Below are 48,048 nucleotides of genomic sequence, written 5' to 3' on the forward strand. Positions count from 1 at the left end.
GTGTTTTGCGGCAGATTGGAGGGTATGACCTACAGGGCCAGCCTGATGATCCGGACATGATCCCGGAACCCAGGGGCCCGCGGGCCAAGCCCCGCGCGGCCCTTTTGTGTGCCTTGCGGGAAGAAAATGGGGGCTCCCGCCCGGCGAAGGCCGCTCCGGCCTTGACTTTTATACGTCAAGTGAATAAAATGAAGAGAACACATGCAAATCTACAAAAAAGGATTGAGATACATGGCACAGGACAAGAAGCAGGTGGAGCAGATCACCGATATGGAGGTGGACTTTACCCAGTGGTACACCGACGTGTGCAAGAAGGCGGAGCTCATCGACTACTCCTCCATCAAGGGCATGTTCATCTACCGCCCCTATGGCTACGCCATCTGGGAGAACATCCAGCGGGAGCTGGACAAAAGATTCAAGGAGACCGGACATGAGAATGTGGCCATGCCCATGCTCATCCCCGAGTCCCTGCTCCAGAAGGAGAAGGACCACGTGGAGGGCTTCGCTCCCGAGTGCGCCTGGGTCACCTACGGCGGCAACGAGAAGCTGGAGGAGCGCTACTGCATCCGTCCCACCTCCGAGACCCTGTTCTGTGAGCATTTCCGGAACATCATCCACTCCCACCGGGACCTGCCCAAGCTGTACAACCAGTGGTGCTCCGTTCTGCGCTGGGAAAAGACCAGCCGTCCCTTCCTGCGCCACCGGGAGTTCCTGTGGCAGGAGGGCCACACCATGCACGCCACCGAGGCCGAGGCCCGGGAGGAGACCCAGCGCATGCTGAACATCTACGCCGACTTCATGGAGAACGTGCTGGCCATGCCCGTGGTCAAGGGCCGCAAGACCGACAAGGAGAAGTTCAACGGCGCTGAGGAGACCTACACCGTGGAGTGCATGATGCACGACAAGAAGGCCCTCCAGGCCGGCACCAGTCACTATTTCGGCGACGGCTTCGCCAAGGCCTTCGACATCACCTTCACCGGCAAGGACAACCAGCTCCACAACCCCCACCAGACCTCCTGGGGCGTATCTACCCGCATGATCGGCGGCATCATCATGACCCACGGCGACAACAGCGGCCTGGTGCTGCCTCCCCGCATTGCCCCCATCCAGGTCATTGTTATCCCCGTGGCCCAGCACAAGCCGGGCGTCATCGAGGCCAACCAGGCCGTCATGGACCGGCTGAAGAAGGCCGGCTTCCGGGTGAAGATGGACGACAGCGAGCAGTCCCCCGGCTGGAAGTTCGCCGAGTACGAGATGAAGGGCGTGCCCCTGCGCCTGGAGCTGGGCCCCAAGGATATGGAGAAGAACCAGTGCGTCCTGGTCCGCCGGGACAGCGGCGAAAAGACCTTTGTCTCCCTGGACGGCATCGAGGAGACGGTGGCCAGCATGCTGGATTCCATCCACGACGGCCTGTATGCCAGGGCCAAGAAGAACCTGGAGGAGCACACCTACCCCGCCTTCTCTCTGGAGGAGGCCAGGGCCATCCAGCAGGAGAAGGGCGGCTTCATCAAGACCATGTGGTGCGGCGACCTGGAGTGCGAGCTGAAGATGAAGGAGGAGGCCGGCATGTCCTCCCGGTGCATCCCCTTCGAGCAGGAGCACCTGGGCGACGTGTGCCCCATCTGCGGAAAGCCCGCCAAGCACATGATCTACTGGGGCGTGGCGTACTGAGCCAATACAATGCAGCAGCGGCGTGCCGCGGGAAATCCCGCGGCACGCTTTTTTTATGCAAAGCACTAAATTCCGAAAAACCGGCTTGCATTTTGGGATGTACGGGAGTATAATGCAGACAATCTTTGAAATGTGAGGTCAAACTGATGGACCGAACCTCCCTCACAACTGCATCCTTCTCCTTTACCTTTGGCTGGGCTCGATTTATGAGCGCCGGCTTTTTTGGCATGGGTAAATAAGAGGGATGAAATGAATGGGGGACCGGAGAAGGTCCACGATCTGCCGCAGGTATTGGGCGCTCATTGATTTCATCAATGGGCGCCCTTTTTATGTTCATGCAGAAAGGACAGGTATATTATGGTAGTTGTTATGAAACCCGGAACGCAGGTGCAGGATATCAACGCGCTGGTGGCCAAGTTCCAGACCATGGGCCTGAAGGTGGGCGTCACCAACGGCGTGGGCTGCACCATCCTGGGCCTGGTGGGAGACACCACTGCCGTGGATATGGACAAGATCTCCATCAACCCCCACGTGGAGCGGGTCATGCGGGTGCAGGAGCCCTATAAGAAGGCCAACCGCAAATTCCACCCGGAGGACAGCGTGGTGGACGTGCAGGGCGTGAAGATCGGCGGCGGGAACTTCGGCGTCATCGCGGGCCCCTGCTCGGTGGAGAGCGAGGAGCAGGTCACCGGCATCGCCCGCAGCGTGAAGGCCTCCGGCGCGTGCATGCTGCGGGGCGGCGCCTTCAAGCCCCGTACCTCCCCCTATTCCTTCCAGGGCATGGGTGTGGAGGGCCTGGACCTGCTGCTGGAGGCCAAGGCCGACACCGGACTGCCCATCGTCTCTGAGATCATGGCCCCCCGGATGGTGGAGGTCTTTGAGGAAAAGGTGGACCTGGTGCAGATCGGCGCCCGGAACATGCAGAACTTCGACCTGCTCAAAGAGGTGGGCAGGATGAGCAAGCCCATCCTCCTCAAGCGGGGCCTCTCCAATACTTACGAGGAGTGGATCATGTCCGCCGAGTACATTATGGCCGGCGGCAACGAGAACGTGATCCTCTGCGAGCGGGGCGTGCGCACCTTTGAGACCTACACCCGCAACACCCTGGACCTGTCCGCCATCCCGGCCATCCGGAAGATGAGCCATCTGCCCATCGTCGTGGACCCCTCCCACGCGGCGGGCATGTACTGGATGGTGGAGCCCCTGGCCCTGGCCGCCACCGCCATCGGCGCCGACGGCCTGCTCATCGAGGTCCATAACGATCCCCCCCACGCCAAATGCGACGGACAGCAGTCCCTGACGCCTGAGAAGTTCGACGAGCTGATGAAGAAGGTGAACAGCCTGCGGGCTTGGCGGGAGGAAAACTGATACCCGCATTGCAACACGAAAAGAGGAGGAGCCATGAAAACACTGACCGTCGCCCTTCCCGGGCGGGAATACAACATTTTGATCGGGCAGGGCCTGCTGGATCAGGCGGGAGAGCGGTGCCGGGCCGTCCTCCCCCGGGCGGAGCGCCTGTTCATCGTCACCGACAGCAACGTGGCCCCGCTCTACCTGGAGCGGGTGGAGAAGAGCCTGGCGGCGGCGGGCTTCCGGACGGCCTCCTGCACCATCCCTGCGGGGGAGAGCTCCAAGTCCCCCGGGCAGCTGGCGGAGCTGTGGGAGGAGATGATGGCCTTCGGCCTGACCCGCACCGACGCCGTGGTGGCCCTGGGCGGCGGCGTGGTGGGGGACCTGGCCGGCTTTGCCGCCGCCACCGTGCTGCGGGGAGTGGCTTTTATTCAGATCCCCACCACCCTCCTGGCCCAGGTGGACTCCTCAGTGGGCGGCAAGGTGGCCGTGGACCTGCGGGCGGGCAAGAATCTGGCCGGGGCCTTCTGGCAGCCCAAACTGGTGCTGATGGACCCGGAGGTGCTGAACACCCTGCCCGACGCCACCTTTGCCGACGGCATGGCTGAGGTCATCAAATACGGCTGCATCTGGGACCGGGACTTTTTCGATCTTCTCCGGGCCAATCCCTCCCGCCGGGCGGTGATGGCGGAGATCGGGCACGTGCTCTACACCTGCTGCGACATCAAGCGCCAGGTGGTGGAGGAGGACGAGCGGGACACCGGTGCGCGGATGATCCTGAACTTCGGCCACACTCTGGGCCACGCCTATGAGCTGGCGGGGCACTACGAGACCTGGACCCACGGCCAGTCGGTGGCCGCCGGCATGTGCCGGGCGGCGGAACTGGGCGCGGCCATGGGGATCACTCCCGGATGCGTGTCCGGCGAGATCACCGCGCTGGTGCGCGCCTTCGGCCTGCCCGACGCCATCCCCTGCACGGCGGAGGAGTACGCCGCCGCCGTGGGACTGGACAAGAAGGGAAGCGGCGGGGATATCTCGGTGATCCTGCTGAAAGAGATGGGGAAGGCGGTACCCCATAAGATGGCCAAGGCCGCGCTGCTGGAGGAACTGAAATGAACGTGACCATCACACCCGGAAAGCTGTCGGGGGCCATTACCCCGCCGCCCTCCAAGTCCCAGGCCCACCGACTCATCATCGCGGCGGCCCTGTCCGACGGGTTCTGCCGGCTGTCCAACGTGGCCCTGTCCCAGGACATTCAGGCCACCCTGCGGTGCATGCGCACCCTGGACGCCGACGCCTCGGCCGACGGCACCATCATCCGGGGGGCCGACCTGGTGGACGGCCACGACGACCCGGCCCCCGAGCGCATGGACTGCGGCGAGTCGGGGTCCACTCTGCGCTTTCTCATCCCGGTGGCCCTGGCACTGAAGGGAAAGGGCATGTTCACCGGTCACGGGCGGCTGATGGAGCGGCCCCAGGAGCCCTATTTTGAACTGTTCCGGGAGAAGGGAATCTCGTATCAGCGCAAGGACAATATTCTCACTGTGGAGGGGCGGCTGGAGCCCGGCGTGTTCTCCATCCGGGGGGACGTGTCCTCCCAGTTCATCACCGGGCTGCTCTACGCCCTGCCCCTGCTCAGCGGGGACTCAGAGATCGTCCTTACCACGGATCTGGAGAGCCGGGGCTATGTGGATATGACCCTGGACGCCCTGGAGCAGTTCGGCGTAAGAGTGGGGTACGATGGGGCGCGGACCTTCCGCGTGCCGGGGAACCAGTACTACCGGCATCAGGACAAGACCATCGAGGGCGACTGGTCCAATGCCGCCTTCTGGTACGCGGCCAACCGGCTGGGCAGCCGTCTGGACGTGCAGGGACTCAATCCCGACTCGGTCCAGGGGGACCGGTGTATCGCATCCTTTTATGAACAGCTCGGGGGCGGCGGCACGCTGGATCTGGACGTGAGAGAGTGCCCCGATCTGGTGCCCCCGCTGGCCGTGATGGCCGCCCTGCGGGCGGGGGAGACCACCCGCATCGTCAACGCCGGGCGGCTGCGCATCAAGGAGAGCGACCGTCTCGCCTCGGTGACCCAGGTACTGAACGCCCTGGGGGCCGATGTGGAGGAGCACCCGGACCATCTGGTCATCCGGGGAAAGGAGAAACTGGCGGGAGGCGCCGAGGTGGACAGCCACAACGACCACCGCATCGCCATGATGGCGGCGGTGGCCGCCACCCGCTGCGCGGCCCCGGTGACCGTCAGCGGCGGGGAGTGCGTGGCCAAGTCCTACCCCAACTTCTGGGAGGACTATGAGGCCCTGGGCGGGCAGATCGCCCGGGAGGAGGAAACGGTATGAGATACACCATTTTCGGCGAGTCCCACGGCCCGGCCATCGGCGTGACGCTGGAGGGGGTGCCCTCCGGCGTGGAGCTGGACTGGGACTTCATCCGTTCTGAGATGGCCCGCCGGGCCCCGGGACAGAACGCCATGTCCACCGCCCGGCGGGAGGCCGACGAGCCTCAGGTCCTCTCCGGTGTCTTTGAGAACAGGACCACCGGCACCCCCCTGTGTGCCGTCATTCAGAACACCGACACCCGGAGCAGGGACTACAGCAAGCTCAGGGACCTGCCCCGGCCCGGCCACGCCGACTACAGCGGCGCGGTGCGGTACGGCGGATATAACGACTACCGGGGAGGCGGCCACTTCTCCGGCCGTCTCACCGCACCCATGGTCTTTGCCGGGGCGGTGGCCAAGCTCATCCTGCGGCAGCGGGGAGTGGAGGTGACCGGCCATATCTCCAACCTGGCGGGCATCGCTGACCCCACTCCGGAGCAGGTGGAGGAGGCCATCCTCGCCGCCAAGGCGGAGGGGGACTCGGTGGGCGGGTGCATCGCCTGCTCCGTCACCGGCCTGGCTCCCGGCCTGGGGGCCCCGGACTTCGGCTGCAACGTGGAGGGGATCTTCTCCCAGTATCTGTTCGCCGTGCCCGCCGTGAAGGGAGTGGCCTTCGGCGCCGGCTTTGGCTTTGCCGCCCTGCGGGGCAGCCAGGCCAACGACCCCTTCTATATGGACGGGGATACCGTCCGCACCCGCACCAACCACACCGGCGGCGTCAACGGCGGCATCACCAACGGCATGCCGGTGGAGTTCGAGGTGGTCCTCCGGCCCACCCCGTCTATCTCCCGGCCCCAGCAGACGGTGAGCCTGTCCCGGAGGGAGGACGCGGAGCTGGTCATCGAGGGCAGGCACGACCCCTGCGTGGTGGTCCGGGCCCTGCCGGTGATCGAGGCCGCCGCCGCCCTGGCCGCCTGCGAGGTCATGGGTATCTGATAAAGGAGAGAGAACGATGAGCCAACTGGAACGGTACCGCCGGCAGATCGACGAGATCGACGCCGGGCTGGTGGAGCTCTTTTTAAAGCGCATGGAGGTCACCGGGAAGGTGGGGGAGTGGAAGCGGGAGAACGGCGTGCCCGTGCTGGACGCCGCCCGGGAGCGGCGGGTCATTGCCGCCAAGACCGCCCTCACTGACGACCCGGTGCGCCGGGCCGATCTGGCCGAGCTCTATGAGACCATCATGGCCATCTCCCGCCGCCAGCAGCGCACGCTGGTGAAGGAGGGGGCGGAGGACCCGGGCTACGCCGCCTATGTGGAGGCCCTCTCCCATGCCCGGGAGCCGGTGGCGCAGCCCCGGGTGGTCTACCAGGGAGAGCCGGGGGCCTACAGCGAGGAGGCCGCCGTGGGCTTTTTCGGCCCTGACGTGAACAGCAAGGGCCTGCCCTGGTTTTCCGATGTATTCGCGGCCATCGAGCGGGGAGAGGCCGACTACGCCATGCTCCCCATTGAGAACAGCTCCACCGGCTCCATCCGGCAGGTCTACGACCTGATGGCCCAGTACCGCTACTACGTGGTGGGGGAGTATGACGTGAAGGTGGAGCACTGCCTGATGGCCCTCCCCGGCGTAGCCATGGAGGATATTAAGACGGTCTACTCCCACGAGCAGGGCCTGATGCAGAGCGAAAAATTCCTGGACGCCCACCGGGACTGGAGGCGGGTCCCCACTCTGGACACCGCCGGTTCCGCCAAGCAGGTGGCCGAGACCGGGGACCGCACTGCCGCCGCCATCTGCTCCCGCCGGGCGGCGGAGATCTACGGGCTGAACATCCTGGTGGAGGGCACCAACCACAACTCCCTCAACCACACCCGGTTTGTGGTGGTTTCCCCGGTGATGGAGATGCGGCCGGGGCGCAACAAGATCAGTGCTCTCTTCCATCTGCCCCACCAGAGCGGCTCCCTCCACGAGATATTGACCATCTTTTCGGTGCAGGGGCTCAACCTGCTCAAGCTGGAATCCCGCCCTATCCCGGGCCGGAGCTGGGAGTACCTCTTCTTTCTGGAGTTCTCCGGCGACCTGACCGCCCCCGGCATGGACGGGGTGCTCCACGAGCTGAGCCAGCTGGCCAGCGAGATGCGGGTACTGGGCAATTTCCAGGCCTACGAGGGGTAAAGCATGGAGAAGAACATTGTCCTCATCGGCATGATGGGCTGCGGCAAGAGTACAGTGGGCACTCTGCTGGCCCGGGCGCTGGACCGGGAGCTGGTGGATACCGACCATCTCATCGAGGAGCGGGAGGGCCGCTCCATCCCCGACATCTTCGCCAGCGAGGGGGAGGGGTACTTCCGTGACCGGGAGCTGGAGATATCCCAAGAACTGGCGGCGCGGTCCGGGCTGGTCATCGCCTGCGGCGGGGGCCTGCCGCTGCGGAGCGGGTGTATGACTGCTCTGAAAGACAGCGGAACAGTCTTTTTCATCAACCGGGACCCGGGGGTCATCTACGACACCGTCTCCATGAAGCACCGCCCTCTGGGACAGGGAGGACGGGAGGACTTTCTGGAGCGCTTTGCCCGGCGGGAGCCGGTCTACCGGCAGTGGGCTGACTATGTGATCCAGGGGCACAGCGAGGCCGCGGAGGCCGCCCAGCGTATCTTGGAGGTGCTGAAATGAAGTTTCTCATCATCAACGGGCCCAACCTGAATCTGTTGGGCAAGCGGGAGCCGGGCATCTACGGGGAGAATACCTACGAGAGCCTGTGCGCCCGGCTGAAGGAATTCGCGGCGGAGCACGGCTCCACCGCCGAATGCTTCCAGTCCAACCACGAGGGGGCCATCGTGGACGCCATCCAGGCCGCCGACGGGGCATACGACGCCATCGTCATGAATCCCGGGGCCTACACCCACTACAGCGTGGCCATCCTGGACGCCCTGAAGGCGGTGAGCGTCCCCTGCGTGGAGGTCCACATCTCCAACATCCACCAGCGGGAGGAGTTCCGGCACAAGAGCGTCACCGCCCCGGCCTGCGTGGGACAGATCTGCGGTCTGGGCCTCTACGGCTATGAGGCTGCCATGGGCTATTTTCTGGCGCGGGAGAAGCGCGGTTGAGCCCGGCCTTTGAGACGAGAAGCCTGGACCGGGGGGACTGCCGGATGGTCTATGACCGGAGGGTGGTACCCGGGGCACCGGCGGTGGTGCTGCTCCACGGATATGGGGTGGACCGGAGCATGTGGGGGCCCACCCTGCCTGCACTGGAGGGGTACACGGTATTCAACGTGGACCTCCGGGGCCATGGGGACTCCCGGCCCTGCGCCCGGTTCTCCATTCCCCTGGCGGCGGAGGACGTGCGTGCCCTGCTGGCGGCGGAGGGCGTGGACCGGCCGGTGCTGGTGGGCCTCTCCATGGGCGGCTATGTGGCGCAGGAGTACGCCTGGCGTTACGGCGGCGCGGCGGGATACTGGCTGATCGGTACCACCCCCGTCCTGCTGGACTGCTACGCCGGGTGGGAGCGGTGGACGCTGGAACATTCCACGCCCATGTTCCGCCCCTTTCCCTGGGGCTTCCTGAAGGGATGGATGAGCCGGGCCAGCAGTTCCACGGCGGAGGGCCGCCGGGCGGTGCGGGCCATGTTTGACCGGCTCAGCCGGGGGGAGTTCCTCCGGGGCTGGGACGGCGTGGCCCACTGCCTGCATCCGGAGGTTGGTTTCCGGTTCGACGCGCCTGTGCTGGTGACCCGGGGAGAATATGACCGGTTGGGCAGCATCCGGCGATACATGGGCCAGTGGGAGCGGGCCTATCCGGGCGCTAGGGCGCTGACCATCCCCGGCGCGTCCCACGTGGCCAATCTGGACGCGCCGGAGGAATTCAACCGGCTGCTGCGGGGCTTTGTGGAGCAATGTATGGAGGCGAGAACATGCGGGTAGAATTGAAAAACACCACAAAAAAGCTGTGCGTCATCGGGGACCCGGTGCTCCACTCCAAGTCCCCCCTGATCCAGAACACCATGATCGCCGCCCTGGGGCTGGACTATGTGTACCTGTGCCAGAGCGTGCCCCGGGGGCGGGCGGGGGAGTGGCTCTCCTGCGCGGCCTTCGCCGGATACGCCGGATTCAACGCCACCATGCCCCACAAGCAGGAGCTGGCGCCCCTGATGGATGAGTTGGATGAGGACGCCCGGATGTACGGCGCGGTGAATACCGTCTGTATCCGGGACGGGAAATATTACGGATATAATACCGACGGCCGGGGGTTTCTGGCCTCCCTCCGCCACGCGGAGGTGGAGACAGAGGGAAAGACCGTGCTCCTTCTGGGGGCCGGCGGGGCCGCCAGGGCGGTGGCCCCCAAGCTCTGCCAGGCGGGAAAGGCCGCGAAAGTGGTGGTGGCCAACCGGACCGTGGAGAAGGCGGCCGCCCTGTGCGCCGCCGCGCCGGAGCGGATGATCCCGGCGGGCTTTGATACGGATACTCTCCGCCGCCTGACGGGCAGGGCCGACCTGGTGGTCAACTGCACCAACCTGGGCATGACGGGCACTGGCGGGCAGTTTGAGGATCTGTCGTTCCTGGAGGAGCTGCCCAGCGGAGCCGCGGTGTGCGATCTCATATACAGTCCGGCCGAGACTGGGCTGCTGCAAAAGGCCCGGACGCTGGGCCATACCGCTCTCAACGGCCTGGGAATGCTGATCTGGCAGGCCATTTTCGCCCTGGAGCACTTTACCGGGGAGCACATCGACGGCGAGGCCATGCTGCCCCTGGTGGAGGCAGCGCTGGAGCGGGGCTGAGCGGAGGCGCTCCCCGCCCTCACGGGTCCTGTTCGGGGGATATGACAGGACGCACAAAGAAGCGGATCAAAAAGCCCCCGGGATTGGCGGAAAGGCGAGCGAAAAAGCGAAAAAAATGCTTGACTTTGCAGCTAGATTATAATATCATAATGGAGCGCCTGCAAAAGGGCGCATACTGCGATGATGCGGGAGATTGCGGTCTGACCGGTAACTTCCGCGGAGTATGTCCGAGCAAATCGGGCGGCTGAGAAGGTTCCGTACACGGCGTATATCGCTGTGCAGGGACGAAACCGGCTGCTTTTGCGCCGGTTTTCTTCGTGTCACAGAGTGATACGCACGGAAACGTGTACAGAAGATTCTCACCGTACGAAGCGTGCACGGAATACAAAACGTCACTTCGTATGTTTAAGGAGGAAAACACCATGGCAGCTCAGAAAGAAATGATCCGTATCCGCCTGAAGGCCTACGACCATCAGCTCATCGACCAGAGCGCTGAGAAGATCGTGGAGACCGCCAAGCGCACCGGCGCTACCGTGTCCGGCCCCATCCCCCTGCCCACCAAGAAGGAAGTCGTGACCATCCTTCGCGCGGTGCATAAAGACAAGGACAGCCGGGAGCAGTTTGAGCGCCGCACCCACAAGCGCCTCATCGACATCCTGAAGCCCTCCCCCAAGACTGTGGAGGCCCTGATGAGCCTGGAGCTCCCCGCCGGCGTCGAGATCGAGATCAAGCTCTAAGCGCTGGATTCCCGAGCAGGCCGCCCGGCCGCAAGGGAAACGGGGCGTGATAAGCCCCGGCAATGAAATCCGTTGAACCCGCTGTCCGTCGCATGTTGAGACGGACGGGTCAAGTTGGCCGAGCAATGAGAGCCAATGCTCACCTCGTCCAACCAATAACCTTAACAAGGAGGAAAAAACATGGAAAAGGCCATTATCGGCAAGAAGGTCGGCATGTCGCAGATCTTTGATACCGACGGCAAGGTCATCCCGGTCACCGTCATCGCGGCGGGCCCCTGCACCGTGGTGCAGAAGAAGACCGAGGAGAAGGACGGCTACAGCGCCGTGCAGCTCGGCTACGAGGACGTGGCTGAGAAGAAGCTCACCAAGCCCGAGCTGGGCCACCTGAAGAAGGCTGGCGTGGCTCCCAAAAAGGTGCTCAAGGAGTTCAAGCTGAGCAAGGCTGCCGACATGAAGGTCGGCGACGAGGTGAAGGCCGATGTGTTTGCCGAGGGCGACCGCGTGGACGTCACCGGCATCAGCAAGGGCAAGGGCTACGCCGGCGTTGTCAAGCGCTGGAATGCCGGCCGCACTCCCATGAGCCACGGCGGCGGCCCTGTCCACCGCCATGCCGGTTCCATGGGCCCTGCTACCGATCCTTCCCGTATCTTCAAGGGCAAGATCGGCGCCGGCCACATGGGCAGCGAGCAGATCACCGTCCTGAACCTGGACGTGGTCAAGGTCGATTCCGAGCTGGGCCTCATCGCCGTCCGCGGCGCGATCCCCGGCCCCAAGGGCGGCGTTGTGTATCTGCGCAACAGCGTGATCAACGTCAAGGAGAAGGGTGCTGCCGCCAACGCCAGCATCAACCCGCAGAAGGCTTCCGCCCGCGTCAATCCCCAGAAGGCTTCCGCCCGTAACAAGTAAGAAAGGAGAGATACCAAATGCCTAAGGCAACTGTTGTTAACATGACCGGCACGAAGGTCGGCGAAGTGGAGCTCTCCGATGTCATCTTTGGTATTGAGCCCAACGAAGTCGTTGTCCACGAAGTCGTCAAGAACCACCTGGCCAACTGCCGTCAGGGCACCCAGAGCGCTCTGACCCGCGCCGAGGTTTCCGGCGGCGGCATCAAGCCCTGGCGCCAGAAGGGCACCGGCCGCGCCCGCCAGGGTTCCACCCGCGCTCCCCAGTGGACGCACGGCGGCATCGTCTTCGCGCCCAAGCCCCGCAGCTACAACTACTCCCTGAACAAGAAGGTCAAGCGCCTGGCTCTGAAGTCCGTCCTCTCCGCCAAGGCCGCCGAGGGCAACGTCCTCGTGGTCGATGAGCTGGGCATGGACTCCATCAAGACCAAGACCTTCCAGGGCTTCCTGAACGCCGTGGAGGCCGGCAAGGCCGTCGTGGTCACCGCCTGCCCCAACGTGGTCAAGTCCGCCCGGAACATCCCCGGCGTGGTCACCACCAGCGCCAAGATCCTGAGCGTTTACGACATCGTCAACGCCGACAAGTTCATCGTCGACAAGGCCGCCCTGGCCGTCATCGAGGAGGTGTTCGCGTAATGGCTACCACCGCTTATGATATCATCAAGCGTCCCATCATCACCGAGAAGTCCGCTTCTCTGTTCGAGATGAAGAAGTACACCTTCGAGGTGGCCAAGGACGCCAACAAGATCGAGATCGCCAAGGCTGTCGAAGAGATCTTCGGCGTGAAGGTCTCCAAGGTCAACACCATCAACATGGATGGTAAGGAGAAGCGCACCGGCCGTTATCCCGCCGGCCGCCGTCCCTCCTTCAAGAAGGCTATCGTCACCCTCACCGAGGACTCCAAGAGCATTGAGTTCTTCGAGGGCATGGTGTAAGGAGGTAAAAAGGAATGGCTATCAAGACTTACAAGCCCACTACCCCCTCCCGCCGTCACATGACCGTGTCCGCCTTCGAGGGGATCGACAAGAAGGCCAAGCCTGAGCGCAGCCTGACCGAGGTTCTGAAGAAGAACGCCGGCCGCAACAGCTACGGCCGCATCACCGTCCGCCATCGCGGCGGCGGCAACAAGAAGAAGTACCGCATCATCGACTTCAAGCGCGACAAGCAGGGCTCCGCCACTGTTCTGCGCGTGGAGTATGATCCCAACCGCTCCGCCAACATCGCCCTCATCCAGTATGAGGACGGCGAGAAGCGCTATATCCTGGCTACCGTGGGCATGAAGGCCGGCCACATCATCATGACCGGTCCCGACGCCGACATCCTGCCCGGCAACTGCCTGCCCATCGCCAACATCCCCCTGGGCACCCTGATCCACAACATCGAGCTCTACCCCGGCAAGGGCGGCCAGCTGGTCCGCGCCGCCGGCGAGTTCGCTCAGCTGATGGCCAAGGAGAACGGCATGGCTCAGGTCCGCCTTCCCTCCGGCGAGGTCCGCTATATCCGTCTGGACTGCCTGGCCACCATCGGCCAGATCGACAACATCGAGCACGAGAACATCCAGATCGGTAAGGCCGGCCGCAAGCGCCACATGGGCTGGCGTCCCACCGTCCGCGGCTCCGTCATGAACCCCAACGACCACCCCCACGGCGGCGGCGAGGGCAAGAGCCCTGTGGGCCGTCCCGGCCCTGTGACTCCCTGGGGCAAGCCCGCCATGGGCTTCAAGACCCGCAAGGGCAAGAACCGCACGGAGAAGTTCATCGTCAAGCATCGCAACGCGAAGTAAGGAGGCAGTAAAAGATGAGCAGAAGTATCAAGAAAGGCCCCTTTTGCGCCCCTGAGCTGCTGAAGCGGGTCGATGAAATGAACCAGACCGGCGAGAAGAAGGTCCTCAAGACCTGGAGCCGCGCCTCCACTATCTTCCCCGCCTTCGTGGGCCACACCTTCGCCGTCCATGACGGCAAGAAGCATGTGCCCGTCTACGTGACCGAGGACATGGTGGGTCACAAGCTGGGCGAGTTCGCCCCCACCCGCACCTTCCGCGGCCACGCTGGCAGCAAGACCGGTAAGTAAGGAGGAGAGAAGAATGGAAGCGAAAGCTGTACTGAAGTATGCCCGCATCTCTCCCCGCAAGGTGCAGATCGTCTGCGATCTGATCCGCGGCAAGAGTGTGGCTGAGGCCACCGCCATCCTGATGGCCACCCCCAAGGCCGCCTCCGAGCTGATGCTCAAGGTGCTCAAGAGCGCCGCGGCCAACGCCGAGAACAACCACCAGATGGATCCTGAGAAGCTGTATGTGTCCACTACCTACGCCGCCCCCGGCCCCATCATCAAGCGGATGATGCCCCGCGCCCAGGGCCGTGCGTACCGGATCAACAAGCGCACTTCTCACATCACCATCGCGGTGAGCGAGCGCTAAGGGAGGAGGAACAATATGGGACAGAAAGTCAATCCCCACGGCCTGCGCGTGGGTGTCATTAAGGATTGGGACTCCCGCTGGTACGCCCGCAACGAGAAGGTCGGCGACCTGCTGGTCGAGGACAAGAAGATCCGCGATTACCTGAAGAAGACCCTGTATTCCGCCGGTATCCCCAAGATCGAGATCGAGCGCGACAATGCCAAGGTCCGCATCTACCTGCACTGCGCCCGTCCCGGCGTGGTCATCGGTAAGGGCGGCGCCGACATCGAGCGCCTGCGTCTCACCCTGGAGAAGATGATCGGCAAGAGCGTGGCCCTGAACATCGTCGAGGTCAAGAGCCCCGACATGAACGCTCAGCTGGTGGCCGAGAACATCGCCCAGCAGCTGGAGAAGCGCATCGGCTTCCGCCGCGCTATGAAGAACGCCATGGGCCGCGCCATGCGTATGGGCGCCCGCGGCATCAAGACCTGCTGCTCCGGCCGCCTGGGCGGCGCCGAGATCGCCCGCGTGGAGCACTATCATGACGGCACCATCCCCCTGCAGACCCTCCGCGCCGACATTGACTACGGCTTTGCCGAGGCTGCCACCACCTACGGCCGCATCGGCGTGAAGGTGTGGATCTACAAGGGCGAGGTGCTCACCCAGAGTCTGCGGACCACCCCCCGCACCCTGGACACCAAGAACTTCAAGGAGCGTTCTGACCGTCCCCGCCGCGAGCGCCGCGATGGCGAGCGCAAGGGCGGCTTCGGCGGCAATCGCCAGGGCGGCTTCAACCGCAACGGCGGCCGTCCCCAGGGCCAGGGCTTCAACCGTGGCCCTCGTCCCGCCGCTCCCGCTACCCCTAAGGAAGGAGGCTCCAACTAATGCTGCTGCCTAAGAGAGTGAAATACCGCCGCGTCCATCGCGGCCGCATGACCGGCAAGGCCCTGAAGGGCAATACCGTCACTTACGGCGAGTGGGGCCTTCAGGCCACCGAGCCCTGCTGGATCACCAGCAACCAGATCGAGGCCGCCCGTATCGCCATGACCCGTCACACCAAGCGCGGCGGTAAGGTCTGGATCAAGATCTTCCCCGACAAGCCCATTACCGAGAAGCCTGCCGAGACCCGTATGGGTTCCGGTAAGGGTTCCCCCGAGTACTGGGTGGCCGTGGTCAAGCCCGGCCGTGTGATGTTCGAGATCGCCGGCGTCTCCGAGGAGACCGCCCGCGAGGCCCTGCGTCTTGCTTCTCACAAGCTGCCTGTCAAGTGCAAGATTGTGAAGAAGGAGACCGCCGAGACCGAGAATGGTGGTGAATAATGATGAAGGCAAATGAAGTCCGCAAGATGAGCGCCGCCGAGCTGGAGACCAAGCTGGGCGACCTGAAGAAGGACCTGTTCCAGCTCCGTCTTCAGCATGCCACCAATCAGCTCGAGAATCCCGGCAAGATCGCTGAGGTCAAGAAGGATATTGCCCGAGTCAAGACCATCCTGCGCGAGCTGCAGCTCGCTGGCCGATAATGCAAGAAGGAGGAATAGAACATGGAAAACAGAACTTCTTCCCGTAAGACCAGAGTCGGCCTGGTGGTCTCCGATAAGATGGACAAGACCGTTGTGGTGGCCATCGCCGACCGTGTGGCCCACCCCCTGTACAAGAAGATCGTCAAGCGGACCTACAAGCTGAAGGCCCACGACGAGCAGAATGCCTGCGGCGTGGGCGACCGCGTCAAGGTCATGGAGACCCGCCCCCTGTCCAAGGACAAGCGTTGGCGCGTCGTTGAGATCATCGAAAAGGCGAAGTAAGGAGGTGCGGTCATGATTCAGCAGGAAACTTATCTGAAGGTCGCCGACAACACCGGCGCCAAGGAGATCAAGACCATCCGTGTGCTGGGCGGCTCCAGCCGCCGTTACGGCAACATCGGCGACGTGGTCGTGGCCTCCGTCCGTAAGGCTCAGCCCGGCGGAACCGTGAAGAAGGGCGAGGTGGTCAAGGCCGTCATCGTCCGCAGCGTGAAGGGCGTCCGCCGCGCCGACGGCAGCTATGTCCGTTTCGACGACAACGCTGCCGTCCTCATCAAGGACGACAAGAACCCCAAGGGTACCCGCATCTTTGGGCCCGTGGCCCGCGAGCTGCGCGACAAGGATTATATGAAGATCCTGTCCCTGGCTCCCGAAGTGCTGTAAGGGGGTAGGAGAAGACATGAACAAGATGAGCATCAAGAAGGACGACCTGGTCGTCGTCCTGTCCGGCAAGGACAAGGGCAAGCAGGGCAAGATCCTCACCGTCCTGCCCAAGGAGAGCAAGGTCATCGTGGAGAACGTCAACATCGTCTCCCGTCACACCAAGCCCCGCAAGCAGGGCGAAGAGGGCGGCATCATCAAGAAGGAAGCCCCCATCTACGCCTGCAAGGTGCAGCGCGTGTGCCCCAAGTGCAACAAGCCCACCCGCATCGGCCACAAGGTCGAGGGTGATAAGAAGGTCCGCATCTGTAAGAAGTGCGGCGCCGAGATCTAAGAGAGGAGGAGTCAACTATGGCTGATATGCCCAACCTGAAGAAGAAGTACCAGGAAGAAGTCGCTCCTGCTCTCATGCAGAAGTTCGGCTACAAGAGCACCATGCAGATCCCCAAACTGGACAAGATCGTGGTCAACTGCGGCTGCGGCGAGGCCCGTGACAACGCCAAGGTGCTGGAGGCCGTTGTGGGCGATCTGACCAAGATCACCGGCCAGAAGGCCATCATTACCAAGGCCAAGAAGTCCGTCGCCAACTTCAAGCTGCGCGAGGGCATGCCCATCGGCGCCAAGGTCACCCTGCGGGGCGACCGTATGTGGGAGTTCGTGGACCGCCTGTTCAACGTGGCCCTGCCCCGTGTCCGCGACTTCCGCGGCATCAACGGCAACGCCTTCGACGGCCGCGGCAACTACGCCCTGGGCATCAAGGAGCAGCTGATCTTCCCCGAGATCGAGTACGACAAGATCGACAAGATCCGCGGCATGGACATCGTGTTCTGCACCACCGCCCAGACCGACGAAGAGGCCAAGGAGCTGCTGACCCTGATCGGCGCTCCCTTCGCCCGCTAAGGAGGAGAACGAAATGGCTAAGAAATCTATGATCCTCAAGCAGCAGGCGGAGCCCAAGTTCTCCACCCGCCGCTACAACCGCTGCAAGATCTGCGGCCGCCCCCACGCCTACCTGCGTGACTACGGCGTGTGCCGTATCTGCTTCCGCGAGCTGGCTTACAAGGGCCAGATCCCCGGCGTGAAGAAGGCCTCCTGGTAATTTACCGGCCGAGCGCCTTCCGCTTCCCGGACTGAACGAGACAAACGGTATGCAACGCCCGCGCCAGACGTGCCAAACACGTCGGGCGCTTGCGTTGCGTATCGGTGCTTTTCGGCGGGGAGCTCCAACTGGGCCGCAGGTCCCATCCTTGCGGAGGAGTTCAAAAAGAAAAATTCTCCGTTTAAGAGATAAACCGGCACGATAGTGCAAGCGTGACTGTGAAAAATGGATAAGCGGACCCTTTTCCCGGGCAGACGGTAGGGCATTTCTCCAAAAGTTCGGGAATTCTTCACTTTTCCCTTTTCACAGCGGGCTTTTCACTATATAATAGTTCCTTGGCAGACGGTTAAAAGGTCGGAGCCCTGCGTAACTCCGATACCTTGCCGCCTTAACGGGCTCTCTCACGGCCCGTAACTCTAAAAGGAGGGTAAACTCATGCATATTACCGACCCCATTGCGGATATGCTGACCCGGATCCGCAACGCGAACAACGCAAAGCATGACACCGTGGACGTCCCCGCGTCCAACATGAAGAAGTCCATCGCTCAGATCCTGCTGGATGAAGGCTATATCAAGAACTTCCAGCTCATCGACGATGGCACTCAGGGCGTGATCCGCATCACCCTGAAGTACGGCGCCGGTAAGGAGAAGGTCATCTCCGGTCTGCGCCGCGTGTCCAAGCCTGGTCTGCGTGTGTACGCCGGCGCCGACGAGCTGCCCCGCGTCATCCGTGGCCTGGGTATCGCTATCGTGTCTACGTCCAAGGGCGTCATGACCGACAAGGCCGCTCGCGCTGCCCATGTCGGCGGCGAGGTCCTTGCGTTCGTGTGGTAAGAGGAGGGAGATAGAATGAGCCGAATCGGAAGAAAGCCGATCTCCATCCCCGCCGGCGTGGACGTGAAGATCGAAGGGAACGTCGTGACCGTGAAGGGCCCCAAGGGCACACTCACCCGTGCGTTCCATCCCAACATGAACATCGCGCAGGAGGGTGCTGAGATCCTCGTCACCCGTCCCAACGATGCCAAGGAGAACCGCAGCCTGCATGGCCTGACCCGCACCCTGATCCACAATATGGTGGTGGGCGTGACGGACGGCTTCAAGAAGGAACTGGACGTCAACGGCGTCGGTTACCGCGTTGCCATGGAGGGCAAGAAGCTGGTCATGAACCTGGGTTACTCCCATCAGGTCTTTATGGAAGCCCCCGAGGGCATTACCATCGAGACTCCCAGCGCCAACAAGATCGTCGTCTCCGGCGCCAGCAAGGAGCAGGTCGGTCAGTTCGCCGCTGAGGTGAGAGAGAAAAGACCCCCCGAGCCTTACAAGGGCAAGGGTATCAAATACACTGACGAGGTCATCCGCCGCAAGGAAGGCAAGACCGGCGTCAAGAAGAAATAAGGAGGTGTGCCACTATGATCAATCGTCCCAATACCAAGGCGCAGCGGCTTAAGCGCCATAAGCGTGTCCGTGCGAAAATTTCCGGCACGCCCGAGCGTCCCCGTCTCAACGTGTTCCGCAGCGAGACCAACATCTATGCCCAGATCATCGACGATGTGAACGGCAAGACTCTGGTCTCCGCTTCTTCCCTGGAGAAGGCCTTCGAGTGCGACGGCACCAAGACCGACGCCGCCAAGAAGGTGGGCCAGGTCGTGGCCGAGCGCGCCAAGGCCGCCGGCATCAGCAAGGTCGTCTTTGACCGCGGCGGCTATGTGTACCATGGCCGCGTCGCCGCTCTGGCCGAGGGCGCCCGTGAGGGCGGCCTGCAGTTCTAAGGGAGGAGGAAAAGATAAATGGCTCGTTTTGAAAGAGAACCCAGCGAGTTCACCGAGAAGCTCGTTGCTCTGAACCGTGTTTCCAAGACCGTCAAGGGCGGCCGCGTGATGAAGTTCGCCGCTCTGATGGTGGTGGGCGACGAGAAGGGCCGCGTGGGCTTTGGCACCGGCAAGGCCGCCGAGGTCCCCGAGGCCATCCGGAAGGGCATTGAGGATGCCAAGAAGAACATGGTCACCATCACCCGCTCCGGCACCACCATCCCCCACGAGGTCATCGGCGAGTTCGGCGCCGGCCGCGTGCTCCTGAAGCCCGCTGCCCCCGGTACCGGCATCATCGCCGGCGGCCCTGTCCGCGCCGTCATGGAGGCCGCCGGTATCCGTGATATCCGCGCCAAGTGCCTGCGCTCCAACAATCCGCAGAACGTGGTTTCCGCTACCTTCGAGGGCCTGAAGACCTTGCGCAGCCCCGAGGAAGTGGCCCGTGTCCGCGGCAAGAGCGTGGAAGAGATCGTAGGTTAAGGAGGGCCGACCAAAATGGCTAACATCAACATCAAGCTGGTCAAGAGCCTGAACGGCCGCCTCGCCAAGCATAAGGCGACCGCCGAGGCCCTGGGGCTGCGTAAGATCGGCGACACCACCGTACAGCCCGACAATGCCGCCACCCGCGGCAAGATCGCTCACATCGGCTACCTGCTGCAGGTCACCGAGGAAAAGTAAGGAGGTGCGCGAAATGAAACTGCATGAACTTTCTCCCGCGCCCGGCTCTGTGAAGAAGGCTTTCCGCAAGGGCCGCGGCAAGGGTTCCGGTAACGGTACCACCGCCGGCCGCGGTCAGAAGGGCCAGTGGGCCCGCTCCGGCGGCGGCGTCCGCGTGGGCTTCGAAGGCGGCCAGATGCCTCTGTCCCGTCGTCTGCCCAAGCGCGGCTTCAACAACATCTTTGCTGAGCGGCTGGAGGCCATCAACGTCTCCGCTCTCAACAAGTTTGAGGACGGCGCCACTGTTAACGTCTGCGATCTGATGGAGAAGGGTATCCTCTCCAAGTGTGAGCATGGCGTGAAGATCCTGGGCAACGGCACCCTGAACAAGAAGCTGACCGTCCGTGCCTCCGCTTTCTCCGCCTCCGCAAAGGAGAAGATCGTTGCGGCGGGTGGAAAGTACGAGGTGATCTAAGTGATTGAGACTGTACGCAACGCCTGGAAGATTCCTGAGCTGCGTAAGAAGCTCCTCTTCACTGTCTTTGCGCTGTTGATCTTCCGGCTGGGTTCCGCGGTCCCTGTTCCCTTTGTGGACGGCGGGGCTTTTGCCGCTCAGATGAATGTGATGAGCGGCACCATCTTCGGTCTGCTGGGCGCTATGAACGGCACCGCCTTTGCTAACGCCACCATTTTCGCCCTGGGCGTACAGCCCTATATCAACAGCTCCATCATCGTGCAGCTGCTGACCGTCGCCATCCCTGCTTTGGAGCGCCTCCAGAAGGAAGGCGGCGAGGAGGGACGCAAGAAGATCGCGGCCATCACCCGCTATGTCACCGTGGCCATTGCCCTGCTGCAGGGCTTCGGCTACTACACCCTGGCCAAGAATTACGGTGTGCTGGACACCACCGGTGTTCCTTCTGTGTGGGCCGCCATCGTGATCATCCTGACCTTTACCGCCGGTTCCGCCTTTGTTATGTGGCTGGGTGAGCAGATCACCGAGTCCGGCATCGGCAACGGCATTTCCATCATCCTGTTCGCCGGCATTCTGTCCCGCGTGCCCAGCATGATCCTGAGCGCGTATCAGGGCGTGGTGACCAAGACCCTGGCCGTGTGGGCCATTCCTCTCATCGTCATCGGCATGCTGATCATGGTGGTCTTCATCGTGTTCATCAACAATGCCGAGCGCCGCATCCCTGTCCAGTACGCCAAGCGCGTGGTGGGCCGGAAAATGTACGGCGGCCAGTCCAGCCATCTGCCCCTGAAGGTGAACATGACCGGCGTGCTGCCCATCATCTTCGCCCAGGCCATTGCCAGCCTGCCCGCCACCATCGCGGCTTTCACCGGCGTGACCAAGGACAGCGAGGGCTTCGGCGGTGCGTTCCTGCGGTTCTTTGACACCACCGGCGTCTTCTATATCGTGGTGTATTTCCTGCTGATCCTTGGCTTCAGCTACTTCTACTCCACGATGCAGTTCAACCCCATCGAGGTTGCCAACAACCTGAAGAAGAACGGCGGCTTCGTTCCCGGCTTCCGTCCCGGCAAGCCTACCGCTGATTTCATCCAGAAGGTCCTGGGTAAGATCACCTTCTTCGGCGCCATCTACCTGTCCATCGTGGCCATCGTGCCCATTGTGACCGGCGCTCTGCTGGGCAGCAGCGCTCTGGCCATCGGCGGCACCTCTGTCATCATCGTGGTGGGCGTGGCCCTGGAGACCGTGAAGGCTATGGAGGCCCAGATGCTCATGCGGCACTACAAGGGTTTCCTTGAGTAATTCGAGGTGTGTAAGGCTATGAAGCTGATCCTGTTGGGCGCTCCCGGCGCCGGCAAAGGAACCCAGGCTGAGATCATCAGCAAGAAGTTGGGCATCCCCACCATCTCCACCGGCAACATCCTCCGCGCCGCCGTGAAGAACGGTACCCCCGTGGGTCTGAAGGCGAAAGAGTATATGGACGCCGGCAAGCTGGTGCCCGATGAGGTCATCATCGGGATCATCCAGGAGCGGCTGGCCGCGGACGACTGCGCGGGCGGCTATATCCTGGACGGCGTGCCCCGTACCATCGCCCAGGCCGAAGCCATGGACGCCCATGGCATCCGGTTTGACTGTGTCCTCTCTCTGGAGATTGAGGACAGCGTCATTGAGGCCCGTATGACAGGCCGCCGTACTTGCCCTGCCTGCGGCGCCACCTACCACATCGTAGCCGCTCCTCCCAAGGCGGAGGGCGTGTGCGACAAGTGCGGCGGCGCGCTGGAGCAGCGCAAGGACGACCTGCCCGAGACCGTCCGGCACCGTCTGGAGGTCTATCACAAGGAGACCGAGCCTCTCAAGAGCTACTATCAGGCCAAGGGGATCCTCAAGACCGTGCCCGACAAGGGCGGTATCGAGGAGACCAACCAGGCCATTATGGAACTGCTGGGGAAGTGACTTAAATGGATATGATATCCCTTAAGTCCCCCCGTGAGATCGACCTGATGCGCAAGGCCGGGCGGATCACCGCTCAGGCCCGCGCACTGGCCGGTTCCATGGTCCGACCCGGCGTTTCTACTCTGGAGATCGACACCGCGGTGCGCAAGTTCATCGAGAGCAAGGGCGCCAAGCCCTCCTTCCTGGGCTACGGCGGGTTTCCCGGTTCCGCCTGCATCTCGATCAACGATGTGGTCATCCACGGCATCCCGGACCACCGCAGGCTCCAGGAGGGAGATATCGTCAGCATCGACGTGGGCGCCTATATCGGCGGCTTTCACGGCGACTGTGCCGCCACCTTCCCCTGCGGGACCATCAGCCCTGAGGCCCAAAGGCTCATCGACGTCACTGAGCAGAGCTTCTGGGAGGGGATCAAGATGGCCCGGACGGGTAACCGCGTGTATGACATCTCCCACGCCGTGCAGCAGTATGTGGAAGCAAACGGCTGCTCGGTAGTGCGGGACTTTGTAGGCCACGGCGTGGGCATGAAGCTCCACGAGGCGCCGGAAGTCCCGAACTTTGGCCCCGCCGGCCATGGCCCCCGGCTCCAGGCCGGCATGACCATCGCCGTGGAGCCCATGGTGTGTGCCGGTGACTGGCGCGTCAAGGTCCTGAAAGACAAGTGGACCACCGTGACGGCGGACGGAAGTCTGGCCGCGCACTATGAGAACACGATCCTCATCACCGACGGGGAGCCGGAAGTGCTCACCTGTCCCGGAGAGTAGATCCCATGTACGACTGTGTCGGTTGGATCGTTCGCTCCGCCGCCGGCCGTGACAAGGGCGGCCTCTTCTGCGTCGTCGGACAGCAGGACGGTTTCCTGCTTCTGGCGGACGGGAAGAGACGGAAATTTGCCCATCCCAAGCGCAAAAAGCTGGCCCACCTGACGGTGGAGAACCGGGGCGGTTACCTCAATCCGGTCATTCAGCGCGTGCAGATGGGAGAGCAGGTCTCCGACTGTGCACTCAGGAGGGCGCTGGCCGCTTTCCGAGAGGAAGTTTAGGAGGGTATGACGCTTTGGCAAAAGACGATATGATCGAAGTGGAGGGCGTCGTGGTTGAGTCCCTTCCCAACACCACGTTCCACGTGGACATCGGAAACGGCCACATCATTCTGGCGCATATCTCCGGGAAGCTGCGCATGAATTTCATCCGCATCCTGCCCGGTGATAAGGTCACCGTTCAGATGTCCCCCTATGATCTGACCCGGGGAAGAATCACCTGGAGATCGAAATAAGGGAAGCTGAGGCTTCCGTTTGTCCCTATCAACGACCGGCGTGGCGGGGCCTTGCCCCCACCCCCGCCGGGGCCATCAGGCTGTCAGGAGGAAACTAAAATGAAAGTTAGACCGTCCGTGAAGCCCATGTGCGAGAAGTGCAAAGTCATCAAGCGCAAGGGCAAAGTCATGGTTATCTGCGAGAATCCCAAGCATAAACAGAGACAAGGTTAATTGGAGGTGCTGAAACAGTATGGCACGTATTGCTGGCATTGATCTGCCGAAGGATAAGCGCGTTGAGATCGGCCTTACCTATATCTTTGGCATCGGGCGCACCAGCGCCAACAAGATCCTGGCCGAGACCGGTATCAACCCCGACACCCGCGTGAAGGACCTCACCGACGAGGACGAGGCCAAGCTGCGCGAGTGCATCGCGCACAACTACACTGTGGAAGGCGACCTCCGCCGCGATGTGGCGATGGACATCAAGCGCCTGACCGAGATCGGCTGCTACCGCGGCATCCGCCACCGCAAGGGTCTGCCTGTCCGCGGACAGCGCAGCAAGACCAACGCCCGTACCCGCAAGGGTCCCAAGCGCACGGTCGCCAACAAGAAGAAGTAAGGAGGGATAGAACATGGCTGCTGCAAATACCAAGGGTAAGAAAGTAATCCGCAAGCGCCGCGAGCGCAAGAACGTGGAGAAGGGCCAGGTGCATATCCGCTCCTCCTTCAACAATACTATGGTCACCGTGACCGATATGGGCGGCAACGCCCTGTCCTGGGCCTCCTCCGGCGGCCTGGGCTTCCGCGGTTCCCGTAAGTCCACCCCCTTCGCCGCCCAGACCGCCGCCGAGACTGCCGCCAAGGCTGCCATGGAGCACGGCCTGAAGACCGTTGAGGTCTACGTGAAGGGCCCCGGCGCCGGCCGTGAGGCCGCCATCCGCGCTCTGCAGGCCGTGGGTCTGGAGGTCACCCTGATCAAGGACGTGACCCCCGTTCCCCACAACGGCTGCCGTCCGCCCAAGCGCCGCCGCGTGTAAGAGTTAAGGAGGAACTAGAATATGGCTAGATATACTGGAGCAGTTTGCCGCCAGTGCCGCCGGGAGGGCCAGAAGCTCTTCCTGAAGGGCGACCGCTGCTATACCGACAAGTGCGCCATCGAGCGCCGTCCCTTCGCGCCCGGCATGCACAACCAGGGCCGCACCAAGAAGCTCTCCGAGTACGGCATGCAGCTGCGCGAGAAGCAGAAGGCCCGCCGCTACTACGGTGTGCTGGAGAGCCAGTTCTCCAAGTACTATGAGATGGCCGCCAACCGCAAGGGCGTGACCGGCGACAACCTGCTCTCCATCCTGGAGACCCGCCTGGACAACGTCATCTACCGTCTGGGCTTCGCCATGAGCCGTCCTGAGGCCCGCCAGCTGGTGCGTCACGGCCACTTCACCATCAATGGCCACCGTGTGGACATCCCCTCTTACCTGGTCAAGCCCGGCGAGGTCATTGCCCTGAAGGAGGGCAGCCGCAGCCTGGAGAAGTTCAAGGCTTCTCTGGAGGCCAACGGCTCCCGCGCCGTGCCCAAGTGGCTGGACTTCGACAAGAACAGCCTGACTGCCAAGGTGGTGGCGCTCCCCGCCCGGGACGATATCGATCTGCCCATCGAGGAGCACCTGATCGTCGAGCTGTACTCCAAGTAAGAGAGAGCGTACCCTCGATTATTGGTGAGCTGTAATACCAGGCGGCGGGCTGCCCGGCCCGCCGCTGCGAAAAGGAGGGTAACACATGGTAGAAATCGAGAAGCCGCGCATCGAATGTGTGGAGAATCCTGGTGACGGCTCCTACGGCAAGTACGTGGTCGAGCCCCTGGAGCGGGGTTACGGCACCACGCTGGGTAACTCCCTGCGCCGTATCCTGCTCTCTTCCCTGCCCGGAACCGCGGTCACGTCCATCAAGATCGCAGGTGTGCAGCACGAGTTTACCACCATCCCCGGCATCAAGGAAGATGTGACCGAGATCGTCCTCAACGTGAAGAATATCATTGCAAAGCTTCATTGCGAAGGCGTCAAGACCGTCTATATCGAGGCCAGCGGCGAGTGTGAGGTCACGGCCGGCGACATCAAGGCCGACGGTGAGGTCGAGATCCTCAACCCCGAGCTGCACATCGCCACCCTGGGCGCAGACGCCAGTCTGAACATGGAGCTCACGCTCTCTCACGGACGCGGCTATGTGCCTGCCGACCGGAACAAGCCGGCTCAGACGGTGATCGGGCTCATCCCGGTGGATTCCATCTACACCCCGGTGCGGAAGGTCAACTACACGGTGGAGAACACCCGTGTGCGTGACCTCACCGACTTCGACAAGCTGACCTTGGAAGTATGGACCAACGGTACCATTACTGCCCGGGACGCGGTCAGCCTGGGCGCCCGTATCCTCTGTGACCACTTCGTCCTCTTTACCGACCTGAGTGAGACCATGGGTTCCAAGGCCACAGTGGTAGAGAAGGCGATGGAGCCCCGGGATAAGGTGCTGGAGCTGACCATTGAGGAGCTGGACCTCTCCGTCCGTTCCTTCAACTGCCTCAAGCGCGCCAACATCAATACCGTCGAGGACTTGATCTCCAAGACTGAGGACGAGATGATGAAGGTCCGCAACCTGGGCCGCAAGTCCCTGGAAGAGGTCATCAATAAGCTGGCGATGATGGGCCTGAGCCTGGCCAGCGAGGAGAACAACTAAACCGGCGGCTGCGCCCGCCGTGCAGAGAAGCAGTCCGGGGGCATGTAACGTCCCCTCCCGGATACGCCCAGGCGATGCCGGGCCCAGAGCCCGGCGCTTCTCAGAGGAGCAAAAGCTCTTCAGGACGAATTTACACTGGATTTCGCCGCGCGAAATACCGTTAGGAGTTGACTCACATGTCCGGATATCGTAAGCTGGGCCGTCCCACCGATCAGCGTATGGCCATGCTCCGCGCCATGACCACCTACCTGCTGGAGAACGGTCAGATCAAGACCACCCTGAGCCGCGCCAAGGAAGTCGCCCCCATGGCTGAGAAGATGATCACCCTGTCCAAGAAGGCCAATCTGGCTTCCTACCGTCAGGCGCTGTCCTTCATCACCAAGGAGGACGTGGCCAAGAAGCTGTTCGACGAGATCGGCCCCAAGTATGCCGACCGCAACGGCGGTTATACCCGCATCGTGAAGATCGGGCCCCGCCGCGGCGACGCCGCCGAGATGGCGATCGTCCAGTTGGTGTAATACCGAACAAAATCCCCTGCCGGCTTGCCGGCAGGGGATTTTTGCTTTCATTGAGGGCGGGATGCTCACTGGAGCAGGATGGAGAGGAAAGTGTCCAGATCCATCCGGCTGAAGTAGTCGTTGATGGAGACTCCCTCCAGGGCGGCGCGGAGGGCGCCCTCCTCCAACGGCTGGCCGATGAGCCGCTGGGCCAGCTCGGTGCTGTCGCCGTTTCCAAAATAGTCTCCAAAGAAGGAGAGGGCAGTAATGATGCCGCCGCGGGCCACATCCATATGGATCTCCAGCTTGCCGCAGCCCTCCACCCGGCGCTCCTTGCACATCTGATAAGCGGGGGAGCGGCCGAAATTCCATTCCCAGGTGTCATAGATCTCCGCCTGGAGGGCGCGGACGGCCTCAAGATCATCTTCGGTCAGATGATAGGGCTGGAGATCATACTCCTCAAACATGAAGTCCCGCAGAGTGGCCAGAAATTCCGCGGTGCTGATGTCCTGCTTTACATAGGGCTTGATATTGGTCACGCGGCTGCGCACCGATTTGAGGCCCTTCGAGGCGATCTTGTCCCTGGAGACAGCCAGAGCCTGCCCTACCACCTCCAGATCGGAATCGAACATGAGAGTGCCGTGGTGCATGATGCGTCCCTGCTTCATATACTGGGAGTTGCCCGAGAACTTTTTGCCATCCACAGTCATGTCGTTGCGGCCGTTAATCTCGGCAGGTACGCCGATGCTGCGCAGAGCCTTTACTACCGGACGGCAGAAGGTGGAAAAGTCAAAACAGGAGGCGTCGCCCGTGTCCGCGATAAAAGTGAAATTGATGTTGCCCAGGTCATGGTAGACTGCGCCGCCGCCTGAGAGCCGGCGCACGACCTGGATATCATGCTCTTTGACATAGGCGGAGTTGATCTCGCCAATGGTGTTCTGGTGCTTGCCCACGATGATGGCATTGTCGTTCTGCCACAGCATAAAGTAGTCGTGACTCCGGTCCAGACGGTCAAAAACATATTGTTCCAGAGCCAGATTGAAATGGGGATCGTGGCTGGGACTTTCGATATAGTACATCAAGTGGGAATACCTTCTTTCAGTGAAATAGTTGTGTTGCAGCGGCAAGGGAAAGAACCTGCAGAGAAAGCCGCAGAAGCTGAACTTATGGGTCCATTTTAACACGGCGCAGTCTGATTGACAACCATATTCCGCGGCGATACAATAGCATCAGAAAAAACCAACGGGAGGGAAACCATGGAGGATATCGTTACCAGCATCAGCAAAATGAACGCCGATATCGTCACCTTTACGGCGGAGGAGCTGCGGCAGATCTATGAGGCGGCGGGGACCGCCGACCAGGACAAGCTGCGGGAGACTGCCCGGCAGCTCTTTCCCGACCGGCTGACGGCGGAAGGGATCCCTCCCATCTCCTCTTTTGAAGGGGGCGGAAGGGCCTTTCGCCACGGCGGCGGGGATTACCAGAAGCCGGCCTGGACCATTGCCAGCAAGCGCTGCCCCTGTCTGGGCATCATGGCCGACGGCACCGCCTATGTCTATTGAATTCCCTTGCTTGATAGTTCTTTTGATCCTGTTGAGATATTACCTGCTCCCCGAACGAATGGACGGCGGGGGCGGAATCAGGTAAAATGAAGAAAAACCACTGAGAGGCGGCGGAGGCATGGGGGTACGGGAGGACTGCGGCTATATCATCGGGGAGGCCATCCGGGCGGTGCAGCCTGATGCGGCGGTGCGCCGGGTGCTGGCGGAGCGGAGCTTTGGGCCTGGGCGGCTGGTGATGATAGCGGTGGGGAAGGCGGCCTGGTCCATGGCCCGGGCGGCCTGGGACTGCCTGGAGAGCCGGGTGGACGATGGCATCGTCATCACCAAGTACGGCCACAGTCGGGGCCCCATCGGTCCGCTCCGCATCCGGGAGGCGGGCCATCCGGTGCCCGACGGGAACACCTTTGCCGCCACCCGTGAGGCTCTGACTCTTACTGCGGGACTGAGAGAGGAGGACACGGTGCTCTTTCTTCTCTCCGGCGGGGGCTCGGCCCTCTTTGAGGAGCCGCTGGTCCCGCCGGAGGAGCTGCGGGACATTACAGAGCAGCTCCTGTCCAGCGGAGCGGACATTGTGGCCATGAATACCATCCGCAAGCGGCTCTCGGCGGTGAAGGGGGGCCGGTTCGCCCTCCATTGCGCCCCGGCAAGGGTGTGCGTAATCATCCTTTCCGACATCGTGGGGGATCCGCTGGACATGATCGCCTCCGGCCCGGTGAGTCCCGATTCCTCCACCGCCGCTCAGGCCCGGCAGGCGGCGGAGCGGTACGGTCTGCGGCTGTCGCCCCGGGCCCTGGCCCTGCTGGACGCCGAGACCCCCAAGGTGCTGGAGAGAGTGGAGACCCACGTCACCGGCAGCGTGCGGGAGCTGTGCCGGGCGGCGGCGCGGGCCTGCGAAGAGCGGGGCTACCGGCCGATGATCCTCACCGACAGCCTGACCTGCGAGGCCCGGCAGGCGGGCTCCTTCCTGGCAGCCATTGCCCGCTGCCACCAGGACAGCGGGGAATCCGTGGCCTTTCTGGCCGGGGGTGAGACGGTGGTCCACCTCAGAGGAACAGGGAAGGGAGGGCGCAACCAGGAGCTGGCCCTGGCCGCTGCCCTGGGCATCGACGGCCTGCGGGACACGGCAGTGTTCTCGCTTGGATCGGACGGCACCGACGGCCCTACCGACGCCGCGGGAGGGCTGGTCACGGGCGAGACGGCGGAGGCGCTGCGGGCGCTGGGGGCCGACCCCCTGGCCGCCCTGGCGGACAACGACTCCTACCACGCCCTGGAGCGGTGCGGCGGGCTCATCCGCACCGGCCCCACGGGGACCAATGTGAACGATGTGGCGGTGGTGCTCATCCGCCGCTGAAACGGAAAAGGACGCCGCGCACAGCGCGGCGTCCTTCCTTATATATAAGTAAGAGTGGGACAGGCTTTATTCGCAGCGGGCGAGCAGCTTCTCCCACTTCCGGTCCACGTACTCCTGGGCCGCCTCCAGCGTCCATTCATTGCCCGGCTTGAAGCAGTGCTTGAACCGGCCCTGGAGCTTCATAAATTCGGTGACGGGCAGCTTCTGCTTGGGCACGTAGTTGAGACTCCACTTGCCCTCCACCACCTCGTAGAGGGGCCACACGCAGGTCTCCACCGCCATCTTGCAGATCTGGGGCAGCAGCTCGGAGGAGTACTGCCAGCCCCGGGGACAGGGGGACATGACGTTGACGAAGGCGGGGCCGGGAGTGTAGATGGCCCGGTGGGCCTTCTCATGGAAGTCTTTGAAGTTGCCGATAAAGGTGGTCTGGGCCACATAGGGGATGTTGTGGGCCGCCATGATCTCGGTCAGGTCCTTCTTCTCCTGCTTTTTGCCCAGGGACACGGTGCCGGCGGGGGTGGTGGTGGCGCTGGCAAAGCGGGGAGTGGAGGAGGAGCGCTGGATGCCGGTGTTCATATAGGCCTCGTTGTCATAGCAGAAGTAGGTCATGTCGTGGCCCCGCTCCATGGCGCCTGACAGGGACTGGAAGCCGATGCCATAAGTGCCGCCGTCGCCGCCGATGGTGATGAATTTGTAGTTGTCCTGCACCTTGCCCTTGCGCCTGAGGGCGTTATAGGCGGCTTCCACGCCGCCGCAGGTGGCGCTGGCGTTCTCAAAGGCGGAGTGGATGTAGCTGTCCTCCCAGGCGGTGTAGGGATAGAGGAAGGAGGAGACCTCCAGACAGCCGGTGGCGTTGCAGATGACAGCCTTGTCCCCCTCGTCCAGGGCCCGGGTCATGGCCCGGCAGACGATGCCCGCGCCGCAGCCGGCGCACAGCCGGTGGCCGCCCACAAAACGCTCGGGCTTGTTCAGTTCGGTTTTCAAATTGTACGGCATGTTACAGCACCTCCTCTTCACTGCTGCGCTGGCCCATGTGGAGGTAACGGGGTCCGGCCTCGCCGGTTTCCGCGATCTTCAGCAGATGGCGGTAGACCTTCTCGATGTCCTCCACGGCGCAGTCCCGGCCGGCCAGGCCGTAGACCACGTCGATCATGGCCGGGCGGCGCTCCAGATCGTAGCAGGCGGAGCGGACCTCGGCGAACAGAGGGCCGCCGCAGCCGGAATTGCCCTCGCTCTTGTCCATGACGGCTACGGCCTTCACATGACTCAGGGCGGCGGCGATCTCCTCCATGGGGAAGGGACGGAACACCCGGAGCTTGATGAGGCCCGCCTTTACGCCCTGGGCGCGGAGCTGCTCAATGCAGGCCTTGGCGGTGCCGGCGGTGGAGCCGATGAGCACCAGGGCCACCTCGGCGTCCTCCATGCGGTACTCCTCAAAGAAGCCGTACTTGCGGCCGAAGGTCTTTTCAAAGTCGGCGGCCACGTCCAGAATGGCCTGCTTGGCATTCTTCATGGCCTCAGCCTGCTGGACCTTGTGTTCCATGCAGTAGGGGCAGGTGTCGTAGGGGCCCACGGCCAGGGGATGGTCCCGGCCGATGAGGGCGTGCTCAGGCTCATACTCGCCCACAAAGGCCTTGACGGCGGCGTCCTCCTCCAGCAGGATGTTCTCCACCGCATGGGAGGTGATGAAGCCATCCTGGCAGATCATGATGGGCAGGCGCACGTCGGGCCGCTCGGAGATGCGCATGGCCTGGAGGTAGTTGTCATAGGCCTCCTGGTTGTTCTCGGCGTAGATCTGGATCCAGCCGGAGTCCCGGGCGCCCATGGAGTCGGAGTGGTCGTTGTTGATGTTGATGGGGCCGGTGAGGGTGCGGTTGACGCAGGCCAGGGTGATGGGCAGCCGGGCCGAGGCGGCCACATACAGCACCTCATACATAAAGGCCAGGCCGGCGGAGGAGGTGGCGGTCACCGCCCGTGCTCCGGCGGCCGCCGCGCCCATGCAGGTGGACATGGAGGAGTGCTCACTCTCCACGGTGACGTACTCGGTGTCCACCTGGCCGTTGGCCACGTACTGGGCAAAATACTGGGGGATCTCGGTGGAGGGGGTGATGGGGAAGGCGGCAAACACGTCGGGGTTGATCTGCCGCATGGCGTAGGCGATGGCCTCGTTGCCCGAAAGGCGCTCCCGGATGCTCATGCGCGCACCTCCTGTTCCATGCGGATGGCCCCGAAGGGGCAGGCGTTGGCGCAGATGCCGCAGCCCTTGCAGTGGTCAAAGTCGAAGTCCAGACGCTTGCCGTCCCGGACGGGGATGGAGGCATCGGGACAGAAGGGGGCGCACAGCAGGCACTGTTTACACTTGTCCTGCTCCCATACCGGTACGTTGGAGCGCCACTCGCCGGTGATGGTCAGGCGGGCGGTGCCCCCCTCGTAGATCTCGCCGCCCGGCGTCAGCTCCTGCCAGGGGGAGTGTTCGCTGATATCCTTTGCGCTGCGGTTCATGCTCCGTGGACCTCCTTCATGGATTGGATGAGACAGTTCATATTGCCCTGGATGACGTGGGGCTTGGTGGCAAATTTGTGGCGAAAGGACGCCTCCATATCCGCGGTAAAGCGCTCCGGGTCCAGGATGCCGCTGACCTTCACGATGGCGGCCAGCATGGGCGTGTTGGGAAAGTAGCCGCCCAGGTGCTCCTCGGAAATTTTCCGGGCATCGATGGTGTACACCTTTCCGGTATAGCCCCGCAGCAGGGGGCGCAGGGCCTCGGCGCTCTTGGGGGAGTTGATGACGATGGCCCCCTCGGGATTCAGGCCGGCGGTAACGTCCACAGAGGAGAGGAGGGACTCGTCCACCACCACCACGTAGTCGGGGGAATAGATGTTGGAGTGGACGGTGCAGGGCACGTCGCTGATGCGGTTATAGGCGGTGATGGGGGCGCCCATGCGCTCGGGGCCGTATTCAGGGAAGCCCTGCACGTGCTTGCCCGAGGCAAAGGCCGCGTCGGCCAGCAGGAGACAGGCGGTCTTGGCGCCCTGTCCGCCCCGGCCGTGCCAGCGGATCTCGGTCATGGTCTTGCTCATTCGTTTTACCTCCTGTGACGGTGTGCAGGGAACAAAAAATGGGCTTTCGTCCCTGTAAAGGGACGAAAGCCCATGAATATGGCCTTTCGCTGTACCACCCGTTACTGCATACCAGCATATGCGTTTCCGATAACGGGGGATACCGGCAGCGTCTAATCTGCGGGAGCGTTTCGGGCTGCGATTCAGGAGTGATATTCAGGCCGGACTTCATAATACCGGATTCCCACCAGACACCGGCTCTCTGCGATCTTCCGTGCGGCCTTACTGTCTCCGTCATCATCTTTAGCGAGTTAAATCACCAAACACTATAGTAGAATGTACGGTTTTTGTCAAGCCTGTTTTTCAACAAATTTTTTGCCGGAACGGAAGAGGCGCCTTATACCCGGGCCTGTTTCTTGTTGGCGTACATGTTCTGGTCGGCCTGATACTTCCAGTCGCTGAAGGATTTGAGGGTACCGTCGGTATCTCTCAGGTAGCTCATGCCACGGGCGATGGAGAGCTTGAGGTGGCTGCTGGAGCGGTTGTGGCGGTCGATCTCCTCATCCAGCCGGGCGAACCAGAACTCCGCCGGTTCAGCGGGATCGGTAAGGACGGCGCAGAATTCATCGCCGCCGATACGGAAACAGCTGCCGGAGGGGCCGAAGGCATTCTCAATGCACTGGGCCGCGGCAAGGATGAGCTCGTCGCCTGCGTTGTGGCCGAAGTGGTCGTTGACGTATTTCAGGCGGTTCAGGTCCATGAAGTAAAGGGCGACGTTACCGTAGGTATCGGCCTTGGACTGAAGCTCGGTCATGGCCTCCTCAAAGGCCCGGCGGTTTTTCATGCCGGTCATCCGGTCCTCCCGGGCCAGGCGCTGGTAGATCTGCATCTCGGTCTTGAACTGGACGTTTTTCACCATGGTGGTGATGATGCCGCGCAGGAGCAAAAAGACAAAGACCAGAATGCCGCACTCAAAAAAGACCTCATAGTAGGGGATCTCCAGCAGCCAGTAGAACAGCAGGGCGGAGACGCCGCCCACCGCCAGCATGGCGAAGGCCAGCAGAATGGTGAAGAGCTCCTTATCCTTGCTTTCCCGGTATTCCCGCACCAGCAGGGTCCCGGCGACGATGATGCTGGCCACCAGGAGCAGGTGGGTCACAAAGAGCATGTCGATGAAATCAAAGAGGCCCAGAGCGTTCAGGATGCCCTGGATCAGGGCGTTGAGGTAGAAGCTGAGGACGCACAGGTCCAGCACCCAGTGCTTTGCCAGACCGCCGGTGTTCTGCACAAAGTGGAGCATGGGTACGGCCAGCAGCATAAAGGCGTAGAAGGAGATCACGCAGGTCAGGGGCGCAAGATAGCTCTGCGTCTGGGCTACGGACGAATCGGTAGTGCACCAGACGGCGCAGATGAACAGGAAGGAGGCCACATGGAGGAAGCGGGGGTCCCGCATCCGAACCCGCCGCAGATAGAGGGACACGCCCAGGGCACAGACGGCCAGGATGCACATGATGAACACGATGGCGAAGTTGGCGGCCGCGCCGGTATAGTGCTGCCGGGTGACGGCGCCGCTGCTGCCGATATAGACCATGGGGAGACTGAAATGCCCGCCTGCGGTGTTCTCATACCGCAGGGCCAGAACGCCGTCCGCCGTGTCGGCGGGGAGGCGGGCGTCGCAGTCCAGCTTGGACTTCATCTGGTCGTTGCGGGGGAAAAGCTCATCTGAATAACGGTAAAGGACCTGATCGTTAAAGAGAACGGTCAGATCATACTGGGCGCCCCGGGTGGTGACGGTCAGGCTGCCGTCGGCGGCAGTGAGGCTGTCATTGTAGAGCACAAGGCAGTCCCCCTCCGTCTCCACCTCCGCGGGAAGGGTGAGGGGGAGCTTTTCCCCATCCTCCAGACGATACCAGCCCTCCGAGAGCGGACGGACCTTTTCCAGCGGCGTGGCGGTCCCATGCCTGGAGAGCGTGAAGAGCAGCGTGAGCAGCATAAGGAAAACGCCCAGGAGCAAGAGAAGCTCCGCGATCAGACGGCCGGAGGCCGCGTTTCGTTTTTGATTCAGTTCTGCTCACTCCTTTCCGGGTCTTTGCCGGGACGCGGGGACGGCGGGGACGGCGGGGGCGGGCGCGGGGGATTCTTTACTATGATATCATATAAAGCATTACTATCATAAACGTTTTCCACCGTTCTGTCAAACGCAGAAAAAGCAATATTTTCGTCAAAAAACGGGCTTTTTCAGACGAAATAGGGCGAAAGGAAAAAGGCGGGGAAAAAAGACTAAAAAATGTGCACGGAAATGGAAAATGTAACCGAATCTGTGACCATTGCATGCTATACTGGGAGCCAGTAAGAGCAAAAATCGTGCATAACCTCTAAATCGTACCCCCGGATATGGATGCAGAAGGAGAATATGCACAAAAAGAGCGGGCTTTGACTTGACAAACTTGAAAAGATATGTATAATATTGGGTACCACGGGTCAGAGGAGGTTTCACCCCCTCCCGGGTACAAGTAAAAATCAGAAACTGGAAAAAAGCAAACCGCGCGAAAACGCGGGACGCAAAGCATGAAGGCTAAAGCGGCATACAGCCGCCATGCCGGTTCGGCTGCCCTGTCGTCTGTTATGGCGTCCAAGGGGCCGAAGGGCTTTTTTCCGGATGGCGCGATCGCGGACGACTGGGAACAGTCTCCGCGATTTTCTGTTTTTCGCAGAAAGCGGGGCTCCTGCCTTGAAGAAGGCAGGAAGGTCCCTGACGCATGGAAAAGAAACGAGGTGAGGGCCGGTGCCCAAAGCAATCAAGGTCATATGGAACGCGGTCACCACGCTGCTGGTGGCGGCGGTGGTACTGCTGGCGGTGCTGCTGGTGGGCGTGCGGCTCGTGGGGCTGACCCCCTTCGTGGTCCTCAGCGGCAGTATGGAGCCCACCTATCCCACCGGCGGCCTGATCTACGTCAAGTCCGTCCCGGCGGAGGAGATCAAGGTGGGCGACCCCATCACCTTCGTGATGAACGAGGATCTGCTGGTAGCCACCCACCGGGTGGTGGAGATCGACAGCGAGAACCAGCGCTTCACCACCAAGGGCGACGCCAACGACGCGGTGGACGGCTCGCCGGTCCACTTCAACAACCTCATCGGCAGGCCCGTGTTCTGCATCCCGTATCTGGGATATGTCTCCAATTTCCTCACCAACCCGCCCGGCATGTACGTGGGCTGGAGCGTCATCGGCGTGCTGCTGGTGCTCCTCTTCACCCCGGAGCTGCTGAAATGGGCGGAGAAGTCCGACCGGAAGGCCGCCGGGAAAAAGAAGGCCGCCGGCGGAGATGAACCAGGGGGAACGCCGTAAGGCATTTTAATAAACTCATCCGGTACCCGAGCGACAACCCCGCAAGCGACCCCAAAAAATTTTTTGAAAAGGAGAACCACATCATGAAGAAGAAGCTCACTATGATCGCCGCTCTGGCTCTGGCCGTCTGCATCGGCATCGGCGGCACTCTGGCTTGGCTGACCTCCCAGACCCAGGCTATCACCAACACCTTTACCGTCGGCAAGGTCGACATCACCCTTCGGGAGAAGGAAATCGGCGGGGATACCTTCCTGGACGCTAAGACCGAAGCCAAGGCTCAGACCTACAAGGTGTCTCCTGGCGTTCCTGTGGATAAGGAAGCTGATGTTATCGTCAAGGCTGACAGCGAGGATTCTTACCTGTTCGTGAAGGTTGTCAAGGGCACCAGCTTCGACGCTAATTTTGAGTACACCATCGCTGACGGCTGGACCGCCCTTACTGGAGTTGACGGCGTGTATTACCGCACCGTCAATGCTACTACCGCTGATCAGACTTTTGACGTGCTGAAGGGCAATCAGGTCGTTGTTAAGAATACCGTGACTACTCTGGACGCGAACGCCACCCTGTCCTTCCAGGCTTATGCTATCCAGAAGGCTGGTATTTCCGCTGCTGGCAGCAAGACTGCTGAGCAGGTCGCTTGGGAGACCGTTTCCGGCACCACCATCGGCGCCTAACCCCGACCACTCAAATCTCACTACTACATAGAAGAGAGGAAGCTGACTTATGAAGAAAAAGATCATGGCCGCCGCTCTGGCGATCTGCATGATGGCCACTCTGGTGGTCGGCATGTCTCTGGCTTACTTCACCGATAAGGAAGAGAAGAGCAACGTGTTCACCATCGGCAACGTCGATATTACTCTGACCGAGCCCAACTGGGATGCAAGCGGCAAGGAGGAGGCCAAGGAGGCCTATCCCGGCGAGCCTCTTGCCAAGGACCCCACCGTTGAGAACACCGGCGCGAACCCCTGCTTCGTCCGCATCAAGGTCGAGTGGGATAGCGCTGTGTGGGGCAATGTTACCCCTGAGTACCGCACTGGTTATCAGCCCAACACTCTGGGCGCGGGCTGGGTCGATGGTGGCGACGGCTATTTCTATTTCACCAAGCCTCTGTGCGTGAAGGGCACCGAGAATGATTCCTGGAATGTAGGCCTGGTCAGCAAGACCCCCGCTCTGTTTGATCAGATCGTGATCCCCACCAGCCTGACCAACAGCAATGCCCAGACCGAGTACACCGTCAAAGTTACCGCTCAGGCCATTCAGGCTCAGGGTGCCAAGGCCCCCAACTGGGCTGCCGTCAAGGGCATGACCCTGCCTGAGATTCAGGCTTGGTTCGGCCAGGAGGATTGGACTCCCGCCGAGTAATTTCCCATTTCCCAGCGGTACCGGTTAACGACAAGCTGGCGGAGGGGAGCTTTCCCCCTCCCCTCCGCCATAGGTTTTTCCCCACGGCATCCCCACCAGAAAAGACCCCCGCACATCACTTTGCAGACAACTGTGAACGCAGCGTACATAGAGCGTGAATGAGAACTGGAACGAAAGGCGGTATCAGAATGAAGAAACGGCTTGCGATGGGCGGCGTGACCGGCGCACTGCTGGCGCTGCTGGCCATCGGAACGGCGGCGTACTTCACCACCAGCCAGCATGTCACCAATGTGATCACCACCGGGACCGTTGAGATGACCCTCACCGAGACCGGTGAGGGCGAAAACATTACCGACGGCGCGGGCAATGTCACCGGCATGTCCTTCACCGGCGTGATGCCCGGCCAGGTGGTCAGCAAGGAGCCCGTCATCACCAACACCGGCAGCGAGATGTTCTACACCCGCGTCAAGGTGGATGTGTCCATTGAGCCCGCCGTGGCGGGCGCCCGGGTGGATACCGCTCTGGTGCATCCCGATATCGACGGCGAGACCTGGCTCAAGGGTTCTGACGGCTGGTATTACTACAACAGCGCCCTGGAGCCCGGCAAGAGCGTCACCCTCTTCGAGACCGTGACCTTTGACCGGAGCATGGGCAACGATTACCAGAACTGCACCGTGACCATGAACCTTCAGGCCCAGGCCGTCCAGGCCAAGAACAACCCCGTGCCCCTGACCGGCACCGTCCTGGATGTGAAGGGCTGGCCCGGTACTGTGCCCGCCCCCACCGCCACTCCCGCCCCCACGGCGTCCCCGGCGGGCGGCGGCGAATGATCCCCGCGGAAATGAGGTGTGACAAAGCATGAAAAAACGAGTTTTGGCGCTGCTGCTGTGCCTGAGCATGGCTGTCAGCCTTGCCGCGCCCGGCCTGGCCGCCGGAGTGGACGAGGAGCCGGTCACGCCCCCCGTGACCAGCGAGGAGCCGGTGGTGGAGCCTACTGTGGCCCCCACTGCGGAGCCTGCGGTTGAGCCCAGTGCCGAGCCTACTGCGGAGCCTTCTCCGGAGCCTTCTCCGGAGCCTTCTCCGGAGCCCAGCGAGGAGCCCTCTCCCGAGCCTTCCGCCGAGCCCAGCGCAGAGCCCTCTCCCGAGCCTTCCGTCGAGCCCAGCGAGGAGCCTGAGCCCAGTGAGAACCCTCTGGCCCAGTGGCAGGAGCTGCTGGAGCAGGTGCGTTCCATGGATCCCGAGGAGCTGTACGCCACCCTGCGGAGCATGGTGGACGACGAGGCCCGATCCATGCTGGAGAGCCTGCTGAGTGTAGACGTCCGTGCCGAGCTGGAGGCCTATCTGGCCGAGCTGGGCCTCACCCACCCCATGGTGGAGGAGCACTATGCCGGAGAAGAGACCACCGGCGTCTCCGTGGAGATCAATGCCCCTGTGGGCGCGTTCCCTGAGGGCACTACTGCTTCCGTAGAGCCGGTGGAGCTTCCCGCCGGCCTGGCCGCCGATGCCCTGAGCGGCAGGAGCGTGGCCTATGACATCACCTTCCGCGACGCCGACGGCAATGAGATCCAGCCCGCCGAGGGCTATACCGTCAGCGTGTCCTTCCAGGTGGGCCGGGACAGCGGCCTGCTGGACGCTGAGCAGCTCCAGGTCTACCACCTGGAGGAGGACGCCGACGGCCAGGTGACTGCCCAGCCCGTGGGCGACCCCGTGGACGTGGATGCCTCCGCCGATACCCAGGAGATCGCCGTGGAGGCCGAGAGCTTCTCCATTTATGTGGTGAACAATGGTACACCTACCGGTGCTCCACTTTCCAACGTTACTAAGACGCTGACGGTGGACGTCAATATTGGAGATCAGCTCAGTTTTTACAGTGATAATGCTACAACTACAGAGACGATTCGGGGACAAACAACCCCTAAAGCAGACTGGTCCAGCAGCGACGAGGGAGTCGCAACGATCAGCAATAAAAATGGCCAGTATGTAGACCTAATCGTCCAGGGTGCAGGAACAACTACGGTAACATATACCTATTACACTAAAGAAGGTTATTTCTACCAGCGGTTTGTGGATCATACAGAGAGCTTTACCCTGACAATCAACGAAGCCCCGCCTGTGATCGACTATCCGGAACTTTACATCGTCAACCAGATCCCGCAGAACGGCTGCTTTGTGCCGGTGTTTAACGAGGAGAAAGTGACGATCCCTGAGGGGGCCACGGTCGAGTACACCTGGTACAAGAATGAGTCCCTGAGCGGCGGCGCCTACAGCGAGGTGACCGGCGATGGCATCGCTGAGGCTTACGCCGGAGATACAAACGGCGTCAACGTGGCGGTGGACGACGGAGGCAAGTGCTGGTACTATGTGACCGCCACTGTGACCAACACTGACGGCACTGAGTTCGGGACCTATACCTCCGATCCCATGTGGGTGCCCTACTCCAACAAGCTGGAGAACGGCGACTTTGAGGTACCGGCAGGGACGAAAGCCGGAGGTTGGGCAATCAGCCAGACGGATTCGAAGTATATCACCACCCCGGAAAATGTAAATAATAACACGGCAGTGTGGTGGAAGACCACCGGCCCGGGCAGCGGCGATAAAGCGGGGATGGATATTGAGCTGATCCGTGTTGCGGGCAACGGTACTGTGGTTGGCGGCTTTTATACTGCTACGGCCGCGAAGAACATGCAGTTTGCCGAGCTCAATGCCGAGGCCTATGGAACCCTGTATCAGGACGTGCTGACCGCCCCCGGCTCCGAGCTGAACTGGAGCCTTTCCCATCGCGGCCGCTGGGGCGACGATACCATGTGTGTCATCATCATGCCGGCCTCTACAGCGGAAGCGCTGAACATTACGACCCAGACTCAGATAGATGCTATCATTGCCAACCCGTCCCAATATGGTGACAATGTCTTTGTCTCCGATCCTATGACGGATGGCAACACTGCCTGGAGAAGCTACAGCAGCAGCAGCCCATACCAGGTGGCAGAGGGCCAGTACCTGACCCGGTTCTTCTTTGCCCACGTTGAGGCAAAGGATAACCTTGCAAGCGAAACGATTACCAAAAAATTGAAGGGCACTGTTGGCAACCTGGTGGATGCGGTCAGCTTCTCCGATGAGATGACCTATACTATCGAGTACTATCTGGACGGTGTAATTCAGTCGCAGCATACGGAGACTGGCATGGCAAAGCCTTATACGCTGATTACTGCCGGGAATACGGATAAGTACAGCGGTTATGCGTTTGAGAAGAGCGAACTGAACGGCACGGACTATGGCGCCACCTCTATGCGCCTCCCCAAGTCGGGCACTGTGCTGAAGATCTATTACGTTACCAGCGGTATCTCGGTCACCAAGGTCGTGGATCTGCCGGACGGTCTCTCGGATGCCCAGATCGCTGGGCTTCTGGCAGACTATCAGATCACTTTCAGCCTGTATGAGGGCACAGACACCACTGTACCCCCTGTTGCCACCGCTACTGTGACGGTGGGGGCCAGCGGCAGCGGAACGGCCATGTTCATGGCGGGCGGAGATAAGTTTGATCCCCAACCCAAAACGCTTTATACCATCGTGGAGGGTACTGCTCCCGCTGCTCTGTATGACACTACCACGGATACCTACTACGATCTGTCCGCTTCGTCCAGCGCACAGGAGCAGACGGTGACTACCGCACCCAACTCCGCGTCCGCTTCCTTTACCAACGTTTACACCGAGCGGCCCAAGAAGGGTAATCTGGTCATTGAAAAGACAGTGACCGGTACCGATGTACCCGAGCAGAGCTTTGTGTTCACCGTGAGCGGCAACGACTTCTCCATGACGGTGGTACTCACCCCTGACGATTTCAAGACCGTGAGCGGCAACATGACAGCCAGCGTGACCATTTACGACCTGCCCGCCGGCAGCTATACCGTCACTGAGGATACCAATTGGTCCTGGAAGTACAACGCCAGCGATGCCAGCAAGAATGCCACCATCGCCGGCGGCACTGAGACTGTCACCTTCACCAACACCCGCAACACTTCCAACTGGCTGGGCGGCAGCGCCGTGGCTGAGAACGTGTTCGAAACGGTGACGGGCAGCGCGAGCACCCGGAGCATCAACACCGACGCGCTGGTGCCCGACAAGCCCACCGTGGTGGATGACGGCCCGGCGGACGACAACGAGAAGGGAGGGCTCGAGAACAATGAGGAATAAGTATCAAGGAAAGCGGGCCCTCTCCCGCTGGCCCAAGGGCACGGCCGCGGCCCTTGCCCTGCTGCTCACCGCCGCTGTGGCGGTGGGCGGCACCCTGGCGTGGATCACCGCTCACACCGAGCCCATCGTCAACACCTTTGAGGTGGGCAGCATCGTGCCTGGGATCACGGAAGAATTCGACAACACGACCAAGAGCGACGTCAAGGTGACCAATACCGGCTCCGTCCCCGCCTATGTGCGGGTAGCGCTGGTCTACTCCTGGCGCGATGGCGCAACGGCCGGTAAAAATCCGGCCGACACCGGTGCCATCGTGGGTGAGCCGGTGACTGATGCGGATCTGACCATCGATTGGGGCGATTCCACCAATTGGGTGAAAGGCTCTGACGGCTACTGGTATTACAAGCTGCCCGTGGCCGCTGGCAGCCCTACGTCTAATCTGATCGACTCTCTGACCGTTAGCGCTGCGTCCGAGAACGGCAAGCTCTACAACCTGGACTTGCAGATTCTGGTGGACGCCATCCAGGCCGAGCCTGACAGCGCGGTAGAAAGCGTGTGGCCGGTGACGGTCAATACCGATTTGAACGGCGTCAAGACGCTGTCCGCGAATCCTTAAGGGGAGGTGACATGCTATGAAGAAGACCAAACTGCGCGGTCTGCTGGCGGGAGCGCTGGCGGCGGCGGTGATGGTGGGCGTCGTGGCGGTCACCGCCCTGGCGGATGACGGCACTCCCACTGTGACCTTTGACTACGGCCAGAAAAAGTTCGTGGTCACCAACTGCACCGCTTTTGCCGATGAACACGGCCACAAGTATCCCAACCTGTTCCAGGAGATGCAGAGCATCATGCCCGGTGACGAGGTGGAGCAGAAGATCCGGGTGGACGTGACCAATGTGGGCTCCGGCTCCGCCATTATCACCCTGAAAATGGAGCGGGCCGAGGATGACAATGTCACGGCCCAGGAGATCGCGGACTATGAGACGCTGCTCCAAAATGCCGAGTTCACTGTGACCAACGAGAAAAACGGTGAAGCGCTTACCGGCAAGTTGGGCGAGGGCGTCGAGCTGGGCCGCCTGTACGCCGGCGACAGCGTGGATCTGAACGTGAAGCTCTCCCTGCCCATCGAGGCGGGCAATGAGCTCCAGGGCCTGCAGGCCGCTGTGGGCTGGGTGTTCACCGCGGAGTATATCCCCGGCGGCGGCGGGACGGTCATTCCCGAGCCCTCCACGCCTCTGGGTCCCCCGGAGCTGGATACCAGCGAGCACTTTGCCTACATCGTGGGCCGTTATGACGGTCTGGTCCATCCCGAGGCCGAGATCACCCGCGCCGAGGTGGCCACTATCTTCTTCCGCCTGCTGACGGAGGAGTCCCGCAACCAGTTCTGGGCCACTACCAACCCCTATAACGATGTGCCTGAGTCCGCCTGGTTCAACAAGGCGGTCTCCACTCTGACCAACGCAGGCATCATTTACGGCAAGCCCGGCGGAAACTTTGATCCCGACGCGCCCATCACCCGCGCCGAGTTTGCGGCCATTGCGGTGCGCTTCTTCGGCGGCGACTACAGCGGCGAGGATCAGTTCAGCGACATCACCGGCCACTGGGCCAGTGCCGACATCAACAAGGCCGTGGTCAATAACCTGGTCAGCGGCTACCCCGACGGCACCTTCCGTCCGGACAACAATATCGTCCGCTCGGAGGCCATCTCCATTGTCAACCGTGTCCTCAACCGCAAGCCTGATGCAGACCACCTGCTGGACGGCATGAAGACCTGGCCCGACAACATGGACACCTCTGCCTGGTATTATGCCGATATGCAGGAGGCCACCAACTCCCATAACTATGACCTGAGCGTGCCGGATGAGGACGGCTCTGTCTACGAGATCTGGTTCGAACTGCTGCCCATCCGCGATTGGGTCACCCTGGAGCGTGCCTGGACTGACTCCAACCAGTCCGTGAACCCCGGCGAAGTGATCTCCTCCAAGACCAATACGGAAGTCAAGTAAGCTCAACATCTCTACGGAAGGCGCTCCCCTGCGGAGCGCTTTCCGTTCCAAAACAGCGAATGGCAGGAAAGGAAGGGAGACCAATGAAGGAATCCCAGGGCAAAAACACCTTCTCCGTGGAGATCCGGGAAACCCGGAATCAGAGCTGGCAAGGTACGCTGAGCTGCTTTGACACTGAGCAGGAGCTGCCTTTCCGCAGTGCGCTGGAGCTGATCCGGCTCATTGACAGCAGGGTAAAAAGCGACGATACAGTCAATCAATAGACACGGAGCAAAAATCCTCCCGCTGCATACTGGCAGCGGGAGGATTTTTTGGACATGAGAGCATGCATAGCTCCCGTCATGCCGGGTTTAGACAGCAAGAGGGACATTGCCAAGCGGATCGATGTGCAATATCTTGCAGTTAACTTTTCAGTATGAAGGATTAAGAAGTGATGTATGAAAGAAAAACGGCGGTAAGAAATAAAAAAGCGAAACAGGTGGACAAAATTCTATGTTAATTCTTTCGCAAAAGCTCTTTACATTTAGAAAAAATACGGTAGAATAATATAATGTACCATCCAAACGGTGGAACGGTAATGACCACCGACTTGCAAAAGCCGTAGATTGATAGAGGGAGTGAGTACCCGCGATGAAACTGAACATTACCGAGACGGTCCTGCGAGACGCAAACCAGTCGCTGATGGCGACCCGGCTGCCCATGGCGGATTTTGAGGGGATCCTGGACACCATGGATAAGGCCGGGTACTACTCCGTGGAGTGCTGGGGCGGAGCCACATTCGACTCCTGCCTGCGCTACCTGGGGGAAGATCCCTGGGAGCGGCTGCGCACCATTCGGTCCCACATGAAGAATACCCGGCTGCAAATGCTGCTCCGGGGCCAGAACCTGCTGGGCTACAAGCATTATCACGATGATGTGGTGGAGAAGTTTGTGGAACTCTCCATCAAAAACGGCATCGACATCATCCGTATTTTCGATGCGCTCAACGATTTCCGCAACATCAAGACCGCTCTGGAGGCAACCAAGAAGTACGCCAACGAGCGCACGGTCGCCTCCGGCTGCATCTCCTATACGCAGAGCCCGGTCCATACGGTGCAGAAGTACGTGGAGATGTGCAAGGAGCTCAAGACCATGGGCTTCGATACCATCTGCCTGAAGGACATGGCCGGAACCATGAGCCCCTTTGAGGCTGAGAGCCTCATCAAGGGCATCAAGGACGGCGTGGGCGATATGCCTATCGTCCTCCACACCCACTGCACCACCGGCATGGCCTACATGACCATCGTCAAGGCCATCGAGTCCGGCGTGGATGTGATCGACACCGCTACCTCCTGCTTCTCCAACGGCACCAGCCAGCCCGCCACCGAGACCTTGTTCTATGCCCTCCAGCAGTATGGCTGCGAGACCGGTCTGAATGAGGATGCGATCAACAAGGTCAATGACTTCTTCAAGCCTGTGAAGCAGAAATACATCGATAATGGCACCCTGTCCCCCAAGAGCATGGGCACCGACGCCCAGGCTCTGGTCTACAAGGTCCCCGGCGGTATGCTCTCCAACATGATCGCCAACCTGAAGGACATGAACGCCATGGATAAGTTCGACGAGGCCCTGGCTGAGATCCCCTCTGTCCGCAAGGACATGGGCTATCCTCCCCTGGTGACCCCTCTGTCTCAGATGGTGGGCAACCAGGCGGTGGTGAACGTGCTCATGGGAGAGCGCTATAAGCAGATCTCCACCGAGGTGAAGAACTACTTCAAGGGTGAGTACGGCATTGCCCCCGGCCCCGTCAGCAAGGAGCTGGAGGAGAAGATCCTGGGCGAGGGCGGCAAGCCCATTGACTGCCGCATCGAGGACGCAAAGCGCACCGGCGAGGAGTTTGCCAAGGCCAGAGAGGCCCTGGGCGACCTGTGCCGCAGCGAGGAGGACATGATGAGCTACATCTGCTTCCCCGACCAGGCCATGAAGTTCCTCCAGGACCGGAAGGCCAAGGAGGAGAATATCGCCACCTACACCATTGAGGAAGCGTAAGGGGGCCGGGAGATGAGAATGCCTTTCACCGACGCGGTGATCACCGCGATCCTGGGCTATGGAGTGGTCTTTTTCGGCCTGGTGCTGCTCATGTGCGCCATCGCCATCATGGGCAAGGTCATGACGGCCCAAAAGTCTGCCCCTGCGCCTGCGGCCGCTCCGGCCCCCGCTCCCGCCCCCAAGGCGGAGCTGCCCGCCGCCCCCGGCTCCGCCGGAGAGGTGAAGCTCTACGATGTGCCCGACCGGGACGCCGCCATGATCATGGCCATCGTGGCCGATAAAATGGGCAAGCCCCTGAACGAGCTGCGCTTCAAGTCCATCAAGGAGGTCAAGTGAAATGAAATATAAAGTGACCCTGAATGGCCGCACCTACGAGGTGGAGGTGGAGGCCGGAAAGGCTATGCTGGTGGACGAGTACGAGGCCTATGCCCCGGCCCCTGCCGCCGCTCCCGCCCCTGCTGCCGCCGCCCCCGCCGCTGCTCCCGCCCCTGCCGCCGCTGCCGTCACCGCCGCCGGCGAGACGGTGAACGCCCCCATGCCCGGCACCGTGCTCCGGGTGGAGGTAGCCCAGGGCGCCGCCGTCAAGGCGGGCCAGCTGCTGGTGGTGCTGGAGGCCATGAAGATGGAGAACGAGATCCTCTCCCCCAAGGATGGCACCGTGGCCCAGATCGTGGCCCCCAAGGGCAGCACTGTGGAGACTGGTTCCCCCCTGATCGTGCTGGCGTAAGGGAGGGGGTTCTGCATGGATATTTTAGGGACTCTGGGAGGGCTGGTACAGGACTCCGGCTTTGCCGGATTCTTCGCCGCAGGCGGCTGGAAGAACCTTATCATGATCGCCGTGGCCTGCGTGCTGCTCTACCTGGGCATTCACAAGAAGTTTGAGCCGCTGCTGCTGGTGGGCATCGCCTTCGGCGCCCTGCTCACCAACATCCCCGGCGGCGGGCTGTACCACATGGAGATGTGGGACGCCTATATCTACAACGCTCCCTATGACGCCGCCAACCAGATATGTATGTATAACGTGGAAGAGGATCGGGTCATGACGGAGGAGGAGTATATCAATGCTCTGCTGGCCTCTGTGGGCTATGATGATAACGGCGCTACGGTCCAGGAACGGGCCTCCACCGCTCTTGGGCTAATGGAGGAGGGCAAGCTCAAGGAGCCCGATATCATCGAGGAGGTATCCTTCACCGATATCGCTCACCATGGCGGCCTGCTGGATGTGCTGTATATCGGCGTGAAAGCGGGCGTCTATCCCTGCCTGATCTTCATCGGCATCGGCGCCATGACCGATTTCGGCCCGCTGATCGCAAGACCCTCGTCCCTGCTGTTGGGGGCGGCCGCCCAGCTGGGCGTGTTCCTGGCCTTCTTTGCGGCCGTCTGCTTGGGCTTTAGCGGCCCGGAGGCGGGTTCTATCGGCATCATCGGCGGCGCAGACGGGCCTACGGCCATTTTGACGACGTCATTGCTGGCGCCGCACCTCCTTGGCCCCATCGCCATCGCGGCCTACTCCTATATGGCGCTCATCCCCATGATCCAGAAACCCCTCATGCGGGCGCTGACCACCGAGAAGGAACGGAAGGTGAAGATGGAGCAGGCCCGGGCTGTGTCCAAGACCGAGAAGATTATCTTCCCCATCGTGGTGGCCGTCTTCGTGATCCTGCTGATTCCCTCCACCGCCCCCCTCATCGGCTGCCTCATGTTCGGCAACCTGCTGAAGGAGACCGGCGTCACCGACCGCCTCAGCGATACTGCTCAGAACGCCCTGATGAACATCGTGACCCTGTTCCTGGGCATCAGCGTAGGCGCTACTACCGTGGCCTCCCGGTTCCTGTCTCTTGAGACCATCAAGATCGTGGTGCTGGGCGTGATCGCCTTCATGTTCTCCACCGTGGGCGGCCTGCTGGTGGGTAAGCTCATGTATAAGCTCTCCGGCGGAAAGGTCAACCCCCTCATCGGCTCGGCCGGCGTGTCCGCTGTTCCCATGGCGGCCCGGGTCAGCCAGCAGGTTGGCCAGGAGGCCGATCCCTCCAACTTCCTGCTGATGCACGCCATGGGCCCCAACGTGGCCGGCGTTATCGGCTCCGCCATCGCCGCAGGTTTCCTGATCAAGGTGTTCGGCTGATTTTCCCCGCTTCCTGCACCCCCCGGGATCTCCGGGGGGTGTTTTTTGCCCTGAGAGGTCGAAATGAAGCAAGTGATTGATTACAATTCGGAAGAATTGAAGTATAATATATAAAGGTTGATTGTAAAATCAAGTTGGACACTTGAGTAAAAAATCCATAGTGATTTCTCTCCCCGTGGTAGAATGAAGTTACCACACAACTTCTACAGAGGGAGGGCAATCACTA

General features: G+C 61.6%; 62 protein-coding genes and 1 riboswitch. Of the genes, 56 read left to right on the forward strand and 6 right to left on the reverse strand.

What is annotated here, in order from left to right; genetic code table 11:
- The first annotated feature begins 231 nt into the window (after positions 1 to 231).
- From proS to rplQ, 42 genes are all read left to right on the forward strand, one after another.
- Positions 232 to 1,671, forward strand: coding sequence for a proline--tRNA ligase (gene proS, locus ACTNBZ_RS09585; RefSeq protein ID WP_441209444.1), 1,440 nt, complete (start codon positions 232 to 234; stop codon positions 1,669 to 1,671).
- Between the two features lie 357 nt (positions 1,672 to 2,028).
- Positions 2,029 to 3,039 carry a 3-deoxy-7-phosphoheptulonate synthase gene (gene aroF / locus ACTNBZ_RS09590; RefSeq protein WP_441209445.1) on the forward strand — a complete coding sequence of 337 codons (1,011 nt, stop codon included), beginning with the start codon at positions 2,029 to 2,031 and terminating at the stop codon, positions 3,037 to 3,039.
- A 33-nt stretch (positions 3,040 to 3,072) separates the two neighbouring features.
- Positions 3,073 to 4,137: a 3-dehydroquinate synthase gene (gene aroB / locus ACTNBZ_RS09595; RefSeq protein WP_441209446.1), complete on the forward strand. Its 1,065-nt coding sequence runs from the start codon at positions 3,073 to 3,075 to the stop codon at positions 4,135 to 4,137.
- A complete protein-coding gene (gene aroA / locus ACTNBZ_RS09600) occupies positions 4,134 to 5,372 on the forward strand; it encodes a 3-phosphoshikimate 1-carboxyvinyltransferase (protein WP_441209447.1) in 1,239 nt (412 codons plus the stop codon). The genes aroB and aroA overlap by 4 nt, the downstream gene beginning before the upstream one ends.
- A complete protein-coding gene (locus ACTNBZ_RS09605) occupies positions 5,369 to 6,346 on the forward strand; it encodes a chorismate synthase (protein ID WP_441209448.1) in 978 nt (325 codons plus the stop codon). Before aroA ends, ACTNBZ_RS09605 begins: the two co-directional genes overlap by 4 nt.
- Positions 6,347 to 6,362: 16 nt before the next feature.
- Entirely contained in the window at positions 6,363 to 7,520 is a 1,158-nt protein-coding gene (locus ACTNBZ_RS09610) for a bifunctional chorismate mutase/prephenate dehydratase (RefSeq protein WP_441209449.1), read from the forward strand.
- A gap of 3 nt (positions 7,521 to 7,523) precedes the next feature.
- Complete coding sequence (locus ACTNBZ_RS09615; RefSeq protein ID WP_441209450.1) at positions 7,524 to 8,018, forward strand: shikimate kinase; 495 nt, start codon at positions 7,524 to 7,526, stop codon at positions 8,016 to 8,018.
- Entirely contained in the window at positions 8,015 to 8,452 is a 438-nt protein-coding gene (gene aroQ / locus ACTNBZ_RS09620) for a type II 3-dehydroquinate dehydratase (RefSeq protein ID WP_441209451.1), read from the forward strand. The genes ACTNBZ_RS09615 and aroQ overlap by 4 nt, the downstream gene beginning before the upstream one ends.
- Entirely contained in the window at positions 8,449 to 9,267 is an 819-nt protein-coding gene (locus ACTNBZ_RS09625) for an alpha/beta fold hydrolase (RefSeq protein WP_441209452.1), read from the forward strand. Before aroQ ends, ACTNBZ_RS09625 begins: the two co-directional genes overlap by 4 nt.
- Positions 9,258 to 10,121, forward strand: coding sequence for a shikimate dehydrogenase (gene aroE / locus ACTNBZ_RS09630; RefSeq protein WP_441209453.1), 864 nt, complete (start codon positions 9,258 to 9,260; stop codon positions 10,119 to 10,121). The genes ACTNBZ_RS09625 and aroE overlap by 10 nt, the downstream gene beginning before the upstream one ends.
- Before the next feature lie 422 nt (positions 10,122 to 10,543).
- Positions 10,544 to 10,858, forward strand: coding sequence for a 30S ribosomal protein S10 (rpsJ, locus tag ACTNBZ_RS09635; RefSeq protein WP_441209454.1), 315 nt, complete (start codon positions 10,544 to 10,546; stop codon positions 10,856 to 10,858).
- A 180-nt stretch (positions 10,859 to 11,038) separates the two neighbouring features.
- A complete protein-coding gene (rplC, locus tag ACTNBZ_RS09640) occupies positions 11,039 to 11,764 on the forward strand; it encodes a 50S ribosomal protein L3 (RefSeq protein WP_441209455.1) in 726 nt (241 codons plus the stop codon).
- 17 nt (positions 11,765 to 11,781) lie between these two features.
- On the forward strand, positions 11,782 to 12,396 hold the full coding sequence (gene rplD / locus ACTNBZ_RS09645; protein WP_441209456.1) for a 50S ribosomal protein L4: 615 nt from the start codon (positions 11,782 to 11,784) through the stop codon (positions 12,394 to 12,396).
- Positions 12,396 to 12,695: a 50S ribosomal protein L23 gene (rplW, locus tag ACTNBZ_RS09650; protein ID WP_441209457.1), complete on the forward strand. Its 300-nt coding sequence runs from the start codon at positions 12,396 to 12,398 to the stop codon at positions 12,693 to 12,695. Before rplD ends, rplW begins: the two co-directional genes overlap by 1 nt.
- A gap of 14 nt (positions 12,696 to 12,709) precedes the next feature.
- Complete coding sequence (rplB, locus tag ACTNBZ_RS09655; protein ID WP_441209458.1) at positions 12,710 to 13,543, forward strand: 50S ribosomal protein L2; 834 nt, start codon at positions 12,710 to 12,712, stop codon at positions 13,541 to 13,543.
- A gap of 14 nt (positions 13,544 to 13,557) precedes the next feature.
- Positions 13,558 to 13,830: a 30S ribosomal protein S19 gene (rpsS, locus tag ACTNBZ_RS09660; protein ID WP_441209459.1), complete on the forward strand. Its 273-nt coding sequence runs from the start codon at positions 13,558 to 13,560 to the stop codon at positions 13,828 to 13,830.
- Between the two features lie 13 nt (positions 13,831 to 13,843).
- The gene (rplV, locus tag ACTNBZ_RS09665; RefSeq protein WP_441209460.1) at positions 13,844 to 14,176 is read left to right on the forward strand and encodes a 50S ribosomal protein L22; all 333 of its coding nucleotides are present in this window, start codon (positions 13,844 to 13,846) and stop codon (positions 14,174 to 14,176) included.
- A 15-nt stretch (positions 14,177 to 14,191) separates the two neighbouring features.
- A complete protein-coding gene (gene rpsC, locus ACTNBZ_RS09670) occupies positions 14,192 to 15,040 on the forward strand; it encodes a 30S ribosomal protein S3 (RefSeq protein ID WP_441209461.1) in 849 nt (282 codons plus the stop codon).
- Positions 15,040 to 15,474 (forward strand): 50S ribosomal protein L16, encoded by a 435-nt coding sequence (gene rplP, locus ACTNBZ_RS09675; RefSeq protein WP_441209462.1) that lies wholly within the window; start codon positions 15,040 to 15,042, stop codon positions 15,472 to 15,474. The genes rpsC and rplP overlap by 1 nt, the downstream gene beginning before the upstream one ends.
- 2 nt (positions 15,475 to 15,476) lie before the next feature.
- Entirely contained in the window at positions 15,477 to 15,674 is a 198-nt protein-coding gene (gene rpmC / locus ACTNBZ_RS09680) for a 50S ribosomal protein L29 (RefSeq protein ID WP_441209501.1), read from the forward strand.
- 21 nt (positions 15,675 to 15,695) lie between these two features.
- Complete coding sequence (gene rpsQ / locus ACTNBZ_RS09685; RefSeq protein WP_033116904.1) at positions 15,696 to 15,956, forward strand: 30S ribosomal protein S17; 261 nt, start codon at positions 15,696 to 15,698, stop codon at positions 15,954 to 15,956.
- Between the two features lie 12 nt (positions 15,957 to 15,968).
- Positions 15,969 to 16,337: a 50S ribosomal protein L14 gene (rplN, locus tag ACTNBZ_RS09690; RefSeq protein WP_441209463.1), complete on the forward strand. Its 369-nt coding sequence runs from the start codon at positions 15,969 to 15,971 to the stop codon at positions 16,335 to 16,337.
- Positions 16,338 to 16,353: 16 nt separating this feature from the next.
- Entirely contained in the window at positions 16,354 to 16,668 is a 315-nt protein-coding gene (rplX, locus tag ACTNBZ_RS09695) for a 50S ribosomal protein L24 (protein ID WP_441209464.1), read from the forward strand.
- 17 nt (positions 16,669 to 16,685) lie between these two features.
- Complete coding sequence (rplE, locus tag ACTNBZ_RS09700) at positions 16,686 to 17,234, forward strand: 50S ribosomal protein L5 (RefSeq protein ID WP_441209465.1); 549 nt, start codon at positions 16,686 to 16,688, stop codon at positions 17,232 to 17,234.
- A gap of 13 nt (positions 17,235 to 17,247) precedes the next feature.
- Positions 17,248 to 17,433 carry a type Z 30S ribosomal protein S14 gene (locus tag ACTNBZ_RS09705; protein ID WP_441209466.1) on the forward strand — a complete coding sequence of 62 codons (186 nt, stop codon included), beginning with the start codon at positions 17,248 to 17,250 and terminating at the stop codon, positions 17,431 to 17,433.
- Positions 17,434 to 17,868: 435 nt separating this feature from the next.
- Entirely contained in the window at positions 17,869 to 18,267 is a 399-nt protein-coding gene (rpsH, locus tag ACTNBZ_RS09710) for a 30S ribosomal protein S8 (protein WP_087259939.1), read from the forward strand.
- A gap of 15 nt (positions 18,268 to 18,282) precedes the next feature.
- On the forward strand, positions 18,283 to 18,828 hold the full coding sequence (gene rplF, locus ACTNBZ_RS09715; RefSeq protein ID WP_441209467.1) for a 50S ribosomal protein L6: 546 nt from the start codon (positions 18,283 to 18,285) through the stop codon (positions 18,826 to 18,828).
- A gap of 14 nt (positions 18,829 to 18,842) precedes the next feature.
- Positions 18,843 to 19,202, forward strand: coding sequence for a 50S ribosomal protein L18 (rplR, locus tag ACTNBZ_RS09720; protein WP_441209468.1), 360 nt, complete (start codon positions 18,843 to 18,845; stop codon positions 19,200 to 19,202).
- An 18-nt stretch (positions 19,203 to 19,220) separates the two neighbouring features.
- Complete coding sequence (gene rpsE / locus ACTNBZ_RS09725; protein ID WP_441209469.1) at positions 19,221 to 19,721, forward strand: 30S ribosomal protein S5; 501 nt, start codon at positions 19,221 to 19,223, stop codon at positions 19,719 to 19,721.
- Positions 19,722 to 19,736: 15 nt separating this feature from the next.
- On the forward strand, positions 19,737 to 19,919 hold the full coding sequence (rpmD, locus tag ACTNBZ_RS09730) for a 50S ribosomal protein L30 (RefSeq protein ID WP_441209470.1): 183 nt from the start codon (positions 19,737 to 19,739) through the stop codon (positions 19,917 to 19,919).
- 13 nt (positions 19,920 to 19,932) lie between these two features.
- Positions 19,933 to 20,373 (forward strand): 50S ribosomal protein L15, encoded by a 441-nt coding sequence (rplO, locus tag ACTNBZ_RS09735; protein WP_441209471.1) that lies wholly within the window; start codon positions 19,933 to 19,935, stop codon positions 20,371 to 20,373.
- The gene (secY, locus tag ACTNBZ_RS09740; RefSeq protein WP_441209472.1) at positions 20,374 to 21,669 is read left to right on the forward strand and encodes a preprotein translocase subunit SecY; all 1,296 of its coding nucleotides are present in this window, start codon (positions 20,374 to 20,376) and stop codon (positions 21,667 to 21,669) included.
- A gap of 18 nt (positions 21,670 to 21,687) precedes the next feature.
- Positions 21,688 to 22,320 (forward strand): adenylate kinase, encoded by a 633-nt coding sequence (locus ACTNBZ_RS09745; protein ID WP_441209473.1) that lies wholly within the window; start codon positions 21,688 to 21,690, stop codon positions 22,318 to 22,320.
- An 11-nt stretch (positions 22,321 to 22,331) separates the two neighbouring features.
- On the forward strand, positions 22,332 to 23,084 hold the full coding sequence (map, locus tag ACTNBZ_RS09750) for a type I methionyl aminopeptidase (RefSeq protein WP_441209502.1): 753 nt from the start codon (positions 22,332 to 22,334) through the stop codon (positions 23,082 to 23,084).
- Positions 23,085 to 23,089: 5 nt separating this feature from the next.
- Positions 23,090 to 23,362 carry a KOW domain-containing RNA-binding protein gene (locus ACTNBZ_RS09755; protein ID WP_441209474.1) on the forward strand — a complete coding sequence of 91 codons (273 nt, stop codon included), beginning with the start codon at positions 23,090 to 23,092 and terminating at the stop codon, positions 23,360 to 23,362.
- A gap of 14 nt (positions 23,363 to 23,376) precedes the next feature.
- A complete protein-coding gene (gene infA / locus ACTNBZ_RS09760) occupies positions 23,377 to 23,595 on the forward strand; it encodes a translation initiation factor IF-1 (RefSeq protein ID WP_441209475.1) in 219 nt (72 codons plus the stop codon).
- Between the two features lie 99 nt (positions 23,596 to 23,694).
- Positions 23,695 to 23,808 carry a 50S ribosomal protein L36 gene (rpmJ, locus tag ACTNBZ_RS09765; RefSeq protein WP_008982609.1) on the forward strand — a complete coding sequence of 38 codons (114 nt, stop codon included), beginning with the start codon at positions 23,695 to 23,697 and terminating at the stop codon, positions 23,806 to 23,808.
- A 19-nt stretch (positions 23,809 to 23,827) separates the two neighbouring features.
- Positions 23,828 to 24,196, forward strand: coding sequence for a 30S ribosomal protein S13 (gene rpsM / locus ACTNBZ_RS09770; RefSeq protein ID WP_441209476.1), 369 nt, complete (start codon positions 23,828 to 23,830; stop codon positions 24,194 to 24,196).
- 13 nt (positions 24,197 to 24,209) lie between these two features.
- Complete coding sequence (gene rpsK, locus ACTNBZ_RS09775) at positions 24,210 to 24,614, forward strand: 30S ribosomal protein S11 (protein WP_441209477.1); 405 nt, start codon at positions 24,210 to 24,212, stop codon at positions 24,612 to 24,614.
- Positions 24,615 to 24,635: 21 nt separating this feature from the next.
- Positions 24,636 to 25,265, forward strand: coding sequence for a 30S ribosomal protein S4 (gene rpsD / locus ACTNBZ_RS09780; RefSeq protein WP_441209478.1), 630 nt, complete (start codon positions 24,636 to 24,638; stop codon positions 25,263 to 25,265).
- An 85-nt stretch (positions 25,266 to 25,350) separates the two neighbouring features.
- Positions 25,351 to 26,301 (forward strand): DNA-directed RNA polymerase subunit alpha, encoded by a 951-nt coding sequence (locus ACTNBZ_RS09785; protein ID WP_441209479.1) that lies wholly within the window; start codon positions 25,351 to 25,353, stop codon positions 26,299 to 26,301.
- 176 nt (positions 26,302 to 26,477) lie between these two features.
- A complete protein-coding gene (gene rplQ, locus ACTNBZ_RS09790; RefSeq protein WP_441209480.1) occupies positions 26,478 to 26,819 on the forward strand; it encodes a 50S ribosomal protein L17 in 342 nt (113 codons plus the stop codon).
- Positions 26,820 to 26,884: 65 nt separating this feature from the next.
- Here rplQ and ACTNBZ_RS09795 read toward each other — a convergent pair whose 3' ends face one another.
- On the reverse strand, positions 26,885 to 27,877 hold the full coding sequence (locus tag ACTNBZ_RS09795; RefSeq protein WP_441209481.1) for a lipoate--protein ligase: 993 nt from the start codon (positions 27,875 to 27,877) through the stop codon (positions 26,885 to 26,887).
- A gap of 177 nt (positions 27,878 to 28,054) precedes the next feature.
- Here ACTNBZ_RS09795 and ACTNBZ_RS09800 point away from each other — a divergent pair, with 177 nt between their 5' ends.
- Both ACTNBZ_RS09800 and ACTNBZ_RS09805 read left to right on the forward strand, forming a co-directional pair.
- On the forward strand, positions 28,055 to 28,360 hold the full coding sequence (locus ACTNBZ_RS09800) for a hypothetical protein (RefSeq protein ID WP_441209482.1): 306 nt from the start codon (positions 28,055 to 28,057) through the stop codon (positions 28,358 to 28,360).
- Between the two features lie 118 nt (positions 28,361 to 28,478).
- On the forward strand, positions 28,479 to 29,711 hold the full coding sequence (locus ACTNBZ_RS09805) for a glycerate kinase type-2 family protein (RefSeq protein WP_441209483.1): 1,233 nt from the start codon (positions 28,479 to 28,481) through the stop codon (positions 29,709 to 29,711).
- Between the two features lie 66 nt (positions 29,712 to 29,777).
- Here the strand turns inward: ACTNBZ_RS09805 and ACTNBZ_RS09810 are convergent, their stop codons facing one another.
- The 5 genes from ACTNBZ_RS09810 to ACTNBZ_RS09830 form a co-directional block, all read right to left on the reverse strand.
- The gene (locus tag ACTNBZ_RS09810; RefSeq protein WP_441209484.1) at positions 29,778 to 30,707 is read right to left on the reverse strand and encodes a thiamine pyrophosphate-dependent enzyme; all 930 of its coding nucleotides are present in this window, start codon (positions 30,705 to 30,707) and stop codon (positions 29,778 to 29,780) included.
- A 1-nt stretch (position 30,708) separates the two neighbouring features.
- Positions 30,709 to 31,908, reverse strand: a complete 1,200-nt coding sequence (locus ACTNBZ_RS09815; protein ID WP_441209485.1) for a transketolase C-terminal domain-containing protein — start codon at positions 31,906 to 31,908, stop codon at positions 30,709 to 30,711.
- Positions 31,905 to 32,213 (reverse strand): 4Fe-4S binding protein, encoded by a 309-nt coding sequence (locus tag ACTNBZ_RS09820; protein ID WP_441209486.1) that lies wholly within the window; start codon positions 32,211 to 32,213, stop codon positions 31,905 to 31,907. The genes ACTNBZ_RS09815 and ACTNBZ_RS09820 overlap by 4 nt, the downstream gene beginning before the upstream one ends.
- The gene (locus ACTNBZ_RS09825) at positions 32,210 to 32,791 is read right to left on the reverse strand and encodes a 2-oxoacid:acceptor oxidoreductase family protein (RefSeq protein WP_441209487.1); all 582 of its coding nucleotides are present in this window, start codon (positions 32,789 to 32,791) and stop codon (positions 32,210 to 32,212) included. Before ACTNBZ_RS09825 ends, ACTNBZ_RS09820 begins: the two co-directional genes overlap by 4 nt.
- 376 nt (positions 32,792 to 33,167) lie before the next feature.
- Complete coding sequence (locus ACTNBZ_RS09830) at positions 33,168 to 34,763, reverse strand: GGDEF domain-containing protein (protein WP_441209488.1); 1,596 nt, start codon at positions 34,761 to 34,763, stop codon at positions 33,168 to 33,170.
- A gap of 533 nt (positions 34,764 to 35,296) precedes the next feature.
- Positions 35,297 to 35,386, forward strand: a riboswitch (cyclic di-GMP riboswitch).
- A gap of 169 nt (positions 35,387 to 35,555) precedes the next feature.
- Here ACTNBZ_RS09830 and ACTNBZ_RS09835 point away from each other — a divergent pair.
- The 12 genes from ACTNBZ_RS09835 to ACTNBZ_RS09890 all read left to right on the forward strand — a co-directional run bounded on the left by ACTNBZ_RS09835 (position 35,556) and on the right by ACTNBZ_RS09890 (position 47,822).
- Positions 35,556 to 36,116 (forward strand): signal peptidase I, encoded by a 561-nt coding sequence (locus tag ACTNBZ_RS09835; protein ID WP_441209489.1) that lies wholly within the window; start codon positions 35,556 to 35,558, stop codon positions 36,114 to 36,116.
- 83 nt (positions 36,117 to 36,199) lie between these two features.
- Positions 36,200 to 36,790 (forward strand): SipW-dependent-type signal peptide-containing protein, encoded by a 591-nt coding sequence (locus ACTNBZ_RS09840; RefSeq protein ID WP_441209490.1) that lies wholly within the window; start codon positions 36,200 to 36,202, stop codon positions 36,788 to 36,790.
- A gap of 49 nt (positions 36,791 to 36,839) precedes the next feature.
- On the forward strand, positions 36,840 to 37,478 hold the full coding sequence (locus tag ACTNBZ_RS09845; RefSeq protein ID WP_441209491.1) for a TasA family protein: 639 nt from the start codon (positions 36,840 to 36,842) through the stop codon (positions 37,476 to 37,478).
- 188 nt (positions 37,479 to 37,666) lie between these two features.
- Positions 37,667 to 38,308 (forward strand): TasA family protein, encoded by a 642-nt coding sequence (locus tag ACTNBZ_RS09850; protein WP_441209492.1) that lies wholly within the window; start codon positions 37,667 to 37,669, stop codon positions 38,306 to 38,308.
- A 28-nt stretch (positions 38,309 to 38,336) separates the two neighbouring features.
- The gene (locus ACTNBZ_RS09855) at positions 38,337 to 41,669 is read left to right on the forward strand and encodes a hypothetical protein (RefSeq protein WP_441209493.1); all 3,333 of its coding nucleotides are present in this window, start codon (positions 38,337 to 38,339) and stop codon (positions 41,667 to 41,669) included.
- Positions 41,659 to 42,282: a hypothetical protein gene (locus ACTNBZ_RS09860; RefSeq protein ID WP_441209494.1), complete on the forward strand. Its 624-nt coding sequence runs from the start codon at positions 41,659 to 41,661 to the stop codon at positions 42,280 to 42,282. The genes ACTNBZ_RS09855 and ACTNBZ_RS09860 overlap by 11 nt, the downstream gene beginning before the upstream one ends.
- Before the next feature lie 16 nt (positions 42,283 to 42,298).
- Positions 42,299 to 43,669 carry an S-layer homology domain-containing protein gene (locus ACTNBZ_RS09865; RefSeq protein ID WP_441209495.1) on the forward strand — a complete coding sequence of 457 codons (1,371 nt, stop codon included), beginning with the start codon at positions 42,299 to 42,301 and terminating at the stop codon, positions 43,667 to 43,669.
- 83 nt (positions 43,670 to 43,752) lie between these two features.
- Positions 43,753 to 43,932: a hypothetical protein gene (locus ACTNBZ_RS09870; protein WP_441209496.1), complete on the forward strand. Its 180-nt coding sequence runs from the start codon at positions 43,753 to 43,755 to the stop codon at positions 43,930 to 43,932.
- Positions 43,933 to 44,299: 367 nt separating this feature from the next.
- Complete coding sequence (locus tag ACTNBZ_RS09875) at positions 44,300 to 45,697, forward strand: pyruvate carboxylase subunit B (protein ID WP_441209497.1); 1,398 nt, start codon at positions 44,300 to 44,302, stop codon at positions 45,695 to 45,697.
- A gap of 12 nt (positions 45,698 to 45,709) precedes the next feature.
- Positions 45,710 to 46,033, forward strand: coding sequence for an OadG family protein (locus ACTNBZ_RS09880; protein WP_441209498.1), 324 nt, complete (start codon positions 45,710 to 45,712; stop codon positions 46,031 to 46,033).
- A 1-nt stretch (position 46,034) separates the two neighbouring features.
- Complete coding sequence (locus tag ACTNBZ_RS09885) at positions 46,035 to 46,424, forward strand: biotin/lipoyl-containing protein (protein ID WP_441209499.1); 390 nt, start codon at positions 46,035 to 46,037, stop codon at positions 46,422 to 46,424.
- A gap of 15 nt (positions 46,425 to 46,439) precedes the next feature.
- Entirely contained in the window at positions 46,440 to 47,822 is a 1,383-nt protein-coding gene (locus ACTNBZ_RS09890; RefSeq protein ID WP_441209500.1) for a sodium ion-translocating decarboxylase subunit beta, read from the forward strand.
- The last annotated feature ends 226 nt before the right edge of the window (positions 47,823 to 48,048 follow it).

Source organism: Pseudoflavonifractor sp. HCP28S3_F10, from assembly GCF_052065415.1.
GTDB lineage: Bacteria > Bacillota > Clostridia > Oscillospirales > Oscillospiraceae > Pseudoflavonifractor_A.

Bases quoted from the DNA above. Each gene is read 5' to 3' on its own strand.
- proS (WP_441209444.1), top strand. From the start codon at position 232: ATGGCACAGGACAAGAAGCAGGTGGAGCAGATCACCGATATGGAGGTG.
- aroF (WP_441209445.1), top strand. From the start codon at position 2,029: ATGGTAGTTGTTATGAAACCCGGAACGCAGGTGCAGGATATCAACGCG.
- aroB (WP_441209446.1), top strand. From the start codon at position 3,073: ATGAAAACACTGACCGTCGCCCTTCCCGGGCGGGAATACAACATTTTG.
- aroA (WP_441209447.1), top strand. From the start codon at position 4,134: ATGAACGTGACCATCACACCCGGAAAGCTGTCGGGGGCCATTACCCCG.
- ACTNBZ_RS09605 (WP_441209448.1), top strand. From the start codon at position 5,369: ATGAGATACACCATTTTCGGCGAGTCCCACGGCCCGGCCATCGGCGTG.
- ACTNBZ_RS09610 (WP_441209449.1), top strand. From the start codon at position 6,363: ATGAGCCAACTGGAACGGTACCGCCGGCAGATCGACGAGATCGACGCC.
- ACTNBZ_RS09615 (WP_441209450.1), top strand. From the start codon at position 7,524: ATGGAGAAGAACATTGTCCTCATCGGCATGATGGGCTGCGGCAAGAGT.
- aroQ (WP_441209451.1), top strand. From the start codon at position 8,015: ATGAAGTTTCTCATCATCAACGGGCCCAACCTGAATCTGTTGGGCAAG.
- aroE (WP_441209453.1), top strand. From the start codon at position 9,258: ATGCGGGTAGAATTGAAAAACACCACAAAAAAGCTGTGCGTCATCGGG.
- rpsJ (WP_441209454.1), top strand. From the start codon at position 10,544: ATGGCAGCTCAGAAAGAAATGATCCGTATCCGCCTGAAGGCCTACGAC.
- rplC (WP_441209455.1), top strand. From the start codon at position 11,039: ATGGAAAAGGCCATTATCGGCAAGAAGGTCGGCATGTCGCAGATCTTT.
- rplD (WP_441209456.1), top strand. From the start codon at position 11,782: ATGCCTAAGGCAACTGTTGTTAACATGACCGGCACGAAGGTCGGCGAA.
- rplW (WP_441209457.1), top strand. From the start codon at position 12,396: ATGGCTACCACCGCTTATGATATCATCAAGCGTCCCATCATCACCGAG.
- rplB (WP_441209458.1), top strand. From the start codon at position 12,710: ATGGCTATCAAGACTTACAAGCCCACTACCCCCTCCCGCCGTCACATG.
- rpsS (WP_441209459.1), top strand. From the start codon at position 13,558: ATGAGCAGAAGTATCAAGAAAGGCCCCTTTTGCGCCCCTGAGCTGCTG.
- rplV (WP_441209460.1), top strand. From the start codon at position 13,844: ATGGAAGCGAAAGCTGTACTGAAGTATGCCCGCATCTCTCCCCGCAAG.
- rpsC (WP_441209461.1), top strand. From the start codon at position 14,192: ATGGGACAGAAAGTCAATCCCCACGGCCTGCGCGTGGGTGTCATTAAG.
- rplP (WP_441209462.1), top strand. From the start codon at position 15,040: ATGCTGCTGCCTAAGAGAGTGAAATACCGCCGCGTCCATCGCGGCCGC.
- rpmC (WP_441209501.1), top strand. From the start codon at position 15,477: ATGAAGGCAAATGAAGTCCGCAAGATGAGCGCCGCCGAGCTGGAGACC.
- rpsQ (WP_033116904.1), top strand. From the start codon at position 15,696: ATGGAAAACAGAACTTCTTCCCGTAAGACCAGAGTCGGCCTGGTGGTC.
- rplN (WP_441209463.1), top strand. From the start codon at position 15,969: ATGATTCAGCAGGAAACTTATCTGAAGGTCGCCGACAACACCGGCGCC.
- rplX (WP_441209464.1), top strand. From the start codon at position 16,354: ATGAACAAGATGAGCATCAAGAAGGACGACCTGGTCGTCGTCCTGTCC.
- rplE (WP_441209465.1), top strand. From the start codon at position 16,686: ATGGCTGATATGCCCAACCTGAAGAAGAAGTACCAGGAAGAAGTCGCT.
- ACTNBZ_RS09705 (WP_441209466.1), top strand. From the start codon at position 17,248: ATGGCTAAGAAATCTATGATCCTCAAGCAGCAGGCGGAGCCCAAGTTC.
- rpsH (WP_087259939.1), top strand. From the start codon at position 17,869: ATGCATATTACCGACCCCATTGCGGATATGCTGACCCGGATCCGCAAC.
- rplF (WP_441209467.1), top strand. From the start codon at position 18,283: ATGAGCCGAATCGGAAGAAAGCCGATCTCCATCCCCGCCGGCGTGGAC.
- rplR (WP_441209468.1), top strand. From the start codon at position 18,843: ATGATCAATCGTCCCAATACCAAGGCGCAGCGGCTTAAGCGCCATAAG.
- rpsE (WP_441209469.1), top strand. From the start codon at position 19,221: ATGGCTCGTTTTGAAAGAGAACCCAGCGAGTTCACCGAGAAGCTCGTT.
- rpmD (WP_441209470.1), top strand. From the start codon at position 19,737: ATGGCTAACATCAACATCAAGCTGGTCAAGAGCCTGAACGGCCGCCTC.
- rplO (WP_441209471.1), top strand. From the start codon at position 19,933: ATGAAACTGCATGAACTTTCTCCCGCGCCCGGCTCTGTGAAGAAGGCT.
- ACTNBZ_RS09745 (WP_441209473.1), top strand. From the start codon at position 21,688: ATGAAGCTGATCCTGTTGGGCGCTCCCGGCGCCGGCAAAGGAACCCAG.
- map (WP_441209502.1), top strand. From the start codon at position 22,332: ATGATATCCCTTAAGTCCCCCCGTGAGATCGACCTGATGCGCAAGGCC.
- ACTNBZ_RS09755 (WP_441209474.1), top strand. From the start codon at position 23,090: ATGTACGACTGTGTCGGTTGGATCGTTCGCTCCGCCGCCGGCCGTGAC.
- rpmJ (WP_008982609.1), top strand. From the start codon at position 23,695: ATGAAAGTTAGACCGTCCGTGAAGCCCATGTGCGAGAAGTGCAAAGTC.
- rpsM (WP_441209476.1), top strand. From the start codon at position 23,828: ATGGCACGTATTGCTGGCATTGATCTGCCGAAGGATAAGCGCGTTGAG.
- rpsK (WP_441209477.1), top strand. From the start codon at position 24,210: ATGGCTGCTGCAAATACCAAGGGTAAGAAAGTAATCCGCAAGCGCCGC.
- rpsD (WP_441209478.1), top strand. From the start codon at position 24,636: ATGGCTAGATATACTGGAGCAGTTTGCCGCCAGTGCCGCCGGGAGGGC.
- ACTNBZ_RS09785 (WP_441209479.1), top strand. From the start codon at position 25,351: ATGGTAGAAATCGAGAAGCCGCGCATCGAATGTGTGGAGAATCCTGGT.
- rplQ (WP_441209480.1), top strand. From the start codon at position 26,478: ATGTCCGGATATCGTAAGCTGGGCCGTCCCACCGATCAGCGTATGGCC.
- ACTNBZ_RS09795 (WP_441209481.1), bottom strand. From the start codon at position 27,877: ATGTACTATATCGAAAGTCCCAGCCACGATCCCCATTTCAATCTGGCT.
- ACTNBZ_RS09800 (WP_441209482.1), top strand. From the start codon at position 28,055: ATGGAGGATATCGTTACCAGCATCAGCAAAATGAACGCCGATATCGTC.
- ACTNBZ_RS09805 (WP_441209483.1), top strand. From the start codon at position 28,479: ATGGGGGTACGGGAGGACTGCGGCTATATCATCGGGGAGGCCATCCGG.
- ACTNBZ_RS09810 (WP_441209484.1), bottom strand. From the start codon at position 30,707: ATGCCGTACAATTTGAAAACCGAACTGAACAAGCCCGAGCGTTTTGTG.
- ACTNBZ_RS09815 (WP_441209485.1), bottom strand. From the start codon at position 31,908: ATGAGCATCCGGGAGCGCCTTTCGGGCAACGAGGCCATCGCCTACGCC.
- ACTNBZ_RS09820 (WP_441209486.1), bottom strand. From the start codon at position 32,213: ATGAACCGCAGCGCAAAGGATATCAGCGAACACTCCCCCTGGCAGGAG.
- ACTNBZ_RS09825 (WP_441209487.1), bottom strand. From the start codon at position 32,791: ATGAGCAAGACCATGACCGAGATCCGCTGGCACGGCCGGGGCGGACAG.
- ACTNBZ_RS09830 (WP_441209488.1), bottom strand. From the start codon at position 34,763: ATGCTGCTCACGCTGCTCTTCACGCTCTCCAGGCATGGGACCGCCACG.
- ACTNBZ_RS09840 (WP_441209490.1), top strand. From the start codon at position 36,200: ATGAAGAAGAAGCTCACTATGATCGCCGCTCTGGCTCTGGCCGTCTGC.
- ACTNBZ_RS09845 (WP_441209491.1), top strand. From the start codon at position 36,840: ATGAAGAAAAAGATCATGGCCGCCGCTCTGGCGATCTGCATGATGGCC.
- ACTNBZ_RS09850 (WP_441209492.1), top strand. From the start codon at position 37,667: ATGAAGAAACGGCTTGCGATGGGCGGCGTGACCGGCGCACTGCTGGCG.
- ACTNBZ_RS09855 (WP_441209493.1), top strand. From the start codon at position 38,337: ATGAAAAAACGAGTTTTGGCGCTGCTGCTGTGCCTGAGCATGGCTGTC.
- ACTNBZ_RS09860 (WP_441209494.1), top strand. From the start codon at position 41,659: ATGAGGAATAAGTATCAAGGAAAGCGGGCCCTCTCCCGCTGGCCCAAG.
- ACTNBZ_RS09865 (WP_441209495.1), top strand. From the start codon at position 42,299: ATGAAGAAGACCAAACTGCGCGGTCTGCTGGCGGGAGCGCTGGCGGCG.
- ACTNBZ_RS09870 (WP_441209496.1), top strand. From the start codon at position 43,753: ATGAAGGAATCCCAGGGCAAAAACACCTTCTCCGTGGAGATCCGGGAA.
- ACTNBZ_RS09875 (WP_441209497.1), top strand. From the start codon at position 44,300: ATGAAACTGAACATTACCGAGACGGTCCTGCGAGACGCAAACCAGTCG.
- ACTNBZ_RS09880 (WP_441209498.1), top strand. From the start codon at position 45,710: ATGAGAATGCCTTTCACCGACGCGGTGATCACCGCGATCCTGGGCTAT.
- ACTNBZ_RS09885 (WP_441209499.1), top strand. From the start codon at position 46,035: ATGAAATATAAAGTGACCCTGAATGGCCGCACCTACGAGGTGGAGGTG.
- ACTNBZ_RS09890 (WP_441209500.1), top strand. From the start codon at position 46,440: ATGGATATTTTAGGGACTCTGGGAGGGCTGGTACAGGACTCCGGCTTT.